This window comes from Streptomyces sp. NPDC057950 (assembly GCF_042887295.1).
GTDB classification, from domain to species: domain Bacteria; phylum Actinomycetota; class Actinomycetes; order Streptomycetales; family Streptomycetaceae; genus Streptomyces; species Streptomyces kaempferi.
The window spans coordinates 170051-218737 of the sequence record NZ_JBHVPP010000021.1 but is presented as its reverse complement, the minus strand read 5'-3'; the positions used below and the strand labels follow the sequence as shown (position 1 = coordinate 218737).

Annotated in this window: 54 protein-coding genes, 1 tRNA gene and 1 pseudogene; 5 read left to right on the top strand and 51 right to left on the bottom strand. The window is 66.3% G+C overall.

Features of this window, described 5'->3' with window-relative positions; all coding sequences use genetic code 11:
* From ACFVTC_RS31475 to rpsJ, 29 genes and pseudogenes are all read right to left on the bottom strand, one after another.
* Positions 1-104, bottom strand: a pseudogene (locus ACFVTC_RS31475) (DNA-directed RNA polymerase subunit alpha); the annotation flags it as partial.
* Between the two features lie 154 nt (positions 105-258).
* Positions 259-663, bottom strand: coding sequence for a 30S ribosomal protein S11 (gene rpsK / locus ACFVTC_RS31470; RefSeq protein ID WP_003956432.1), 405 nt, complete (start codon positions 661-663; stop codon positions 259-261).
* Between the two features lie 64 nt (positions 664-727).
* Positions 728-1108, bottom strand: coding sequence for a 30S ribosomal protein S13 (gene rpsM / locus ACFVTC_RS31465; RefSeq protein WP_148010033.1), 381 nt, complete (start codon positions 1106-1108; stop codon positions 728-730).
* 210 nt (positions 1109-1318) lie between these two features.
* On the bottom strand, positions 1319-1432 hold the full coding sequence (gene rpmJ / locus ACFVTC_RS31460) for a 50S ribosomal protein L36 (protein ID WP_003974245.1): 114 nt from the start codon (positions 1430-1432) through the stop codon (positions 1319-1321).
* A gap of 70 nt (positions 1433-1502) precedes the next feature.
* Positions 1503-1724 (bottom strand): translation initiation factor IF-1, encoded by a 222-nt coding sequence (gene infA, locus ACFVTC_RS31455; protein ID WP_003948620.1) that lies wholly within the window; start codon positions 1722-1724, stop codon positions 1503-1505.
* A gap of 187 nt (positions 1725-1911) precedes the next feature.
* Positions 1912-2748: a type I methionyl aminopeptidase gene (gene map / locus ACFVTC_RS31450; RefSeq protein ID WP_390131845.1), complete on the bottom strand. Its 837-nt coding sequence runs from the start codon at positions 2746-2748 to the stop codon at positions 1912-1914.
* A 114-nt stretch (positions 2749-2862) separates the two neighbouring features.
* A complete protein-coding gene (locus ACFVTC_RS31445; protein ID WP_390131844.1) occupies positions 2863-3525 on the bottom strand; it encodes an adenylate kinase in 663 nt (220 codons plus the stop codon).
* Positions 3525-4841, bottom strand: coding sequence for a preprotein translocase subunit SecY (secY, locus tag ACFVTC_RS31440; protein ID WP_390131843.1), 1317 nt, complete (start codon positions 4839-4841; stop codon positions 3525-3527). The genes ACFVTC_RS31445 and secY overlap by 1 nt, the downstream gene beginning before the upstream one ends.
* A 224-nt stretch (positions 4842-5065) precedes the next feature.
* Positions 5066-5521 carry a 50S ribosomal protein L15 gene (gene rplO, locus ACFVTC_RS31435; protein WP_007443991.1) on the bottom strand — a complete coding sequence of 152 codons (456 nt, stop codon included), beginning with the start codon at positions 5519-5521 and terminating at the stop codon, positions 5066-5068.
* A 2-nt stretch (positions 5522-5523) separates the two neighbouring features.
* Positions 5524-5706: a 50S ribosomal protein L30 gene (gene rpmD, locus ACFVTC_RS31430; protein ID WP_060901490.1), complete on the bottom strand. Its 183-nt coding sequence runs from the start codon at positions 5704-5706 to the stop codon at positions 5524-5526.
* A gap of 2 nt (positions 5707-5708) precedes the next feature.
* On the bottom strand, positions 5709-6311 hold the full coding sequence (gene rpsE / locus ACFVTC_RS31425; RefSeq protein WP_055513610.1) for a 30S ribosomal protein S5: 603 nt from the start codon (positions 6309-6311) through the stop codon (positions 5709-5711).
* 41 nt (positions 6312-6352) lie between these two features.
* On the bottom strand, positions 6353-6736 hold the full coding sequence (gene rplR / locus ACFVTC_RS31420) for a 50S ribosomal protein L18 (protein ID WP_067367094.1): 384 nt from the start codon (positions 6734-6736) through the stop codon (positions 6353-6355).
* A 3-nt stretch (positions 6737-6739) separates the two neighbouring features.
* Positions 6740-7279, bottom strand: coding sequence for a 50S ribosomal protein L6 (gene rplF / locus ACFVTC_RS31415; protein ID WP_390131842.1), 540 nt, complete (start codon positions 7277-7279; stop codon positions 6740-6742).
* Positions 7280-7303: 24 nt separating this feature from the next.
* Positions 7304-7702: a 30S ribosomal protein S8 gene (gene rpsH, locus ACFVTC_RS31410; protein WP_055614920.1), complete on the bottom strand. Its 399-nt coding sequence runs from the start codon at positions 7700-7702 to the stop codon at positions 7304-7306.
* A 210-nt stretch (positions 7703-7912) separates the two neighbouring features.
* Positions 7913-8098, bottom strand: coding sequence for a type Z 30S ribosomal protein S14 (locus ACFVTC_RS31405; RefSeq protein ID WP_003948630.1), 186 nt, complete (start codon positions 8096-8098; stop codon positions 7913-7915).
* Positions 8099-8103: 5 nt separating this feature from the next.
* Positions 8104-8661: a 50S ribosomal protein L5 gene (rplE, locus tag ACFVTC_RS31400; protein ID WP_148010026.1), complete on the bottom strand. Its 558-nt coding sequence runs from the start codon at positions 8659-8661 to the stop codon at positions 8104-8106.
* On the bottom strand, positions 8661-8984 hold the full coding sequence (gene rplX / locus ACFVTC_RS31395) for a 50S ribosomal protein L24 (RefSeq protein WP_168529657.1): 324 nt from the start codon (positions 8982-8984) through the stop codon (positions 8661-8663). The genes rplE and rplX overlap by 1 nt, the downstream gene beginning before the upstream one ends.
* 2 nt (positions 8985-8986) lie before the next feature.
* Positions 8987-9355 carry a 50S ribosomal protein L14 gene (gene rplN, locus ACFVTC_RS31390; RefSeq protein WP_003992364.1) on the bottom strand — a complete coding sequence of 123 codons (369 nt, stop codon included), beginning with the start codon at positions 9353-9355 and terminating at the stop codon, positions 8987-8989.
* A gap of 103 nt (positions 9356-9458) precedes the next feature.
* Positions 9459-9743 carry a 30S ribosomal protein S17 gene (gene rpsQ / locus ACFVTC_RS31385; RefSeq protein WP_168529655.1) on the bottom strand — a complete coding sequence of 95 codons (285 nt, stop codon included), beginning with the start codon at positions 9741-9743 and terminating at the stop codon, positions 9459-9461.
* A complete protein-coding gene (gene rpmC / locus ACFVTC_RS31380; RefSeq protein WP_003998824.1) occupies positions 9743-9967 on the bottom strand; it encodes a 50S ribosomal protein L29 in 225 nt (74 codons plus the stop codon). Before rpmC ends, rpsQ begins: the two co-directional genes overlap by 1 nt.
* Positions 9967-10386 (bottom strand): 50S ribosomal protein L16, encoded by a 420-nt coding sequence (gene rplP / locus ACFVTC_RS31375; protein WP_010986348.1) that lies wholly within the window; start codon positions 10384-10386, stop codon positions 9967-9969. The genes rpmC and rplP overlap by 1 nt, the downstream gene beginning before the upstream one ends.
* Before the next feature lie 5 nt (positions 10387-10391).
* The gene (gene rpsC, locus ACFVTC_RS31370) at positions 10392-11240 is read right to left on the bottom strand and encodes a 30S ribosomal protein S3 (protein ID WP_168529653.1); all 849 of its coding nucleotides are present in this window, start codon (positions 11238-11240) and stop codon (positions 10392-10394) included.
* Complete coding sequence (rplV, locus tag ACFVTC_RS31365) at positions 11240-11587, bottom strand: 50S ribosomal protein L22 (RefSeq protein ID WP_006604878.1); 348 nt, start codon at positions 11585-11587, stop codon at positions 11240-11242. The genes rpsC and rplV overlap by 1 nt, the downstream gene beginning before the upstream one ends.
* A 41-nt stretch (positions 11588-11628) precedes the next feature.
* Positions 11629-11910, bottom strand: a complete 282-nt coding sequence (gene rpsS / locus ACFVTC_RS31360) for a 30S ribosomal protein S19 (RefSeq protein ID WP_168529651.1) — start codon at positions 11908-11910, stop codon at positions 11629-11631.
* Between the two features lie 12 nt (positions 11911-11922).
* Positions 11923-12759 carry a 50S ribosomal protein L2 gene (gene rplB / locus ACFVTC_RS31355; protein ID WP_081218889.1) on the bottom strand — a complete coding sequence of 279 codons (837 nt, stop codon included), beginning with the start codon at positions 12757-12759 and terminating at the stop codon, positions 11923-11925.
* A gap of 39 nt (positions 12760-12798) precedes the next feature.
* The gene (gene rplW / locus ACFVTC_RS31350) at positions 12799-13215 is read right to left on the bottom strand and encodes a 50S ribosomal protein L23 (RefSeq protein WP_390131841.1); all 417 of its coding nucleotides are present in this window, start codon (positions 13213-13215) and stop codon (positions 12799-12801) included.
* The gene (rplD, locus tag ACFVTC_RS31345; RefSeq protein ID WP_019055515.1) at positions 13215-13871 is read right to left on the bottom strand and encodes a 50S ribosomal protein L4; all 657 of its coding nucleotides are present in this window, start codon (positions 13869-13871) and stop codon (positions 13215-13217) included. The genes rplW and rplD overlap by 1 nt, the downstream gene beginning before the upstream one ends.
* Positions 13872-13875: 4 nt before the next feature.
* Positions 13876-14520, bottom strand: coding sequence for a 50S ribosomal protein L3 (gene rplC / locus ACFVTC_RS31340; protein ID WP_390131838.1), 645 nt, complete (start codon positions 14518-14520; stop codon positions 13876-13878).
* Between the two features lie 17 nt (positions 14521-14537).
* A complete protein-coding gene (rpsJ, locus tag ACFVTC_RS31335; RefSeq protein WP_003948644.1) occupies positions 14538-14846 on the bottom strand; it encodes a 30S ribosomal protein S10 in 309 nt (102 codons plus the stop codon).
* A 692-nt stretch (positions 14847-15538) separates the two neighbouring features.
* On the opposite strand from rpsJ, the gene ACFVTC_RS31330 reads away from it, so the two are divergent.
* A complete protein-coding gene (locus ACFVTC_RS31330; RefSeq protein ID WP_390131836.1) occupies positions 15539-16309 on the top strand; it encodes a phospholipase D-like domain-containing protein in 771 nt (256 codons plus the stop codon).
* A gap of 513 nt (positions 16310-16822) precedes the next feature.
* Here the strand turns inward: ACFVTC_RS31330 and ACFVTC_RS31325 are convergent.
* The 6 genes from ACFVTC_RS31325 to ACFVTC_RS31300 all read right to left on the bottom strand — a co-directional run bounded on the left by ACFVTC_RS31325 (position 16823) and on the right by ACFVTC_RS31300 (position 23245).
* The gene (locus ACFVTC_RS31325) at positions 16823-17353 is read right to left on the bottom strand and encodes a hypothetical protein (protein WP_390131835.1); all 531 of its coding nucleotides are present in this window, start codon (positions 17351-17353) and stop codon (positions 16823-16825) included.
* 72 nt (positions 17354-17425) lie between these two features.
* Positions 17426-19231 carry an alpha/beta hydrolase gene (locus ACFVTC_RS31320; protein ID WP_390131834.1) on the bottom strand — a complete coding sequence of 602 codons (1806 nt, stop codon included), beginning with the start codon at positions 19229-19231 and terminating at the stop codon, positions 17426-17428.
* Between the two features lie 9 nt (positions 19232-19240).
* A complete protein-coding gene (locus ACFVTC_RS31315) occupies positions 19241-19684 on the bottom strand; it encodes a hypothetical protein (protein ID WP_390131833.1) in 444 nt (147 codons plus the stop codon).
* Between the two features lie 173 nt (positions 19685-19857).
* Positions 19858-21111: a type VII secretion-associated serine protease mycosin gene (gene mycP, locus ACFVTC_RS31310; protein ID WP_390131832.1), complete on the bottom strand. Its 1254-nt coding sequence runs from the start codon at positions 21109-21111 to the stop codon at positions 19858-19860.
* 54 nt (positions 21112-21165) lie between these two features.
* Positions 21166-22824 (bottom strand): WXG100 family type VII secretion target, encoded by a 1659-nt coding sequence (locus ACFVTC_RS31305; RefSeq protein ID WP_390131831.1) that lies wholly within the window; start codon positions 22822-22824, stop codon positions 21166-21168.
* Between the two features lie 13 nt (positions 22825-22837).
* Positions 22838-23245 carry a hypothetical protein gene (locus tag ACFVTC_RS31300; RefSeq protein ID WP_390131830.1) on the bottom strand — a complete coding sequence of 136 codons (408 nt, stop codon included), beginning with the start codon at positions 23243-23245 and terminating at the stop codon, positions 22838-22840.
* A gap of 34 nt (positions 23246-23279) precedes the next feature.
* Between ACFVTC_RS31300 and ACFVTC_RS31295 the strand changes: the two genes are divergently transcribed.
* Both ACFVTC_RS31295 and ACFVTC_RS31290 read left to right on the top strand, forming a co-directional pair.
* On the top strand, positions 23280-23429 hold the full coding sequence (locus tag ACFVTC_RS31295) for a hypothetical protein (protein WP_390131829.1): 150 nt from the start codon (positions 23280-23282) through the stop codon (positions 23427-23429).
* A gap of 306 nt (positions 23430-23735) precedes the next feature.
* Positions 23736-24992, top strand: coding sequence for a cytochrome P450 (locus ACFVTC_RS31290; protein ID WP_390131828.1), 1257 nt, complete (start codon positions 23736-23738; stop codon positions 24990-24992).
* A gap of 158 nt (positions 24993-25150) precedes the next feature.
* On the opposite strand, the gene tuf is transcribed toward ACFVTC_RS31290, so the two are convergent.
* The 16 genes from tuf to ACFVTC_RS31210 form a co-directional block, all read right to left on the bottom strand.
* Complete coding sequence (gene tuf / locus ACFVTC_RS31285; RefSeq protein ID WP_153289127.1) at positions 25151-26344, bottom strand: elongation factor Tu; 1194 nt, start codon at positions 26342-26344, stop codon at positions 25151-25153.
* Positions 26345-26487: 143 nt separating this feature from the next.
* Positions 26488-28617 (bottom strand): elongation factor G, encoded by a 2130-nt coding sequence (gene fusA / locus ACFVTC_RS31280; protein ID WP_390131827.1) that lies wholly within the window; start codon positions 28615-28617, stop codon positions 26488-26490.
* Positions 28618-28656: 39 nt separating this feature from the next.
* Positions 28657-29127, bottom strand: coding sequence for a 30S ribosomal protein S7 (gene rpsG, locus ACFVTC_RS31275; protein WP_003992340.1), 471 nt, complete (start codon positions 29125-29127; stop codon positions 28657-28659).
* Between the two features lie 3 nt (positions 29128-29130).
* Positions 29131-29502: a 30S ribosomal protein S12 gene (gene rpsL, locus ACFVTC_RS31270; protein ID WP_003948652.1), complete on the bottom strand. Its 372-nt coding sequence runs from the start codon at positions 29500-29502 to the stop codon at positions 29131-29133.
* A 1191-nt stretch (positions 29503-30693) separates the two neighbouring features.
* The gene (locus ACFVTC_RS31265; protein ID WP_390131826.1) at positions 30694-31215 is read right to left on the bottom strand and encodes a DUF1707 and DUF4190 domain-containing protein; all 522 of its coding nucleotides are present in this window, start codon (positions 31213-31215) and stop codon (positions 30694-30696) included.
* A 154-nt stretch (positions 31216-31369) separates the two neighbouring features.
* Entirely contained in the window at positions 31370-35269 is a 3900-nt protein-coding gene (locus tag ACFVTC_RS31260; RefSeq protein WP_390131825.1) for a DNA-directed RNA polymerase subunit beta', read from the bottom strand.
* Positions 35270-35380: 111 nt separating this feature from the next.
* Positions 35381-38866, bottom strand: a complete 3486-nt coding sequence (rpoB, locus tag ACFVTC_RS31255) for a DNA-directed RNA polymerase subunit beta (RefSeq protein ID WP_390131824.1) — start codon at positions 38864-38866, stop codon at positions 35381-35383.
* A gap of 638 nt (positions 38867-39504) precedes the next feature.
* Positions 39505-39885 carry a 50S ribosomal protein L7/L12 gene (rplL, locus tag ACFVTC_RS31250; RefSeq protein WP_153289131.1) on the bottom strand — a complete coding sequence of 127 codons (381 nt, stop codon included), beginning with the start codon at positions 39883-39885 and terminating at the stop codon, positions 39505-39507.
* 109 nt (positions 39886-39994) lie between these two features.
* On the bottom strand, positions 39995-40525 hold the full coding sequence (rplJ, locus tag ACFVTC_RS31245; protein WP_153289132.1) for a 50S ribosomal protein L10: 531 nt from the start codon (positions 40523-40525) through the stop codon (positions 39995-39997).
* A gap of 291 nt (positions 40526-40816) precedes the next feature.
* The gene (locus tag ACFVTC_RS31240) at positions 40817-41650 is read right to left on the bottom strand and encodes an LppX_LprAFG lipoprotein (protein WP_390131860.1); all 834 of its coding nucleotides are present in this window, start codon (positions 41648-41650) and stop codon (positions 40817-40819) included.
* A gap of 120 nt (positions 41651-41770) precedes the next feature.
* Entirely contained in the window at positions 41771-42670 is a 900-nt protein-coding gene (locus ACFVTC_RS31235; RefSeq protein ID WP_390131823.1) for a hypothetical protein, read from the bottom strand.
* Positions 42671-42837: 167 nt separating this feature from the next.
* Entirely contained in the window at positions 42838-43563 is a 726-nt protein-coding gene (gene rplA, locus ACFVTC_RS31230; protein WP_067367164.1) for a 50S ribosomal protein L1, read from the bottom strand.
* A 105-nt stretch (positions 43564-43668) separates the two neighbouring features.
* Complete coding sequence (rplK, locus tag ACFVTC_RS31225) at positions 43669-44103, bottom strand: 50S ribosomal protein L11 (protein ID WP_019072313.1); 435 nt, start codon at positions 44101-44103, stop codon at positions 43669-43671.
* Between the two features lie 168 nt (positions 44104-44271).
* Entirely contained in the window at positions 44272-45186 is a 915-nt protein-coding gene (gene nusG / locus ACFVTC_RS31220) for a transcription termination/antitermination protein NusG (RefSeq protein WP_390131822.1), read from the bottom strand.
* A 77-nt stretch (positions 45187-45263) separates the two neighbouring features.
* Entirely contained in the window at positions 45264-45545 is a 282-nt protein-coding gene (gene secE, locus ACFVTC_RS31215) for a preprotein translocase subunit SecE (protein ID WP_153289137.1), read from the bottom strand.
* Positions 45546-45654: 109 nt separating this feature from the next.
* A tRNA-Trp gene (locus ACFVTC_RS31210) sits at positions 45655-45727 on the bottom strand.
* A 249-nt stretch (positions 45728-45976) separates the two neighbouring features.
* Between ACFVTC_RS31210 and ACFVTC_RS31205 the strand changes: the two genes are divergently transcribed.
* Both ACFVTC_RS31205 and ACFVTC_RS31200 read left to right on the top strand, forming a co-directional pair.
* Positions 45977-47203 carry a pyridoxal phosphate-dependent aminotransferase gene (locus ACFVTC_RS31205; RefSeq protein ID WP_390131821.1) on the top strand — a complete coding sequence of 409 codons (1227 nt, stop codon included), beginning with the start codon at positions 45977-45979 and terminating at the stop codon, positions 47201-47203.
* Positions 47204-47364: 161 nt separating this feature from the next.
* Positions 47365-48405 carry an adenosine deaminase gene (locus ACFVTC_RS31200; RefSeq protein ID WP_390131820.1) on the top strand — a complete coding sequence of 347 codons (1041 nt, stop codon included), beginning with the start codon at positions 47365-47367 and terminating at the stop codon, positions 48403-48405.
* Positions 48406-48687: the final 282 nt, after the last annotated feature.

Sequence of the window (48687 nt, the reverse complement as noted above, 5' to 3'; positions counted from 1 at the left end):
CCGAGGGTGTAACCGAAGCCCGGCTCCAGCGGCTCGATCACGAACCGGGAGCGGAATTCGTCGACGACCTCTTCGGTCAACGAGGGACGCTGAGCGATCAGCATGTGTGGATCAGATCCTTCTTTCGTGGACGCCCGCTATTTGACGCCCGACAAAACCGCACGTTTTCACCGTACGGGTACTGCAAGGGTACGGGCGGTACGGCCCTTTTACGGAGCCGTACCGCCCGGAAACCTCAAACCGACAAGCGGCCGTGCGTCAGACGCGGCGGCGCTTGGGCGGACGGCAACCGTTGTGCGGGGTCGGCGTCACGTCCTGGATGGAGCCGACCTCGAGACCGGTCGCCTGCAGCGAACGGATCGCCGTCTCACGACCCGAGCCCGGACCCTTGACGAAGACGTCGACCTTGCGCATGCCGTGCTCCTGCGCACGGCGGGCGGCCGACTCGGCGGCCATCTGCGCGGCGAAGGGGGTGGACTTGCGCGAGCCCTTGAAGCCGACGTGGCCGGCGGAGGCCCAGGAGATCACGTTGCCCGAGGGGTCCGTGATCGAGACGATCGTGTTGTTGAACGTGCTCTTGATGTGAGCGTGCCCGTGAGCGACGTTCTTCTTTTCCTTGCGGCGCACCTTCTTGGCAGCGCCCTGACGACCCTTGGGGGGCATCTATTACTCCTACGGGAGGTGGTCGGTCCTACAGCGAAGACCGCTGATAAGCGTCCGCTGAGGACTACTTCTTGCCCGGCTTCTTCTTACCGGCGATGGCGCGACGCGGGCCCTTGCGGGTACGAGCGTTCGTGCTGGTGCGCTGACCGTGGACGGGCAGGCCACGACGGTGGCGCAGACCCTGGTAGCAGCCGATCTCGACCTTGCGGCGGATGTCGGCCTGAATCTCGCGACGGAGGTCACCCTCGGTCTTCAGGTTGGCGTCCACGTACTCGCGGATCTTGACCAGCTCCTCCTCGGAGAGGTCACGAACGCGCGTGTTCGGGTTCACGCCGGTCTCGGCCAGCGTCTGCTGGGAAAGGGTCCGGCCGATGCCGAACACGTAGGTCAGGGCGACCTCCACACGCTTTTCACGCGGGATGTCAACACCGGAAACGCGTGCCATTCAATGGCTCCAGTTGTCGTTCGGAGGTCTTCCGCAGAACCGGATCCCGCCCGCCGTCCTCTTCTGTGCTGAAGATTCGGTACGAACCGGGTCCCCGGCCTCCGACCGGGGGTGTCAGGCCTGATCGGAATCAGCCCTGGATTCTGCGTATGAACATGTACTGCTTGCGTCGCGCGAAGTATCTGCGGGTGCAGAAGGTGCGGTCGTGCGTCAGCCCTGGCGCTGCTTGTGGCGCGGGTTGTCGCAGATGACCATGACCCGACCGTGACGGCGGATCACCCTGCACTTGTCGCAGATCTTCTTGACGCTCGGCTTGACCTTCATTAGGTGAGGTTCTCCGGGTCAGTGCCACCACCCGCGCCCCGGAACCGGGAACACGGAGTAAAGGCAAGATCTACTTGTACCGGTAGACGATCCGGCCACGCGTCAGGTCGTACGGAGACAGCTCCACCACGACCCGGTCGTCAGGGAGGATGCGGATGTAGTGCATGCGCATCTTGCCGCTGATGTGTGCCAGAACCTGGTGGCCGTTCTGGAGCTCAACCTTGAACATGGCGTTCGGAAGAGACTCGACGACAGTGCCCTCGATCTCGATGGCACCTTGCTTCTTGGCCACGCTTCGCCCTTCGAATCGACTACCTTGATCGACTACGTACGAGCGCATGCAGGCATGCGGGTGCACGAGAGCCGACGAGTCAGTCTACGTCAGGGCACTCGGAAAGACGAATCGAGGAAGAATGCCCCATCCGGGAGATCCTTAACCTGGTCCCCCCGGTGATTGAGCGCGAGCCGGCCGGGGCCGGCTACGCCAGCGGGTCAGGCGCCGCCGTCACGCCGTACTCCGCCAGCTTCGCCCTGCCGCAGTCCGGAGCCGTCAGGACCAGCGGGCCCTCCTCCGTGACCGCCACCGAGTGCTCCCAGTGCGAGGACCACGTACCGTCCGTCGTGATGACGGTCCAGTCGTCCTCCAGCACCTCGGTCTTCGGCGTACCCAGGGACACCATCGGCTCCACGGCCAGACAGAGACCGGGGACGAGCTTCGGGCCCTTGCCGCGCCGGCGCTCCACGTAGTTCAGCAGGTGCGGGTCCATGTGCATCTCGGTACCGATGCCGTGGCCGCCGTAGTCCTCGATGATCCCGTACCGGCCGCCGCCCGGCTTCGGCTGGCGGCGGATGTACGTCTCGATCGCGCGGGAGACGTCGACGAGCCGGTTCCCCGGCTTCATCGCCGCGATACCCGCCCACATCGACTCCTCGGTCACCCGGGAGAGCTCTACCAGCTCAGGAGCGTGGCCGGAGCCCACGAACGCCGTGAACGCCGCGTCCCCGTGCCAGCCGTCCACGATCGCGCCCGCGTCGATGGAGATGATGTCGCCGTCCTTCAGGACGGTCTTGTCGTCCGGGATGCCATGCACGACGACCTCGTTGGCCGAGGTGCAGATGGTCGCGGGGAAGCCCCCGTATCCAAGGAAGTTCGACTTCGCGCCGTGTTCCGCGAGTACCTTGCGCGCCACCTCGTCGAGGTCCCGCGTCGTCGCACCCGGCACCGCCGCCTCGTGCGTGGCCGCGTGCACGGCGGCTACGACCAGCCCCGCCTCACGCATCTTGGCGATCTGCTCGGGGGTCTTGATCTGCACCATGGCGGCCCGCGCTCTCCGTCTTCTCCGTCAACCGACTGCGTACACGAACGACTACCTGTACAACACTACGGCCGCGACGCCCCGGAGGGCACCGCGGCCGAAGCAGCGTGACGACTACTTGTCGTCGGCCTTGCTCTTGAGCGCCTCCATGGCGCGCGCCGTGACTTCTTCCACCTTGCCGAGCGCCGAGATCGTGACGACCAGGCCCTGGGCCTTGTAGTAGTCGATGATCGGCTCGGTCTGCGTGTGGTAGACCTCCAGCCGCGTGCGGACGGTCTCCTCGGAGTCGTCGTCGCGCTGGTACAGCTCGCCGCCGCAGTTGTCGCAGACACCGTCCTGCTGCGGCTTCTTGTACTCCACGTGGAAGACGTGGCTCGAGTCCTTGCGGCAGATACGGCGGCCGGCGATGCGCTTGACCACCTCGTCCTCGGGGACCTCCAGGTCCAGCACCGCGTCCAGCTTCATGCTCTCGGCCTTCAGCATCTCGTCGAGCGCCTCGGCCTGCGAGACGTTACGAGGGAAGCCGTCCAGCAGAAAGCCCTTCGCGGCGTCGGGCTGCTCCATGCGGTCCTTGGCCATCCCGATGGTGACCTCGTCCGGTACCAGGTTGCCGGCGTCCATGTACGCCTTCGCCTGCTTACCGAGCTCCGTGCCCTGGCTGATGTTGGCACGGAAGAGGTCGCCCGTGGAGATGTGCGGAATCCCCAGGTTCTTGGCAAGGAACGCGGCCTGCGTTCCCTTCCCGGCACCGGGCGGCCCGACGAGGACGATTCGCATCAGCGGAGGAACCCTTCGTAATTGCGCTGCTGAAGCTGGCTCTCGATCTGCTTCACCGTCTCGAGGCCCACACCCACGATGATCAGGATGCTGGTACCACCGAACGGGAAGTTCTGGCTTGCCCCGAAGCCAACCAACGCCATCGTCGGTACGAGAGCGATCAGACCCAGATACAGCGACCCCGGCCAGGTGATCCGGTTGAGTACGTAACTCAGGTACTCAGCGGTCGGCCGGCCAGCCCGGATGCCCGGGATGAAGCCACCATACTTCTTCATGTTGTCGGCTACTTCCTCGGGGTTGAAGGAGATCGCCACGTAGAAGAACGCGAAGAAAACGATCAGGAGGAAGTACATGGTGATGTAAATCGGGTGGTCGCCCTTGGTCAGGTTCTGCGTGATCCAGGTCTTCCAACCGGAGTTGCCCTTGGAGAACTGGGCGACCAACGCCGGGATGTAGAGGAGCGACGACGCGAAGATGACGGGGATCACACCCGCCTGATTGACCTTCAGCGGGATGTACGTGGACGTACCCCCGTAGGACCGGCGGCCGATCATGCGCTTCGCGTACTGGACGGGAATGCGCCGCTGGGCCTGCTCGACGAAGACCACCAGGCCGACCATGACCAGGCCGACGAGGATGACCGTGCCGAACTCGATCCAGCCTCCGGCCAGCGTGCCCTGGGTCTTGATGGCCCACAGCGCGGTCGGGAAGCTCGCGGCGATCGAGATGAACATCAGGATCGACATGCCGTTGCCGATGCCGCGGTCGGTGATGAGCTCGCCCAGCCACATGACCACGCAAGTACCGGCGGTCATGGTGACGACCATGACGACGGTCTGGAAGATCGACTGGTCCGGCACGATCTGGTTGGCCACCTGGCAGCCGCTGAACAGGGCGCCGCTGCGCGCGGTCGCGACCAGACCGGTGCCCTGGAGGATGGCGAGAGCCACCGTCAGATACCGGGTGTACTGCGTGATCTTCGCGGTACCGCTCGAGCCCTCCTTCTTCAGGGCTTCGAGGCGCGGGATCACCACCGTCAGCAGCTGCAGGATGATGCTCGCCGTGATGTACGGCATGATGCCGAGCGCGAAGATCGTGATCTGCAGCAGCGCGCCACCACTGAACAGGTTGACCAGACCGAACAGCCCCTGGTTGCCCTTCGAGGCCGCGTCGATACAGGTCTGGACGTTCTTGTAGTCGACGCCCGGGATCGGAATGTGCGTACCGATCCGGTAGACCACGATGATGGCGAGAGTGAAGAGCAGCTTCTTGCGCAGGTCGGGCGTCCTGAACGCCCGGGCGAACGCGGTGAGCACGGTGCCTCCTGCGACCCCCGCGCAACTGCGTCAAGGGTGATGGTCTTGAGGTTCGACGAATAGGTATCGGTCAACTGCCGCCCAGCGGGACGCCGGACGAAAGTCGGCAGTGCAGGCCACCTTACCGGCGACACCGCCCCCCTTGGAACGACCAACCGGGGATGCCCCATTTGTTGGGGCATCCCCGGTCGGGATCGCTCAAGTCATCGAGGCGCCTGAAGTGATCAGACGAGCTCGGTGACGGTACCGCCGGCGGCGGTGATCTTCTCCTTGGCGGAGCCGGAGACGGCGTCGACCGTCACCTGCAGCGCCACGGAGACCTCGCCCTGGCCGAGGACCTTGACAAGGCTGTTCTTGCGAACGGCACCCTTGGCGACGAGACCCTCGACGGTGACCTCGCCACCCTCCGGGTACAGCGCCGCCAGCTTGTCGAGGTTCACGACCTGGAACTCGGTCTTGAACGGGTTCTTGAAGCCCTTCAGCTTCGGGAGGCGCATGTGGAGGGGCATCTGCCCGCCCTCGAAGCGCTCCGGAACCTGGTAACGGGCCTTCGTGCCCTTGGTACCACGACCGGCCGTCTTACCCTTCGACGCCTCACCACGACCCACACGGGTCTTGGCGGTCTTGGCGCCCGGGGCGGGACGGAGGTTGTGGATCTTGAGCGGGTTGTTCTCCGCCATGATCAGTCGACCTCCTCAACCGTCACGAGGTGGCGGACGGTGTGCACCATTCCGCGGAACTCGGGGCGGTCCTCCTTGACGACCACGTCGTTCAGGCGCTTGAGCCCGAGCGAACGCAGCGTGTCGCGGTGGTTCTGCTTGCTGCCGATGTACGACTTCGTCTGCGTGATCCTGAGCTGAGCCATGATTACGCACCCGCTCCCGCACGCGCACGCAGCAGAGCCGCGGGGGCGACGTCCTCGAGGGGCAGACCACGGCGAGCCGCGATCTCCTCGGGACGCTGCAGGCCCTTGAGGGCCGCCACGGTCGCGTGCACGATGTTGATCGCGTTGGACGAGCCGAGCGACTTCGACAGGATGTCGTGAACGCCGGCGCACTCGAGCACAGCACGCACCGGGCCACCGGCGATGACGCCGGTACCGGGGGAAGCAGGCTTGAGCAGGACGACGCCCGCGGCCTTCTCGCCCGTGATCGGGTGCGGGATGGTGCCCTGGATACGGGGGACCTTGAAGAAGTGCTTCTTGGCCTCTTCAACACCCTTGGCGATCGCGGCCGGCACCTCCTTGGCCTTGCCGTAACCGACACCGACGGTGCCGTCACCATCGCCCACCACGACCAGCGCGGTGAAGCTGAAGCGACGACCACCCTTCACGACCTTGGCGACGCGGTTGATCGCGACGACGCGCTCAACGTACGCGGTCTTCTCGGCAGCAGCGCCGCCGTCACGGCCCTTCCGGTCCCGCCGCTCGCCGCCACCGGCACCGCTTCCGCGGCGCTGGGGTCCAGCCATTGGAATTACCTCTCTCTGTTTCCGCTAGCTACGGAACCGACTCAGAACTTGAGTCCGGCTTCGCGGGCGGCGTCCGCCAGAGCGGCAATGCGCCCGGCGTACTGGTTACCACCACGGTCGAATACGACAGCCTCGACACCGGCGGCCTTGGCGCGCTCGGCGACCAGGGCGCCGACCGACTTGGCCTGCGCGGACTTGTCGCCCTCGCCACCACGGACCGTGGTGTCCAGGGTCGACGCCGACGCGAGGGTGTGACCCTTAACGTCGTCGATGACCTGGGCCACGATGTGGCGGTTGGAGCGCGTCACGACCAGGCGAGGACGTTCAGCCGTACCCGAGATGTGCTTACGGATCCGGATGTGACGACGCTTGATGGCAGCACGCTTGTAAGCGTCGCCCTTAGCAATCTTGACACCGTATGCCATGGCTTACTTACCCGCCTTTCCGACCTTGCGCCGGACGACTTCGCCCTCGTACTTGACGCCCTTGGCCTTGTACGGGTCGGGCTTGCGCAGCTTGCGGATGTTGGCCGCAACCTCACCGACCTTCTGCTTGTCGATTCCCTCGACCGAGAAGTGCGTCGGGTTCTCGACCTTGAACGAGATGCCCTCGGGCGCCTCGACCGTGATCGAGTGGCTGTAGCCGAGCGAGAACTCCAGGTCGGAGCCCTTCGCCAGGACGCGGTAACCGACACCGCTGATTTCGAGCTTCTTCACGTAACCCGTGGTCACGCCGGTGATCATGTTCGCCACCAGCGTGCGGGACAGGCCGTGCAGGGCCTTGTTCTGACGCTCATCGTTCGGGCGGGTGACGTTCAGAACGCCGTCCTCACCCTTGACGATCTCGATCGGCGCGACGACGGTGTGGGAGAGGGTGCCCTTGGGGCCCTTCACCTGGACCGTACGGCCATCGATGGTGACGTCCACGCCGGCGGGAACCGTGATGGGGAGCTTGCCAATACGCGACATAGCTGTTTCCTCCGTTCCCTTCCGCTACCAGACGTAGGCGAGGACTTCTCCGCCTACGCCCTTCTTGCCGGCCTGCTTGTCGGTGAGGAGACCGTGCGACGTGGAGATGATCGCCACGCCGAGGCCACCGAGCACCTTGGGCAGGGAGGTGGACTTCGCGTACACACGCAGACCCGGCTTCGAAATCCGCTTGATGCCCGCGATGGAGCGCTCACGGTTCGGGCCGAACTTCAGCTCGAGGACGAGCTTCTTGCCGACTTCGGCGTCCTCGACCTTCCAGCCGGTGATGAAGCCCTCCTGCTGGAGGATCTCCGCGATGTGCGACTTGATCTTGCTGTGCGGCATCGCGACATCGTCGTGGTACGCCGAGTTCGCGTTACGCAGACGGGTCAGCATGTCTGCGATCGGATCAGTCATGGTCATGAATTGGCCTTCGGCCTCTCTCGCCGGGGTTTCCTGTATGCGCCATCCCTCTCCCCACTCAGTGGCGGGACGGGTGCGGTGCGGGGACCTACGGCGTAGTAAGTCGTACGGGCGTCAGGCGCCCAACCCTCCTAGCCTAAGCCATGGAGGGATGGGCACCCGACAACACCCTTTACTTACCGAGAGCCTCTGGTATCCCGAAGTACGGGACTACCAGGAGCTCTTGGTCACGCCCGGCAGCTCGCCACGGTGAGCCATCTCACGAAGGCAGACGCGGCACAGGCCGAACTTGCGGTACACGGAGTGCGGACGACCGCAGCGCTGGCAGCGCGTGTAGCCACGCACACCGAACTTGGGCTTACGAGCAGCCTTGGCAATCAGAGCCTTCTTCGCCATCTCGCTTACGCCTCCTTGAAGGGGAAGCCGAGGTGACGGAGAAGGGCACGGCCCTCAGCGTCGTTGGTCGCCGTGGTCACCACGGTGATGTCCATACCCCGGACGCGGTCGATCTTGTCCTGGTCGATCTCGTGGAACATGACCTGCTCCGTGAGACCGAAGGTGTAGTTGCCACGGCCGTCGAACTGCTTGGGGGACAGACCGCGGAAGTCGCGGATGCGCGGCAGCGCGAGCGACAGGGTGCGGTCCAGGAACTCCCACATGCGGTCGCCACGGAGCGTGACGTGGGCACCGATCGGCTGACCCTCACGCAGCTTGAACTGCGCGATGGACTTGCGGGCCTTGGTGATGGCCGGCTTCTGACCGGTGATCGTGGTCAGGTCACGGACGGCACCGTCCATGAGCTTCGAGTCACGGGCGGCGTCGCCGACACCCATGTTGACCACGATCTTGACGAGGCCCGGCGTCTGCATGACGTTCTCGTAGGAGAACTCTTCCTGCAGCTTCGCCGCGATCTCCTCGCGGTACTTCGTCTTGAGACGCGGAGTCGTGGTGGTAGCCATCAGATGTCCTCACCCGTCCGCTTGGCAACGCGGATCTTGTTGCCCTCGTCGTCGAAGCGGTAACCGACACGCGTGACGACCTTGTTGCCGTCCTTCTCCACGACGAGCTGAACGTTGCTCACGTGGATCGGGGCCTCGGTCGTCACGATGCCGCCGGCCTGCGAACCGCTGGCGGTCGGGCCGGCCTTGGTGTGCTTCTTGACCCGGTTGACACCCTCGACCAGGACGCGCTCGTCGCGCGGGTAAGAGGCAATGACCTTGCCCTGCTTGCCCTTGTCCTTGCCGGTGATGACCTGAACCGTGTCACCCTTCTTGATCTTCATGCTTACAGCACCTCCGGCGCGAGCGAGATGATCTTCATGAACTTCTTCTCGCGCAGCTCACGGCCGACAGGGCCGAAGATACGGGTGCCGCGAGGGTCGCCGTCGTTCTTCAGAATGACGGCGGCGTTCTCGTCGAAGCGGATGTACGAGCCGTCCGGACGGCGGCGCTCCTTGACGGTGCGAACGATGACGGCCTTGATGACGTCACCCTTCTTCACGTTGCCACCGGGGATCGCGTCCTTGACGGTGGCGACGATGACGTCACCGATGCCCGCGTAGCGGCGACCGGAGCCACCGAGCACACGGATGCAAAGGATTTCCTTCGCACCAGTGTTGTCGGCGACACGCAGTCGCGACTCCTGCTGGATCACGTCTATCTCCTGATTTGTCTGCCGGTTCCCGGGGCGGGGCCGACCTTACGGCGGCCCCGCCCCGAGCCTGGCGGAACGAACCTGAGGGAAACCCCTCAGGTAATTACTTGGCCTTCTCGAGGATCTCGACGATGCGCCAGCGCTTCGTCGAGGACAGCGGACGCGTCTCCATGAGGAGGACGCGGTCGCCGACACCCGCGGCGTTCTGCTCGTCGTGGGCCTTCAGCTTGCTCGTACGGCGGATGACCTTGCCGTACAGGGCGTGCTTGACGCGGTCCTCGACGGCGACGACGACGGTCTTGTCCATCTTGTCGCTGACGACGAGACCCTCACGGGTCTTGCGGAATCCGCGCGCCTCAGTCGTTTCAGTCACGTTGCTCTCGCTCATCAGGCGCTCTCCACCGTTTCGATGCCCAGCTCGCGCTCACGCATCAGGGTGTAGATCCGCGCGATGTCCTTGCGGACGGCCTTGAGCCGACCGTGGTTCTCGAGCTGACCGGTCGCCGCCTGGAAGCGGAGGTTGAACAGCTCTTCCTTGGCTTCGCGAAGCTTCGCGAGAAGCTCCTCGTCACCCAGTTCGCGCAGCTCGGACGCCTTGGTACCGGCCGACATCACGCTTCACCTGCCTCGCGCTTGACGATCCGGCACTTCATCGGCAGCTTGTGGGCTGCGCGAGTGAGGGCCTCACGGGCGATCTTCTCGTTGGGGTAGGACAGTTCGAACATGACCCGGCCCGGGTGCACGTTCGCGATCCACCACTCGGGCGAACCCTTACCGGAACCCATGCGGGTCTCGGCAGGCTTCTTCGTGAGCGGGCGGTCCGGGTAGATGTTGATCCAGACCTTGCCGCCACGCTTGATGTGGCGGGTCATCGCGATACGGGCGGCCTCGATCTGGCGGTTCGTCACGTACGCCGGCGTGAGGGCCTGAATGCCGTACTCGCCGAACGAAACCTGCGTACCGCCCTTGGCCTGACCACGGCGCTTGGGGTGGTGCTGCTTGCGGTGCTTGACCCTACGGGGGATCAGCATGTCGGTCAGGCCTCCGTTCCGGTGCTCTCAGCCGGAGCGGCAGCCGCCGGAGCCTCGGCCTTGGGGGCCTCGGCAGCGGGCGCGGACTGCTGCTGCGGCTTGCGGCCGCGGCCGCCACGCTCGCCACCACGGCCACCGCCGCGGGCAGGACGGTCGCCGCCCGCACCGCCACCACGGGCCGGGCGGTTACCCGCACGGGCCGCGGCGTTCTCGGCGCGGACCTCGGCGATGTTCTTGACGTCGCCCTTGTAGATCCAGACCTTCACACCGATACGGCCGAAGGTCGTCTTGGCCTCGAAGAAGCCGTAGTCGACGTTCGCACGGAGCGTGTGCAGGGGCACACGGCCCTCGCGGTAGAACTCCGAGCGGGACATCTCGGCGCCGCCGAGACGGCCACCGCACTGGATCTTGATGCCCTTGGCGCCGGCCTTCATCGTGCCCTGCATGCTCTTACGCATGGCGCGACGGAAGGAGACGCGGGAGGACAGCTGCTCGGCAACGGCCTGAGCGACCAGCTGAGCGTCCGTCTCGGGGTTCTTGACCTCGAGGATGTTCAGCTGGACCTGCTTGCCCGTGAGCTTCTCGAGGTCACCGCGGATGCGGTCGGCCTCGGCGCCACGGCGGCCGATGACGATGCCGGGACGCGCGGTGTGGATGTCCACCCGCACGCGGTCACGGGTGCGCTCGATCTCAACCTTCGAGATACCGGCGCGCTCCATGCCGGACGACATCATCCGACGGATGGCGACGTCTTCCTTGACGTAGTCCTTGTACAGCTTGTCGGCGTACCAGCGGGACTTGAAGTCCGTGGTGATGCCGAGCCGGAACCCATGCGGGTTAACCTTCTGGCCCATTACCGGGTTCCTTCCTTGCTGCTGACGACCACGGTGATGTGGCTGGTCCGCTTGCGGATCCGGTAGGCGCGGCCCTGGGCACGCGGACGGAACCGCTTCAGGGTCGGACCCTCGTCGACGTACGCCTCGGAGATGACAAGGCTGCCGGCGTCGGTGTGGTCGTAGTTGTGTGCGGCGTTGGCAATGGCGCTGTCAAGCACCTTGCCGACCGGCACGCTCGCGGCCTGCGGGGCGAAACGCAGGACCGCCTGAGCCTCCGTGGCATCCATGCCACGGATAAGGTCCACCACGCGGCGGGCCTTCATGGGCGTAACGCGGATGTACCGCGCCTGGGCCCTGGCTTCCATGGTTGTCCTTCCAGTGTCTGTCATGGTCATTCCACCCCGCGTTAGCGGCGCTTCGACTTCCGGTCGTCCTTGACGTGACCCCGGAAGGTGCGCGTCGGCGAGAACTCGCCGAGCTTGTGGCCGACCATCGACTCGGTGACAAACACCGGGATGTGGATCTTGCCGTTGTGCACCGCGATCGTGTGACCGAGCATGGCCGGGATGATCATCGAGCGACGGGACCAGGTCTTGATGACGTTCTTGGTACCGGCTTCGTTCTGTACGTCCACCTTCTTGATCAGGTGGTCGTCGACGAAGGGCCCCTTCTTGAGACTGCGCGGCATCTAAACCCGCTCCTAGCGCTTCTTGTTCGTCTTGCGGCGGCGGACGATGTACTTGTTCGAAGCCTTCTTCGGCGAACGAGTACGACCCTCCTTCTGACCCCACGGGGAGACCGGGTGGCGACCACCGGAGGTCTTGCCCTCACCACCACCGTGCGGGTGGTCAACCGGGTTCATCGCCACACCGCGGACGGACGGGCGAACGCCCAGCCAGCGCTTACGGCCGGCCTTACCCCAGTTGATGTTGCTCTGCTCGGCGTTGCCGACCTCGCCGACCGTGGCGCGGCAGCGCTGGTCGACCAGGCGGATCTCGCCGGAAGGCATACGAAGGTGGGCCATCGTGCCCTCCTTCGCGAGCAGCTGCACCGAGGCACCGGCGGAGCGGGCGAACTTGGCGCCGCCACCGGGACGGATCTCGATCGCGTGGATCGTGGTACCGACCGGGATGTTGCGGAGCGCCAGGTTGTTGCCCGGCTTGATGTCGGCCCCGGGACCGTTCTCGACGCGGTCACCCTGCGACAGGTTGCGGGGGGCGAGGATGTAGCGCTTCTCGCCGTCCGCGTAGTGCAGCAGCGCGATGCGCGCGGTGCGGTTGGGGTCGTACTCGATGTGCGCGACCTTCGCCGGCACGCCGTCCTTGTCGTGACGACGGAAGTCGATCACTCGGTAGGCGCGCTTGTGTCCGCCACCCTGGTGGCGAACGGTCACACGACCGGCGTTGTTACGGCCGCCCTTGCTGTGCAGCGGGCGGACCAGCGACTTCTCCGGCGTGGACCGCGTGACCTCGACGAAGTCGGCGACGCTGGAGCCACGACGGCCCGGCGTAGTCGGCTTGTACTTGCGGATTCCCATTTCTCAGTCCTCGTCCGATATTCGGACCAGGGCGCTCCGTTAGGAGGCCTGGCCGAAGATGTCGATACGGTCGCCCTCAGCGAGGGTCACGATGGCGCGCTTGGTGTCAGCACGCTTACCGAAACCGCTCTTGGTCCGCTTGCGCTTACCCTGACGGTTGATCGTGTTGACGCCAGTGACCTTGACCGAGAAGACCGCCTGGACGGCCTGCTTGATCTGGGTCTTGTTGGCGCCCGGCGCGACGACGAAGGTGTACTTGCCCTCGTCGAGCAGCGCGTAGCTCTTCTCGGAGACGACCGGCTTGAGCAGGACGTCACGGTGGTCCGTGAAGCTCTTGCTCGTCGGCGTCTCTACGGTGTTCTTGCCCTCGGCCTCGTGGCGCTTCGCCTTGGCGACGCGCGCGACCTTCTTGGCCTTGGCGGCCTTCGAGGCAATGCTCGGGTGACGCGTAGCCATCAGGCTTCGCTCCCTTCGGTGTCAGCGGCCTGGGGGCCAGACACGAAGGACTCGAAAGCGGCCTGGGTGAAGACCACGTCGTCCGAGACGAGAACGTCGTACGTGTTCAGCTGGCCCGGCTCCAGGATGTGGACCTGGGGCAGGTTGCGCGCGGAAAGCAGCGCGGCCTCGTCGGAGCGCTCGATGACCAGGAGCACGTTCTTGCGCTCGCTGACCTTGCCGAGGAAGCTCTTCGCGGCCTTGGTGGAGGGGGTCTCGCCCTCGATCACGCCGGTGATGACGTGGATGCGAGCGTTGCGGGCCCGGTCGGTGAGGGCGTGGCGCAGGGCCGCGGCCTTCATCTTCTTCGGGGTCCGCTGCGAGTAGTCACGCGGGGTGGGGCCGTGAACGACGCCACCGCCGGCGAACTGCGGCGCACGGGTCGAGCCCTGACGGGCGCGGCCGGTGCCCTTCTGGCGGTAAGGCTTCTTACCACCACCGCGGACCTCGCCACGACGCTTGACCTTGTGCGTGCCCTGACGGGCGGCGGCCAGCTGCGCGACGACGACCTGGTGAAGCAGCGGGATGCTGATCTTCTCTACATCGAAGATCTCGGCCGGGAGCTCAACGGTCCCGGCGGTGTCGCCGGAGGGCGACTGAATGTCAATGGTGCTCATGTCCTCAGGCCCCCTTGGCCGCGGTACGGACCAGGACGAGGCCGCCGTTCGGACCAGGGATCGCTCCCTTGATGAGGAGCAGGCCCTTCTCCGCGTCAACGGCGTGAACGGTCAGGTTCTGGGTGGTGACCCGCTCGTTGCCCATGCGGCCCGCCATGCGGACGCCCTTGAACACACGGCCCGGGGTGGCACAGCCACCGATGGAGCCGGGAGAGCGGTGCTTGCGCTGGACACCGTGTCCGGCGCCGAGGCCCTTGAAGTTGTGACGCTTCATGACACCGGCGAAGCCCTTGCCCTTGCTCTTGCCGGTCACGTCCACCTTGATGCCGGCCTCGAACACCTCAGCGGTGATCTCCTGGCCGAGGGTGTACTCGCTGGCGTCAGCGGTACGGATCTCGACGAGGTGGCGGCGGGGAGTGACGTCGGCCTTGGCGAAGTGACCCTTGAGGGGCTTGTTCACCTTGCGCGGGTCGATCTCGCCGAAGGCGATCTGGACCGACTCGTAGCCGTCGGAGTCATTCGTACGGACCTGGGTCACGACGTTCGGGCCGGCCTTGACGACGGTGACGGGAACAACACGGTTGTTCTCGTCCCACACCTGCGTCATGCCGAGCTTCTCGCCCAGGATGCCCTTGATCTGCTTACCCATTCTCAGATCACCGGCCCTTAGAGCTTGATCTCGATGTCGACACCGGCCGGGAGGTCGAGTCGCATCAGAGAGTCAACGGTCTTGGGCGTGGGGTCGAGGATGTCGATCAGGCGCTTGTGCGTGCGCATCTCGAAGTGCTCGCGCGAGTCCTTGTACTTGTGCGGCGACTTGATGACGCAGTACACGTTCTTCTCAGTGGGCAGCGGCACCGGGCCCGCGACCGACGCACCAGTGCGCGTCACCGTCTCGACGATCTTCTTCGCCGAGGAATCGATGACCTCGTGGTCGTAGGCCTTGAGCCGGATGCGGATCTTCTGTCCCGCCATGGCTACTCAGTAGTCCTTTGTCTCGTGAAACGCTCCGGAACCCGGGGGTTCGCGTTCCTTGTCTCCGACCCACGCGGTCGGGTGTGTCGCGCTCCTGCCGCACAGATATCCGCAAAGGATTTCCCTGCTCAGGGACGCGGCCCAGCCCAAAAGACAACCGCGGGACCGGGGGCTGAACACCCACCGGGCGCCTGGTCTGCACCCCGCTGACACTTCCCGGAAGATTCCCGTACGTCCGCCCCAGCGCTGCCTTACGACAGATGGGGCGACGAGTACTGTGGGACTCGCTTCCGGTCCCCCCGGCGGGAGGCGCGCAGCATCGGCACTCGACCGAGCAACCCCGCTAGTCTGCCATACGGGGCGGGGGGCTGGCCAATCGAGCCGAGGATCGTACCCCTTGGGTGACGTGGGTCAAACCCTGGGTGCGCGGTCGCGCCCGCGGCCTTCTCCGCTCGGGGCATATAGGCCCGACCCGGGTCCCGCCGCGCTTTTCAAGCTCTTGAGGAAGCCAGGCTGTGCAGCTCCGACCCGATGTGCGCGGAGCATGATCCGCGGGTCCAATCTCGGCTGCACGGGGCAGCGTGCCATGCCTGTCTGTTCGCAGCGGAGACCTCCTGTGAACGGGGCAACCACTACCTGGACCGGGCCCTTCTGGTGGAGACACTGGCAGACGACAAGTGCGCGTTCAGGCCATGACTGGGCCGGCGAAGGAAGAGCGCATCGTGGTCGACCACGACAGCCATCCGCCCACCGCGACAGGCAAAGGGAGGTGCTCCTCTGTCTCCGCCGCTCGAACTGGCAACTGTCCTGGTCTCCCACGCCTCCTGGCGACCCTGTACGACCGACTCCCTGAAGACAGGCTTGCTGCGTGGGAGAACGTCTTGCAGCAAGTGACCGGCCCCGACGACCCTTTCCTTGGTCGCTTCATAACCGCCCAGTCGGCCGTAGGCCTAGCTGACCAGCTCAGGGCCATCGTTGCTGCCCGGCGCACTGAAGCCCCTGCACTGGCTGGCACCGGCGTGGCTCTCACTCTCGCGACTCTCCGCGCAGCGCCGCACCCCCGACCCGCGCAGCCGGTGTCCGGTCCTCTGAGCGCCGCGGTACCTGCCAGGTTGACCAGTGGGGTTGTACAGGGGGTCATTCGCTCGGCGGACACGTCTCTCTTGATCGCCAGCTTCGCCGCCCACGGCGCAGGGGATGTCGTGGCGGAGATAGCCGAGGCAGCCAAGCGAGGAGTGCAGGTGGACCTCCTGCTGGAGGAATCCACACAGGCGTCAGCGGCCTTCACAGCACTGCCACCCGGCGTGTCCGTCTGGCACCGCGTGGCGTCCGCTGGCGTTCTGCACGCCAAGTTGATCGCCGCCGACCGGCACACCGCTTTACTGAGCAGCGCCAACCTTACCGACCGAGCGTTGACCAACAACGTTGACCAACAACATAGAACTCGGGGTAGTACTGCGTGACCCCGTGATTGTCGGACCACTGGTCGACCATCTTCAATGGCTCATCGCACCTGAGAACGGCGTCATGCACCGCGCCTGGACCTCGTCGCGAGATCCCGGTTGAAGACCGAAGCGAATCGACGCAGAGGTCGTACTACCTGGCCACAGGCGGGCCGGCCCTGCCGACTCTGGGTGGGCAGTCAAACATCGCGTGACACAGTCCGCTCGGCTCAGGACCAGCTGGGCGTGCGCGAGCTCCCTAGAAGCAGAAGCCGATTGGACATTAGGGCGAGGGATTGCTTCGCCATAGTAATTATGTCCGCTGACCGGGCCTTTCTGTTCCTGGGCCACTGAGGTCCAGATCGAGCCTAGGGTGCAGCACTACCCCCTCAGGCCAGCAATCCCGTTGCCATTCGCCGGGCAGCGAGGCTTCCCGCGGTTGACTCACGATGCACCCATCATGTTGCGCCGGAAGCCATCGCAACCATAGTCGGCATCCGTGACGACAGTCCGGCCGCCTACTGTCGGCGGTTTTCAGAAGCGTTCTACTTTTCCGCCGTCCGGGACCTTGTAGCAACCGGAAACTACGGTCAAGCTCAGCTTCGGTGGATCATTTTTCGACATTTGAACAATACTGACGCCAGCCTTCTTCTCGTTGTTGTCAGCAGTAAGGTTGATGTTCTTGTTCTTACTGGTATCGGGTCCGTATTCTACAATTTTCCACCCATGCTTCGGCAGTTCCACCTTGAGCTGCTTCATCGCCACATCGAGATCACCAGCCGATGCGGGATAAAAGCTCCACGGGTGAAAGATCCGGAAGTACGTCTTCGCATCCTTTCCAGGGCAGTCCATGACCCCTGGACGACTGTCCGATGCTTTTCCTTTGACACCGATCAGGTCATAGATGCCGCTGGACAGTTTCTCCATCACGTCGGAGGCGTCACTCGAAGTGCTTGTGCCGGCGGATGGGATTTCGTCCGATTTTTTATCAGTCATGCCACATCCGGTAATGGTCGCGAGGGCAAAGGGTACAACGAGTACACATAGACTCGGTCTGGTCTTCACGTCAGGGAACCTTAGTCTTCAGGCTGGGTTGATGGCTGATCATCTCGGCACCCCTTTCGGGCAAAAGTGTTGCTATTTCACATGAGCCCAGGGATCGGGCGGTGGCTTCAGCGCCACCGAGTCACCCTTGCCGACCACGACCAAGGCCTGATTCCTCAGACTTTGGGAGTGCTCATCCCAGTAGCCGCTGTGCCCATCGGTGTCCGTGGTCATCTGTTTGGCACCGAATTCATGGTCGCTGGGGATAATGAACCCGTCGCCACCATGGCCCCAGCGGCCGAGATCCGGAACCGGGTCTCCGTCCGCCTCCTCGTTCCATACATGCCCCTTTGGAACATCCATTTCATCGGCACCAGACACTCTCACGCCGGGACTTCCCGCAAAGACAACCTCATCGGCGTTGAGATGCCCAGTCTGAGCAGCAGCACCGACCAAGGTCGTCCCGTATGAGTGGCCGATCACAGTACGGCGCGGTTCCGAATCGCTAGAATGTGACGTTTCAAGCCCATCCATGAAATGGTTGAGTGACGGCGCACCATCGTACGCATAGTGCGAAAACGGCGCGTCTTTCACGACACTGTCAGGTGCGTCGTAACCGAGCCAGGTGATCGTGGAAACTGACTTCCCATCGGCCTCATCATTGGCTGCATGCCAGACGTTTACCATTCGGTTGATGTTCCCATCGATGTTCCCCAGCTCAGAAGTCGTGCCAGGAACATAGACCGCCTGGTAGTCCGCGGTGTCAGGATTCCCGTTGGCGACGATTGCGCGACCGTCCCCTTCGGTACTGAATCCGAGCAGATACGCCTCGGGCAGTCCATTTTTCCCGGTCGCATCAAATCGGCCCTGAATCGCAGTCATACCATCGAGAGACTTGTGAGCGTTTTTTCTGTCCTCTTCCCAGTCCTTCCACTCTTGGGTTTCCACATTGACACCCTTCATCACGGCGCCGGTATAAGGGTCAATGAAGGTCTGGAATCTCTTGGGCTCCGGGTGTTCCTTGAGCCAGGCGTCGTAATTACCCTGCGCAACGCCATGGGCCTCGGCGAGCACCATCCGGTTGGCCTCGTCCCGAACGGTGGCAGGAAGTCCCTCGAGCGCGCCCACGGCATCGGGATGCATGGAGACCCAGGCGGCCTGCTCCTCCGCGCTGAGTCCCTTCCACCACGCCGCGTTGTCCTTCGGGCTGCCGTTCGTGGGTGGTTGCGGCAGCGAGTCGAGATACTTCTTGCCCGCCTCGCTCACACCCTTCGTGTCCGAGGAGGCGTCGGCCCAATCCTTGTCCGAGACGGTCAGATCGTCGTCCGCCTTCAGCGCCCGCAGCTTCGGCGCCCACTTCTCGTCGGCCTCCGTCGCCTCCTTGAGCGCAGCGGCGATCTGGCTCGCATAGTCCTGCGCGAGGCGGTGGTTGGGGTTGGGGTCGAAGTTGGCCGACTGGCGGCCCACCGCGGAGGCCGTGGCATCCGTCAGGCCGCTTACGGTGCCACCCTCGGGGACCTTGCCGTCCGCGCTCTTCTCCCCGCTCGGCGGATAGGTGATCGAGCCGTCGGTGTTCACGGTGAGCTTCGCCGCCTGCGCGCCTTCGAGCGCCGCGTCGAGCTTGCTCCTGGCCGCTCCCACCTCGTACGAGAAGGCTTCGAGAGCTGCGCTGACGAGACCGCATTCGACCTGGACGTAATGGAAGTTCTTGCCCAGTTCTGTTAGCTGATTGATCGCCGCAGTCGCTGCCTCGCCTTTCAGGGAGTTCCTCATGGCCACGACGATCTGGTTGTCCAGACGGTCCTTGGCCGCACTCGCCATGTCTGAGGTACTGCGGTATCCGTCAGCCGCTTCCGAGAACTCGGTCGGCTTGAGGGCCTTGAGCGTTGCGAGGTCCATAACGTCTCGCTACCGCCCCTTGTCCTGTCCACCGACACTCTGCGTGTCCATGTACGCAACCTTCAGGTTGCCGATCTCAGCCTCGATCGCTTCGTCGGTCTTCAGCTGGTCGTTGCCCGCCTTCTCCAGCAGACCCGAGAGCTTCCCGCAACGCCCGCTCACGCTCTTCACGTAGTGCTCCCACGAATCGTGGACGTCCCTCTGCGCGCCTACGGTCAGACAGCCGGCATCGTCGCCGAGGCCCTTCTGGCCGTCCGTCAACTTCCCGAGCGCCTTGCTGATGTCCTCACGGAGCGAACCAACGTCCCGGCCGGCCTTGGACCAGGTCGGCTTGTTCGAAACCAGCGTGCCGGTGTCACCACCCGGGTCAGGTGGCACGTGGTTGAGCTGCATCCGGGCGGCGTGCCGCTCTGCCGCCTCGGTTTTGAGTTGCTCCCACTCCTCCCACGGCATGCGTGGTTCCTCCCCGTGATTCGTCGTGCACCAAGAAGGTGCTGCGAGCGTGCGATAGCAACAGTTCTGTGATCGAGAAGTACCGTAGCGTCATTTGGTCGGCCCCCTCATCCGTGCCGATGACCATGCCGACTGAGTACCTGTACTCATCCATGCCTGGATTAGCCCTCGTCCTAGTCCCTGTGTGCCGGTTGGCCGTCGATCCTCACAGCGGGACGCCGGCGCACGCCTGCCACGACTGCAATCGCACCGCCGAGCAGCACGACGGCAGTTATGCCCAGTGCGGTCCAGAGAACGCTGCCACCGCTGCCCTTGGAGGAGGCCCCGGTAGCGGAGTTGTCGTCCCTTGCCGCAGCGCTTGTTCCCCTGGATGCGGAGGTACTCGCGGACGAGGAAGCCGGGGTCTCCGTTGCGAAGTCCGGAAGCGGGTATTTGTCGGCGGAGCCAGGATTCCCGGGGTTCTGCAAAGCGATGCGAGGACGGACGATGCCGTAACCGATGGAGTCGTTGCGCTTCGAGCCGTCCGTGGGGCCGCCGGCGGTGTCGAGCATGACGCGCAGGACCTGGTTGTTGGTCCAGGTCGGGTGCTTGGACCAGATCAGGGCGGCGCTGGCTGAGGCCAGGGCGGTGGCGTCGCTGGTGCCGTGGGAGCGGCACAGGCCGATGCCGTTGGGGCATGTGTGGTAGATCTCCTCGCCAGGAGCGGCCATCTCCACCTGGGGACCGTATTGAGATTCGCTGGTCCTCTTGAGATTGCGGCCGACGGCGCCCACGGCCACCACTCCGGGCGTGGCTGCTGGGTACGCCGCCGACGAGTCGCCGTCGTTCCCGGTGCCTGCGAAGATCAACGACCCTCTGCCTAGCGCGTACGTCACAGCGGCAGTCAGCTGCTTCGATCCCTTGAGACCACCCATCGAAATGTTGATCACCTGTGCGCCGGAATCGGCCGCGTAGCGAATCCCCCGGCTCAGAGCCCCGACGAATTCATCGTTGTGTCGAGGTGCGTCCATTCCCAGATCGGGCATGCGGACGGGAAGGATCTTCGCGCCCGGTGCGAGGCCGAAGGTGCCATGGCCTCCGTCCGCCCTGCCAGTGCCTGCGATCACCAAGGCCATGCTGGTTCCGTGGCCGTCGTAGTCCGTGTTTTCGTCACCGGTCGAGCGTGACGCCTCGTCCTTGCCGGGAAGTACTCGTCCCTCCAAGTCGGCCAAGTCGGCCTTGACTCCCGTATCGATGACGGCCACGGTCACGCCTCTACCGGTGCTGGTCTGCCACATCTCTTCGGCCTTCATGGCCGTGAGGTGCCATTCCCGCTGTCGGACGGACTCCGCGTGCGCGGGCGCAGCCGCGGTGCCGACCAGCATCAGGACCAAAGCTCCGGAGACAGCACTTCCCTGACGGACTTTCCTCATTGTGCTGGCAGGCATCGGCTTCCTTTTGGTCTCTCTGGTCTCTCTGCAGGATCCGGTCTTCACCCACGGTCACCCGATCGTCGGTGCCCCAGTGCCCGAGTCGTCGCTCTGCCGCTCGGGCTCCTGCTTCTCGCCCCGGTCGCTGGTCTTCCCGTCCTGCCCTGTGTTCTGCCGCGAGCGCGACGACCGAGTGTTGTCCGGCTGCGTGCCCGTAGACCCGGCCCCGCACGCGGCAGGTGTGTCGTCACTGGACTCCAGGCCCCGTACCAGGCCCGAACCACCTGACGTGAACGGCTTGGCTCCAACGCGCCTTTGGGCTTGGGGACGGCCACCGACAACTCCACGCTCCGCGACTGCGCCAACGTCGCGTCGGTCGACCGGCACCCCGCTCTGTCCGAAACCGGCTCGCCCTGTACTCGCAGGGGTTCGCCGGGTAGACGAACCGCGGCCGGTGGGAGAACTCGTCTCACCACCGATGACGGTGCCGCGCGGCACTCGACCGGCCGCCCGGCCTGCCGCCGATCCGGCGGGAGAAGCCGCGGGACGGCCACCGACGATGCCGTCGTTGCCCGGCGTCCGTCCGGGCATCGAAGCGGTGGCTCCTCGCTCCGGAGGCATCGCGGGACGGCCGCCGACCACCGGACGTGCCACGTTCGTCGCACCCTCCTGTGCGGTCGCGCCGCCGACACCGGGGGGACCTGCGGATACCGGGCCGGCCGTTCCGAAGCGGGGCTGAACGGGCGGACGGCCGACGAACGTCGAGCGTCCTGCTCTTGAAGAACTCGACGACGGCCCTGTCGCAGCACCTGGCACAGTCCCGGTCACCCCGGCGGACAGCGACTGAACGGCTTCGCCCCTGTCTCCGATGGGCAAGCTGCCCAGGCTCTCTGAATGCGCTGCCGGCGTCCGCGGGAGCTCGCCGGTTCCATCAATCTGCACTCCGACGTGGTCCGAGACGCGAGGCAGCGATAGCTCCGGCGGATCGTGTGGGAGCAGGTCGTCTGTCGCCATCTCTTCGTTCCCAACAGCCGTGACGGCGGATTGACCTGATCCAGTTGGCGGCGAGGTCACAGCCTCTCCTCCGTTGCTCGACGCGTCCGTACCGTTGGTTCCGGATGACACGACTTCGTCCCCACCGTAGGGATTGCCTTTCGGTTGAAGTGCCTTCGGCGGCGGCGGAAATTTGGGCCTCTCCAACCCGTCCAACTGCGTCGCGGACAGCCGGTAAGCCTGCCCCAGCTTCGTCATCTGGGCCGCGGCCTCCTCGCGGATCTTCTCCCTGTCCGCGGCCAGTGCCGCCAGTTCCGTCGTGGACCTGCGGCTCACCGTCGCCGCGTCGGGGTCGTTGTGGGCCGCTGTAGCCGCGTCCAGGTTCGCCTGGGCGCCGGCCTTGTCGCGGGGGATCGACGCCTGGGCCTGGGCGATCGCGTCGGAGGCGTGGCCCAGCCAAGTCGCGGAGTCCGCGCCGAAGTCGCCCAGGCGCAGCGTCGCGTTGGCGAGGTCGCCGGTCCAGAGGCGGAACGCGTCCGCTCCCTCGCCCTTCCATTCCACCCACTGCGGGCGGACCTTGAGCTCTTCCGCGATCTTGCGGATCTCCCTGGCGGCCGCGTGCAGGCGGTCGGCGGCGGACCTCACCATGCCGCTGTTCGCCTGGTCGAGCCACTGGAGCATCTGCTCGTGGGTCATGTGCTCGAAAGACGTGCTGCCGCCGGTTCCGCTGCCGGGCATCAGAACTCCCCCATCAGATCGTGCCACCCGAATCGCCGTCCGTGCGGGCCCGGTCCGGGTCCGGGTCCGGGTCGTGGGTGCCGCCGTGGTTCCTCGTGGCGTGCACCGGGTCGTAACCGCCTCCGTAATGGGCGGTCGTCTCCGTACTGATCGCCCTCATACGGTCACGGATGTCGAGGTCGATGTTCTGGTAGCCCCGGTGCGCGGCCAGCACCGCGATGTTCATGCCCTCCATGGAGTCGGACAACAGCTTCGACAGGCTCTCCAGCTCCGTGATCACCGTCCCGTAGGCGCCGAACAGGCCGGAAGCCTCCCGCCACGCGCCCGCTCCGCCACCGAACTGGTGACGGACCAGTGGCTCCTGGCCCACCTCACCCGGACCGGCCGCCGAACCCTTCAGGTCCCGGATCAGATCGCCCACACGTCTTCGGAACGTCGTGAACGAGGACAGCTCGGTGACCAGATCGCCGACCGAGTGCCGCGCCGCGCCGAACGCACCCGACGTGCCGAACGCACCCGACGCGCATGACGACGCTCCGGACCACGGCACTCCCTCGCTCGGCGACACCACGCGCTCCCCCGTACAGCCCAACGACAACAGATGACCTCATTCGCAACTCTAGCCACCGGCGGTGACCTTCCACACCCGTACGGTGGCTGAGAGTGACCGAAATCAGGCCATCCTGCGAGGGGTACGGAGCGTCGCTCCGGCCGGTGGAGCGGAGTGTGGCTCCACTCAACTCCGGCGCGGCGGCCGCCGCATGAGTGTCCGTACTCAGAGGGGGAGCGCGAGCGTCCAAGACCCCCGGCGCACGGAGGTACACGGGGTGTCCGGAGGTCCGGCCCCACCCCGCCCTCCACCTGGAGCACTCCCGCGAGACAGCCCCCGTCGACCGGCAGACAGTGGATCCATGGCAGAAGAGACCACCACCCTGGCCGACCCTCCCCCTCCCGAACCGTCCCTCCCTCCCGTCCGCGACTGGCCCGCCGGTGAGCTGGACGGCACCGAGTTCGAACCGGTGCTCGCGGAGCTGATGCGCGAGGGGCCGCTGACGCGGATCCGGCTGCCGCACGGCGAGGGCTGGGCGTGGCTGGCGACGCGTCACGACGACGTCAAGATGATCACGAACGACCCCCGGTTCAGCCGGGCGGAAGCCGCCGTCCGTCAGGTCACCCGGCTGGCGCCGCACTTCGCGCCGCGGCCCGGCGCGCTGGCTTGGGCCGACCAGCCCGACCACAACCGGCTGCGGCACGCCGTCTCGGCCGCCTACACGGTGAGCGCGGTCAAGCGGCTGCGTCCCCGTGCGCAGGAGATGCTCGACGCCCTGGTCGACGACATGATGCGGGACGGATCGCCCGCCGATCTCATCGCGCGGGTCCTCGAACCCTTCCCCATCTCGGTCGTCTGCGAGGTCATGGGCGTGCCCGTGGACGAACGGCAGAAGCTGCACGACTGGACGCGGGAGATCATCTCCACCGCGGGCGGCGCCGATGCCGCCGAGCTCGCCAAGAAGAGGCTGTTCGGGTGGATCGGGCAGGCCGTCCGCGACCGCCGCGACGGCGTGGGCGGGGGTGCGGGCGGGAGCGAGGACGTCCTGTCCCTGCTCGGTGCCGCCGTGCGGCGGGGTGAGCTGGGCGAGGAGGAGGCGGTCAGCGTCGCCGGCCCGCTCCAGATCGGCGGAGAAGCCGTCACCAACAACGCCGGCCAGATGTTCTACCTCCTGCTGAGCCGCCCCGATCTGCTGGACCGCCTGCGCAACGACCCCGCGTCGCGCCCCGCGGCCCTCGAGGAGCTCCTGCGCTACATCCCGCACCGGGCTTCCGTCGGCCTGCCCCGGATCGCCACGGAGGATGTCGATCTCCACGGTGTCCGCATCGGCGCGGGTGACGCCGTGTACGTCTCGTACCTCGCCGCGAACCGCGATCCGGCGGTCTTCCCCGACCCCGACCGGATCGACCTCGACCGGGACGCCGGCGCGCACGTGGCGTTCGGCAACGGTCCGCACTTCTGCACGGGCGCCGTCTTCTCCCGTATGCAGATCGAGCTGTTGATCGACACCCTGCTGGACCGCCTCCCCGGACTGCGTCTCGCCGTGCCCGCCGATCAGGTCCCCTTCCGGCAGCGCACGATGATCCGCGGCCCGCTGACGTTGCCCGTCGCCTGGTGAGGTGACGGGAGACGAGGTGACGTCTCGGACGGGCGCCCCCGGGAATTCCCGGGGGCGCCCGTCCGTGTCCGGAACGCGAAAGGGCCCGTACGACCGAAGTCGTACGGGCCCCTTCAAGGAGCTCGCGAGGAGCTACCAGGAGATCAGACCGACAAGAACTACTTGTTGATCTTGATGACCTGGCCGGCGCCCACGGTCCGGCCACCCTCACGGATGGCGAACTTCAGGCCCTCCTCCATGGCGACGGGCTGGATGAGGGAGACCGTCATCTCGGTGTTGTCGCCCGGCATGACCATCTCGGTGCCCTCGGGGAGGGTCACAACGCCCGTCACGTCCGTCGTACGGAAGTAGAACTGGGGACGGTAGTTGTTGAAGAACGGCGTGTGACGGCCGCCCTCGTCCTTGGACAGGATGTAGGCCTGGGCCTCGAACTCGGTGTGCGGCGTGACCGAACCGGGCTTGATGATGACCTGGCCGCGCTCGACGTCCTCGCGCTTGATGCCACGGAGGAGCAGACCGACGTTCTCGCCCGCCTGGCCCTCGTCGAGCAGCTTGCGGAACATCTCGATGCCGGTGACCGTGGTGGTGGTCTTCTCCTGCTTGATGCCCACGATGTCAACGGTCTCGTTGACCTTGAGGACACCACGCTCGATACGACCGGTGACGACGGTGCCACGACCGGTGATCGTGAAGACGTCCTCGATCGGCATCAGGAACGGCTTGTCGACGTCACGCTCGGGCTGCGGGATGTTCTCGTCGACGGCCTTCATCAGGTCGAGGACGGACTGGCCCCACTCCTTGTCGCCCTCAAGGGCCTTGAGCGCCGAGACCTTGACGACCGGAAGGTCGTCGCCCGGGAACTCGTACTCGGAGAGCAGCTCACGGACCTCGAGCTCGACGAGCTCCAGGATCTCCTCGTCGTCCACCATGTCGGCCTTGTTCAGGGCGACAACGATGTACGGAACGCCGACCTGGCGGGCCAGGAGCACGTGCTCCTTGGTCTGCGGCATCGGGCCGTCCGTCGCGGCGACAACGAGGATGGCGCCGTCCATCTGCGCCGCACCCGTGATCATGTTCTTGATGTAGTCCGCGTGACCGGGGCAGTCGACGTGGGCGTAGTGACGGGTCTCCGTCTGGTACTCGACGTGCGCGATCGAGATCGTGATACCGCGCTGGCGCTCCTCAGGAGCCTTGTCGATCTGGTCGAAGGCCGAGGCCTCGTTCAGGTCCGGAAACGCGTCATGCAGCACCTTGGTAATGGCGGCCGTGAGGGTCGTCTTACCGTGGTCGATGTGACCGATGGTGCCGATGTTGACGTGCGGCTTAGTCCGCTCGAACTTCGCCTTCGCCACTGGGGTCCTCCTACGGAGTGGTTCTGTACGCCTTACTCATCGGCGCCAGGTGATCTTTGCTGGGGTGCCGCCCGCCGGGGTTCTCCCTTACCGGTTGAACCCCGGCGGTCGGTGTCAAGCCTAAAGCGTGCAAACGGTGTGCGTTACTCGCCCTTGGCCTTCGCGATGATCTCCTCGGCGACGTTCCGGGGAACCTCGGCGTAGGAGTCGAACTGCATCGAGTAGCTTGCGCGACCCGACGTCTTGCTGCGGAGGTCTCCGACGTAGCCGAACATCTCCGAGAGGGGCACGAGGCCCTTCACGACGCGAGCGCCGCTGCGCTCCTCCATGGCCTGGATCTGGCCACGGCGGGAGTTGAGGTCGCCGATGACATCGCCCATCGACTCCTCGGGCGTGGTGACCTCGACGGCCATCATCGGCTCGAGGAGCACGGGGGAAGCCTTGCGCGCGGCTTCCTTGAACGCCTGCGAACCGGCGATCTTGAACGCGAGTTCGGAGGAGTCGACCTCGTGGTAGCCACCGTCGAGAAGAATGACGCGGACGCCCGTCATCTCGTAGCCCGCCAGGATGCCGAACTGCATGGCCTCCTGCGCACCGGCGTCCACCGACGGGATGTACTCCCGCGGGATACGGCCACCGGTGACCTTGTTCACGAACTCGTACGCCGGACCATCGGTCTCGGTGATGGGCTCGATCGCGATCTGCACCTTGGCGAACTGACCGGTACCACCGGTCTGCTTCTTGTGGGTGAAGTCGTGACGCTCGACGGTCTTGCGGATCGTCTCACGGTAGGCGACCTGCGGCTTGCCGACGTTGGCCTCGACCCTGAACTCACGCTTCATACGGTCGACCAGCACCTCGAGGTGCAGCTCGCCCATACCGCCGAGGATGGTCTGGCCGGTCTCCTCGTCCGAGTGAACGTGGAAGGAGGGGTCCTCCTCCGCGAGACGCTGGATGGCGACACCCAGCTTCTCCTGGTCACCCTTGGACTTGGGCTCGATGGCGACCTGGATGACCGGCGCCGGGAAGTCCATGGACTCCAGGATCACCGGGTTCTTGTCATCGCAGAGCGTCTCACCGGTCGTGGTCTGCTTCAGACCCATCACGGCGACGATGTCGCCGGCGCCCACCGCCTCGATCTCCTCACGCTTGTTCGCGTGCATGCGGTAGATCTTGCCGATGCGCTCCTTCTTGCCCTTGACGGAGTTCAGCACGGCAGTGCCGGTCTCCAGGCGGCCCGAGTACACCCGGACGAAGGTGAGCTTGCCCAGGTGCGGGTCGCTCATGATCTTGAACGCGAGGGCGGAAAGCGGCTCGTCCTCGGACGGCTTGCGCTTGACGACCTGCTCCGGGTCCTTCACGTCGTGGCCCTCGATGGCCTCGACGTCAAGCGGAGTCGGCAGGTAGCGCACGACCGCGTCGAGCAGGGGCTGAACGCCCTTGTTCTTGAACGCGGTGCCACAGAACACCGGGGTGACCGTGACGCCGTCGGACTTGCCGGACGCGATGGTGACGCGACGGATCGCGGCGTAGAGCTGCTCCTCGGTGGGCTCCTGGCCCTCCAGGAACAGCTCCATGATCTCGTCGTCGTGCTCCGCGACGGTCTCGACCAGCTTGCCGCGGTACTCCTCGGCAGCCTCGGCGTGCGTGGCCGGGATGTCGACGACGTCGTACATCTCGCCCTTGGCGGCCTCGGCGGACCACACGAGCGCCTTCATGCGGACCAGGTCCACAACGCCCTTGAAGTCCATCTCGGCACCGATCGGGAGCTGCATGATGATCGGGACGGCGCCGAGGCGGTCCTTGATCATGTCCACGCAGCGGTGGAACTCGGCGCCGGTCCGGTCCAGCTTGTTCACGAAGCAGATGCGCGGCACGCCGTAGCGGTCGGCCTGACGCCACACCGTCTCGGACTGCGGTTCGACACCGGCGACACCGTCGAACACCGTGACGGCACCGTCGAGGACGCGGAGCGAACGCTCCACCTCGACCGTGAAGTCGACGTGCCCCGGGGTGTCGATGATGTTGATCGTGTAGTCGTTGTCCTCAAGCGGCCAGTGACAGGTGGTGGCAGCAGAGGTGATCGTGATGCCACGCTCCTGCTCCTGCTCCATCCAGTCCATGGTGGCAGCGCCGTCGTGGACCTCACCGATCTTGTAGCTGACGCCGGTGTAGAAGAGGATCCGCTCGGTGGTGGTCGTCTTGCCCGCGTCGATGTGGGCCATGATCCCGATGTTGCGGACCCTGGCCAGGTCAAGTGAAGTGGTAGCCATAAGGCTTCGGTCTTCTCTCGGTCTCGATGTGGGTAGCGACTACCAGCGGTAGTGCGCGAAGGCCTTGTTGGACTCGGCCATCTTGTGGGTGTCCTCGCGCTTCTTCACAGCGGCACCGAGGCCGTTGGACGCGTCGAGAAGTTCGTTGAGCAGACGCTCGGTCATGGTCTTCTCGCGACGGGCGCGGGAGTAACCGACGAGCCAGCGCAGCGCGAGCGTGTTGGCGCGACCGGGCTTGACCTCGATCGGAACCTGGTACGTCGCACCACCGACACGGCGGGACTTGACCTCGAGGGTCGGCTTGATGTTCTCCAGCGCGCGCTTCAGCGTGATGATCGGGTCGTTGCCCGTCTTCTCACGCAGACCCTCCATGGCGCCGTAGACGATGCGCTCGGCGGTGGAGCGCTTGCCGTTGAGCAGCACCTTGTTGATGAGGGAGGTCACCAGAGGGGAACCGTAGACCGGGTCGATGATGACCGGGCGCTTCGGGGCGGGGCCCTTACGAGGCATTTTCTACTTCTCCTTCTTGGCGCCGTAGCGGCTGCGGGCCTGCTTGCGGTTCTTGACACCCTGGGTGTCGAGCGAGCCGCGGATGATCTTGTAGCGAACACCCGGCAGGTCCTTCACACGGCCGCCGCGCACGAGCACGATGGAGTGCTCCTGCAGGTTGTGTCCCTCACCCGGAATGTAAGCGGTGACTTCGATCCCGCTGGTCAGACGCACACGCGCGACCTTACGCAGGGCCGAGTTCGGCTTCTTCGGGGTGGTCGTGAACACACGCGTGCAGACGCCGCGACGCTGGGGCGAACCCTCGAGTGCGGGCGTCTTGTTCTTCTCGACCTTGTCCTGCCGGCCCTTCCGGACCAGCTGCTGGATCGTAGGCACTACTTCTCCGGTTTCTGTGTGCCGAATGGTGAAGCTAACCTGGAACACGCCGACCCACGCGGTCGGGTGTGTCGAATACTGCAGATTCCCGCCGCGAGGCGAAAAGGGCGCAGATTACGGTGGCCGGTTACGGCTCGCCTTGCGGTTTGAAGGCACGCACGCGAGCCAGGGCACACCCCAGGCACAAGGTCTGAGCGTACCTACCTCACGGACTCCGGTCAAAACAAATGCTGTCCAGGCCGACACGCCGGACTTCCCGCCCCCCTCGGCCGAGGTCGAGAGGCCGCCCGCGACGATCTTCCCGGCCCCTTCCCGACCCCTCTCCGGCCTCTCCGCGGCCCCGCTCCGGCCTCTCCACGGCACCGCGGCCGTCGCGCGGCCGACCGCGCCGTGGCCGAACGCGCCGTGGCCGGCGGTGACGTGGCCGGCGGTGACGTGGCCGGGCGGCGCTCGGGACACGGGCCGCGCATCCTGGCCGGATCACCGCCTCCCGGGCTCCGCGGTCCGGCGCTTGCAGTACGTCGATCCGGCCGCCGCGAGGAGTGACACCGCCGAGGGTCACGGGCCCGAGTGCCGATGCGGCTGGTCTCGCGCGCGGTCAGCCACATCCTCGACCAGCGACCTCTCGGGGGACGTAGACCCCTCATACCCCGGACCGACCCTCCGGCTCCCGGCCGCCGCCACTCCTCCAGGAACCCGAGGCGCGGCCACCGCCCCCGACGCCCATGCCCGCCTGCTCCCCACTTCCACCCTGCCGCCCATGTCCGCGACCGGGCCCGGGACGCCCTTCGCCGAGACTGCCGCCCTACGGGCCGTACGGCGGTCGGGCGGGCCCAGCGACGCGCCGTCGTGCCGCCGCCCACCACGGAGCGACGAGCGGCTCGCACGGGGCCCCTGACGGTCCGGCCTGGCAGGTCCCCGCGGCCGAACGCCCCGCCCTCGCGGACGAACGCCCTGCCCGCCCCGCGGGCGCCCCCACCGACGCCTCCGACCCCCTTACCCGGGATTCCCGGCCCGTCGGCCGGACCGGGCCCGTCCAGCCCGTCCGAAGCCCCGGCCTGACAGCCGTCGCCGGGTTACGGCAGCACCCCGACCCCGCGCCCTCACAGGCTGCGGCAGCCGTCGCCACCCGGCCCGCGGCACGGGGACACGGGGGCACGGGCAGACCGGCAGAAGGGCCGACCGGCCACCTCAGCCGCCGGACGCGACCCCCGCGATCACGGCGAGCATCACGAACAGCGCCCAGCCCCCGACCGACAGCCAGCCCAGTACGAGACCGGTCATCGCGAGGCCGTCACCGCTCTCCCCGGTTCGGCGCATCTCCGAGCGCGCCGAGTGTCCGAGGACCACCGCGGGGATGCCGGTGGCGCCGAACGTCACGACGGTGAGCAGGCCGCAGACCATGGCGCCGACCGCCTTCCCGTTGGTCATCGGGCGCGGCGCGGGCAGGAACGTCTGCGGGACGACGACCCCGGGTCCGGCCGTCATCGGTACGGGACCCTGCGGCAGGTCACCGACGAGCACGGCCAACTCACCCACCGTCCGGGCCGCGTACGCCCGCGCCACTCGTTTCTCGAACTCGTCCTGCTCCAGGCGGCCTTCGCCGAAGCCGGCTCTCAGTACATCCACCGCCCGCTCCCGGTCGGCGTGCGACGCGAGCATCGACGGCCCGCTCTGCCCCTGCCACGGCTGCCACGGCGTCGGGTACGACACGGAATGCCTCCCCCCAGACGGATTCCTCCATCATGCTCCAACGTGGCATTTCCGGCACGGGTTCCCGCAGGAGGTAGTACCGCCGTACCGGGCCGGAGAAACGCCGACGGGCGGCCACCCGCGAAGGGTGACCGCCCGTCAGTTGACGTACGCCTTACTGGTTGTACGGACCGTAGTCGTAGTCCTCCAGCGGAACGGCCTGGCCGGAGCCCGTGCCGAACGGCGAGTAGTCGATGTCGTCGTAACCGACGGCCGAGTACATCGCGGCCTTGGCCTCTTCGGTCGGCTCGACCCGGATGTTGCGGTAACGGGACAGACCCGTACCGGCCGGGATGAGCTTACCGATGATGACGTTCTCCTTGAGGCCGATCAGGGAGTCGGACTTGGCGTTGATCGCCGCGTCCGTCAGAACCCTGGTCGTCTCCTGGAAGGACGCCGCCGACAGCCACGACTCGGTCGCCAGCGAGGCCTTGGTGATACCCATCAGCTGCGGACGGCCGGAGGCCGGGTGGCCGCCTTCCTGCACCACACGACGGTTCTCGGTCTCGAACTTCGAACGCTCGACCAGCTCGCCGGGCAGCAGCTCCGCGTCACCCGACTCGATGATCGTCACGCGGCGCAGCATCTGCCGGATGATGATCTCGATGTGCTTGTCGTGGATCGACACACCCTGCGAGTTGTAGACCTTCTGGACCTCGCCGACCAGGTGGACCTGGACCGCGCGCTGACCGAGGATCCGCAGCACGTCGTGCGGGTTGGTGGCACCGAAGGTGAGCTTCTGGCCCACCTCGACGTGGTCACCCTCACGCACCATGACCTTGGCACGCTTCGAGATCGGGAACGCCGTCTCGTCGCTGCCGTCGTCCGGGGTGACGACGATCTTCTTGGTCTTCTCGGTCTCCTCGATACGGACGCGGCCGGCCGCCTCCGAGATCGGGGCGACACCCTTGGGCGTACGAGCCTCGAAGAGCTCGACGACACGGGGCAGACCCTGGGTGATGTCGTCACCGGCCACACCACCGGTGTGGAAGGTACGCATCGTCAGCTGGGTACCGGGCTCACCGATGGACTGGGCGGCGATGATGCCGACCGCCTCACCGATGTCGACCAGCTTGCCGGTGGCCAGCGAACGGCCGTAGCACATGGCGCAGGTGCCGACGGCGGACTCGCAGGTCAGGACCGAGCGGGTCTTGACCTCCTCGATGCCGTGCTTGACCAGCTCGTCGATGAGGACGTCGCCGAGGTCGGTGTTGGCCGGGGCCAGCACCTTGCCGTCGACGGTGATGTCCTCGGCCAGCGCACGGGCGTACACGCTGGTCTCGACGTTCTCCGCCTTGCGCAGCACGCCGTCCGCGCCGCGCTCCGCGATGTGCAGCTTGAGGCCACGGTCGGTGCCGCAGTCCTCCTCGCGGATGATGACGTCCTGGGAGACGTCGACCAGACGACGGGTGAGGTAACCCGAGTCGGCGGTACGCAGAGCGGTGTCCGCCAGACCCTTACGAGCACCGTGGGTCGAGATGAAGTACTCCAGCACCGACAGGCCCTCACGGAAGGAGGCCTTGATCGGACGCGGGATCGTCTCGTTCTTGGCGTTCGACACCAGACCGCGCATACCGGCGATCTGACGCATCTGCATCATGTTTCCTCGGGCACCCGAGTCGACCATCATGAAGATGGGGTTCGTCTTCGGGAAGTTCGCGTTCATCGCCTCGGCGACCTCGTTGGTCGCCTTGGTCCAGATCGCGATGAGCTCCTGCGTGCGCTCGTCCTTGGTGATCAGACCGCGCTCGTACTGCTTCTGGACCTTCTCGTCCTGAGCCTCGTAGCCCTTGACGATCTCCTTCTTCGCCTCGGGAACGACGACGTCGGAGATGGCCACGGTGACGCCGGAACGGGTCGCCCAGAAGAAGCCGGCCGCCTTCAGGTTGTCGAGCGTCGCCGCCACGATGACCTTGGGGTAGCGCTCGGCCAGGTCGTTGACGATCTCGGAGAGCTGCTTCTTGCCCACCGAGTAGTCGACGAACGGGTAGTCCTCGGGCAGCAGCTCGTTGAAGAGCGCGCGGCCCAGGGTCGTACGGAGGCGGAAGGTGTCACCCTGCTGCCACTCGGGCTCACCCTCCTCCTGCGCCGGCGGGGTCCAGCCGCGCGGCGGGATGGTGCCCACCGGGAAGCGGATGTCGACGGCCGACTGGAGAGCGAGCTCCCCGGCGTCGAACGCCATGGTCGCCTCGGCGGTGGAGCCGAACGCCCGGCCCTCGCCCTTGACGTCACGCAGCTCGCCGTCCGTGGTCAGGAAGAACAGGCCGAGGACCATGTCCTGGGTCGGCATCGTGACCGGGCGGCCGTCGGCCGGCTTGAGGATGTTGTTCGAGGACAGCATCAGGATGCGGGCCTCGGCCTGCGCCTCTGCGGACAGGGGCAGGTGGACGGCCATCTGGTCACCGTCGAAGTCCGCGTTGAACGCGGTGCAGACGAGCGGGTGGATCTGGATGGCCTTGCCCTCGACCAGCTGCGGCTCGAAGGCCTGGATGCCGAGGCGGTGCAGCGTCGGCGCACGGTTCAGCAGAACCGGGTGCTCGGCGATGACCTCTTCCAGGACGTCGTACACGACCGTGCGGCCGCGCTCGACCATCCGCTTGGCGCTCTTGATGTTCTGCGCGTGGTTCAGGTCGACCAGGCGCTTCATCACGAACGGCTTGAAGAGCTCCAGCGCCATGGCCTTCGGCAGACCGCACTGGTGCAGCTTCAGCTGCGGACCGACGACGATCACGGAACGCGCGGAGTAGTCCACACGCTTGCCGAGCAGGTTCTGACGGAATCGACCCTGCTTGCCCTTGAGCATGTCGGACAGCGACTTCAGCGGACGGTTGCCGGGGCCCGTGACCGGGCGACCACGACGGCCGTTGTCGAAGAGCGCGTCGACGGCCTCCTGGAGCATGCGCTTCTCGTTGTTCACGATGATCTCGGGGGCACCGAGGTCGAGAAGGCGCTTCAGACGGTTGTTGCGGTTGATCACGCGGCGGTACAGGTCGTTCAGGTCGGAGGTCGCGAAGCGGCCACCGTCCAGCTGCACCATCGGACGCAGGTCCGGCGGGATGACAGGCACGCAGTCGAGCACCATGCCCTTGGGGCTGTTGCTGGTCTGCAGGAACGCGGAGACGACCTTGAGGCGCTTGAGCGCGCGGGTCTTCTTCTGGCCCTTGCCGGTGCGGATGATCTCGCGGAGGCGCTCGGCCTCCTCGTCGAGGTCGAAGGACTCCAGGCGCTTCTGCAGCGCCGCGGCACCCATCGAACCGTCGAAGTACGTGCCGAAGCGGTCACGCAGCTCGCGGTAGAGGAGCTCGTCGCCCTCCAGGTCCTGGACCTTGAGGTTCTTGAAGCGGGTCCACACCTCGTCGAGACGGTCGATCTCGCGCTGCGCACGGTCGCGCAGCTGCTTCATCTCGCGCTCGGCACCCTCGCGCACCTTGCGGCGCACGTCGGCCTTGGCGCCCTCGGCCTCCAGCTCGGCCAGGTCGGTCTCGAGCTTCTTGGCGCGGGCTTCCAGGTCGGCGTCGCGGCGGTTCTCGATCTGCTGACGCTCGACGGAGACGTGCGCCTCCAGCGAGGGCAGGTCGCGGGTGCGGCGCTCCTCGTCGACGAACGTGATCATGTACGCGGCGAAGTAGATGACCTTCTCGAGGTCCTTCGGGGCGAGGTCGAGCAGGTAGCCCAGACGCGACGGAACGCCCTTGAAGTACCAGATGTGGGTGACGGGAGCGGCCAGCTCGATGTGGCCCATCCGCTCACGGCGCACCTTGGCGCGAGTGACCTCGACGCCACAGCGCTCACAGATGATGCCCTTGAAGCGGACGCGCTTGTACTTGCCGCAGTAGCACTCCCAGTCCCGGGTCGGACCGAAGATCTTCTCGCAGAAGAGTCCGTCCTTTTCGGGCTTGAGGGTGCGGTAGTTGATGGTCTCGGGCTTCTTGACCTCGCCGTGGCTCCACTGACGGATGTCGTCAGCGGTGGCCAGACCGATCCGGAGCTCATCGAAGAAGTTGACGTCGAGCACTATGCGTCAATCCCTCTCAGGGTTGTAAGTCATGGGGTCTGATACGGGGGTCCTGGGGCCGGCCGGGGGCTCATCGAAGTTCATCGTCGAGCCCCCGTAACCGGACTCCCGTCAGACCTCTTCGACGCTGCTCGGCTCGCGCCGGGACAGGTCGATGCCGAGCTCCTCCGCCGCGCGGAAGACGTCCTCGTCGGTGTCACGCATTTCGATGGACATACCGTCGCTGGACAGCACCTCCACGTTGAGGCAGAGAGACTGCATCTCCTTGATGAGCACCTTGAAGGACTCGGGGATGCCGGGCTCGGGGATGTTCTCGCCCTTGACGATGGCCTCGTAGACCTTCACGCGGCCGGTCACGTCGTCGGACTTGATGGTCAGCAGTTCCTGGAGGGCGTAAGCGGCGCCGTACGCCTCCAGCGCCCACACCTCCATCTCACCGAAGCGCTGGCCACCGAACTGGGCCTTACCACCCAGCGGCTGCTGGGTGATCATCGAGTACGGACCGGTCGAGCGGGCGTGCAGCTTGTCGTCGACCAGGTGGTGGAGCTTGAGGATGTACATGTAGCCGACCGAGATCGGCTCCGGGAACGGCTCGCCGGAGCGGCCGTCGAACAGCGGCGCCTTGCCGGTCGGGAGCACCATGCGCTCGCCGTCACGGTTCGGGATCGTGTGGTTCAGCAGACCGGCCAGCTCGTCCTCACGCGCACCGTCGAAGACGGGGGTGGCGACGTTGGTGCCGGGGGCGACCACGTCGGCCTCGATGGCCTGCAGGCGCTGCGCCCAGTCCTCCCCGAGGCCGGAGACGTCCCAGCCGCGGCTGGCGAGCCAGCCGAGGTGGATCTCCAGGACCTGTCCCGGGTTCATTCGGGACGGGACACCGAGGGGGTTGAGGATGATGTCGACCGGGGTGCCGTCCTCCAGGAACGGCATGTCCTCGATCGGCAGGATCTTCGAGATGACGCCCTTGTTGCCGTGGCGGCCGGCGAGCTTGTCACCGTCCGTGATCTTGCGCTTCTGCGCCACGTAGACACGAACCAGCTGGTTCACGCCCGGCGGCAGCTCGTCGCCCTCTTCACGGTCGAAGACGCGGACGCCGATGACCTTGCCGATCTCGCCGTGCGGCACCTTCAGCGAGGTGTCGCGCACCTCGCGCGCCTTCTCACCGAAGATCGCGCGGAGCAGGCGCTCCTCGGGGGTCAGCTCGGTCTCACCCTTGGGCGTGACCTTGCCGACGAGGATGTCGCCGGCGACGACCTCGGCACCGATACGGATGATGCCGCGCTCGTCGAGGTCGGCGAGGACCTCCTCGGAGACGTTCGGGATGTCCCGGGTGATCTCCTCGGGGCCGAGCTTGGTGTCACGGGCGTCGACCTCGTGCTCCTCGATGTGGATCGAGGAGAGGACGTCGTCCTGCACGAGGCGCTGCGACAGGATGATCGCGTCCTCGTAGTTGTGACCCTCCCACGGCATGAACGCCACGAGCAGGTTCTTGCCGAGCGCCATCTCGCCGTTCTCGGTCGCCGGGCCGTCGGCCAGTACCTGGCCGGCGATGACCCGGGCGCCCTCGTCCACGACAACCTTCTGGTTGACGGACGTGCCCTGGTTGGAGCGGGAGAACTTGTGCAGGCGGTACGTGGTGTACGTGCCGTCGTCGTTGGCGGTGGTGACGTAGTCCGCGGAGACCTCCTGGACCACACCGTCCTTCTCCGACTTGAGCACGTCGCCGGCGTCGACGGCGCAGCGGTACTCCATGCCGGTGCCGACGAGCGGCGCCTCGGACTTGATGAGCGGAACGGCCTGGCGCATCATGTTCGCGCCCATGAGGGCACGGTTGGCGTCGTCGTGCTCCAGGAACGGGATCATCGCGGTCGCGACCGACACCATCTGGCGCGGCGAGACGTCCATGTAGTCGACGTCCTCACCGGGGACGTAGTCGACCTCTCCGCCACGACGGCGGACCAGGACGCGGGACTCCTCGAAGCGGAGCTCGTCGGTCAGCGGCGCGTTGGCCTGCGCGATGACGAACCGGTCCTCTTCGTCGGCCGTCAGGTAGTCGACGTCGTCGGTGACGACACCGCCGGTGACCTTGCGGTACGGCGTCTCGACGAAGCCGAACGCGTTGACCCGGCCGTAGGAGGCGAGCGAGCCGATCAGACCGATGTTCGGGCCTTCGGGGGTCTCGATCGGGCACATGCGGCCGTAGTGCGAGGGGTGCACGTCACGGACCTCGAAGCCGGCCCGCTCACGGGAGAGACCACCCGGGCCGAGCGCCGACAGACGGCGCTTGTGGGTGAGACCCGACAGCGGGTTGTTCTGGTCCATGAACTGCGACAGCTGGCTGGTGCCGAAGAACTCCTTGATGGAGGCGACGACCGGCCGGATGTTGATCAGGGTCTGCGGCGTGATCGCCTCGACGTCCTGGGTCGTCATGCGCTCGCGCACGACGCGCTCCATACGAGCCAGACCCGTGCGGACCTGGTTCTGGATGAGCTCGCCGACGTTGCGCAGACGACGGTTGCCGAAGTGGTCGATGTCGTCGGTCTCGACGACGATCGAGGTGCCGTTGTCACCAACGGTCTCGGTCTCACCGGCGTGCAGCTTCACCAGGTACTTGATCGACGAGATGATGTCCTCGACGGTCAGGATGCCGGCGTCCAGCGGGGCCTCGCCGCCCAGCTTCTTGTTGACCTTGTAACGGCCGACCTTGGCGAGGTCGTAGCGCTTCGGGTTGAAGTAGAGGTTCTCCAGAAGCGTCTGCGCGGCCTCACGGGTCGGCGGCTCGCCCGGACGCAGCTTGCGGTAGATGTCGAGCAGCGCGTCGTCCTGGCCCTGGGTGTGGTCCTTCTCCAGGGTGGCGCGCATGGACTCGTACTCGCCGAACTCCTCGAGGATCTGCTCGGTGGTCCAGCCGAGAGCCTTCAGGAGAACGGTGACGGACTGCTTGCGCTTGCGGTCGATGCGGACACCGACCATGTCGCGCTTGTCGATCTCCATCTCCAGCCAGGCGCCCCGGGACGGGATGACCTTGGCGGAGAAGATGTCCTTGTCGGACGTCTTGTCGATGGAGGAGTCGAAGTAGACGCCCGGCGAGCGGACCAGCTGGGACACCACGACACGCTCGGTGCCGTTGATGACGAAGGTGCCCTTGTTGGTCATGAGCGGGAAGTCGCCCATGAAGACCGTCTGGGACTTGATCTCGCCGGTCTCGTTGTTGGTGAACTCGGCGGTGACGAAGAGCGGGGCCGCGTATGTGAAGTCGCGGTCCTTGCACTCGTCGATGGAGTTCTTCGGGGGCTCGAAGCGGTGGTCGCGGAACGTCAGCGACATCGACCCGGAGAAGTCCTCGATCGGGGAGATCTCCTCGAAGATCTCCTCCAGACCGGACTTCGTGGGGACGTCCTGTCCGCTGTCCAGAGCCGCCTCGACACGAGCCTTCCACGCTTCGTTTCCGAGCAGCCAGTCGAAGCTCTCGGTTTGCAGCGCAAGAAGGTTCGGAACCTCGAGGGGCTCCTTGATCTTTGCAAAGGAGATGCGCAGCGGGGCGGTGCTGGCGCCGTTGTTCGTATTCGCGGTCGAGGCAGTGCGCGAGGCGGCCAAGAGGGGGTCCTTCCGAGGGCTCGGACTCACTACGCGCGTACCGGCCCCCCACCGGGGCACAGAGACAGACTGTTCTCGACTCAGCCTAAAAGGCCAGGTCAGAGATAATCCGGTCGTCGGTGCTCAAGCGAGGGCATGCCCCTGGTGACGGGCAGGAGGCAGCTAACAGGCAGCGCAAAGGGTCAGTGTAGCCACTAGGCCCACTGATGTCCAGTCCCGGTTTCTGAGACCCTCGTTTGTCGTCAACACCTGCGGCAAGCCACGCCCTCAATGCACATCGATACTGCCCTCTTCGTCGCCGATCCATGCCTCGGATCCGGATCGTTGTGACGACGCGTCCTGAGAATTGCGCGCTGCGTGCGGTTCGTCAAGGCCCCCCATGCCATGAGCAAGTGCCGCGATCGTCACGTGCAACCTGTCTTGCAGCCCGTCTTGCAGCCCGTCACGGGCTCGGCCGGAGGCACAACGAAGATCACCATACTCGCCGCGAACCACAGTGCAAGGCAGCCGCTGCCGGACCCCAGGAACGCCGAAGAGCGACCACCCAGTTGGGTGATCGCTCTTCGGTGCGTCAGCGTTACAGCGCCACGCGGGCGGCTGCGACAGCTCGCGCAGGAGCCCTCAGCGGGCTCCTGGGACTACTTGACCTCGACCGAGGCGCCGGCGCCCTTGAGGGACTCGGCAGCCTTCTCGGCGGCCTCCTTGGCGACCTTCTCGAGGACGGGCTTCGGAGCGCCGTCGACGAGGTCCTTGGCCTCCTTCAGGCCCAGCGAGGTCAGCTCACGCACGACCTTGATGACCTGGATCTTCTTCTCGCCGGCACCCGTGAGGATGACGTCGAACTCGTCCTGCTCCTCGACGGCCTCAGCGGCGGCGGGGCCGGCCGGACCGGCAACGGCGACCGCGGCGGCGGCGGTGACGTCGAACTTCTCCTCGAAGGCCTTCACGAACTCGGAGAGCTCGATGAGGGTGAGGTTCTCGAACTGCGCGAGCAGCTCTTCCTGGGACAGCTTCGCCATGATGGCGTCCTTCCACTTATTCGGCAGGTGCCGGATGTACTGGTGAGGCGGGCGTACGTTCGGCCCGCTGCGACCGTCGCCTCAGGCGGCGGTCAATGCGCGAGCCGAATTACTCGGCACCGCCCTGCTCGGCCTGCTTGACACGAAGCGCCTCCGCGGTGCGGACGAACTTCGAGGGCAGCGCCTGGAAGAGACGAGCAGTCTGCGTCTGCTTGCCCTTGAAGGCACCCGCCAGCTTGGCGAGCAGAACCTCGCGGGACTCGAGGTCCGCAAGCTTCTTGATCTCGTCGGCGGACAGCGCCTTGCCGTCAAGGACACCGCCCTTGATGACGAGGTTGGGGTTGTCCTTGGCGAAGTCACGAAGACCCTTCGCCGACACCACCGGGTCACCGGTGATGAAGGCGACCGCCGTCGGACCGTTGAACAGGTCGTCGAGCGTGGAGATCCCGGCCTCGTTGGCCGCAATCTTGGTCAGCGTGTTCTTCACCACGGCGTACTGGGCGTCTTCACCGAGCGAACGACGCAGCGTCTTGAGCTGCGCCACGGTGAGACCCCGGTACTCGGTCAGCACAGCGGCGTTCGAGCTGCGGAACTGGTCCGCGAGCTCGGCTACCGCGGCAGCCTTGTCGGGCCTTGCCATAGAGCGTCGGCCTCCTTCCGGGTGATGAGGACCGCTCGGAAGGGGCTGGGCAAACGAAACGCCCCGGCGCAGGCGCACGGGGCGTAGCTCGACCGGCATGTCCGCAAGCTGGGCAAGCGAACTCCGGGAGCGTATCCACGGTCACCTACGCGGGTCGTCCGCAGTTTCAGCGGATCCTTCGGCCACCCTGCCCTCTTGCGAGCGCAAAGCAACGACCAGCGGTCTTTGGCTTCTCGGGAACAGTACGTGAAGGGCGCGCTGTCAAGCAAATCCGCTCGACAGCGCCCGGGTTCAGCCCGCCTGGGCGTCCTTCATCATCGCCGCCAGGTCGACGGTGTCCTTGGCCGGCGGGGCCTTCACCGTCACCGGCTTGTTGTAGTCCAGGAAGGTCAGGGTCACGTCGAACGGGCCCTTGTCGGCAGCGGCGCGCACCCGCACCTGCTTGGTGTGGTCGTCCGGTCCGATCCACATGTCCATCGTGAGCTTGTCGGCGCCCAGGTCCTCGTACTGCTTCAGGCTCTTCTCGCGCTTCTCCCGCGTCGCCTTGTCCTCGTCCTTGAGGCTCGCGCGGAGGTCGTCGAGGGTGACCGTGCCCTTGTAGTGCGTGGTCCGGACGCCGTCGACCTTCTCGGTGCCGACCTTCTTCACGTCCTTGGACCCGGTCAGGTAGGTGGACTCCTGGGACGGGTCCTGGCCGGCCTGGCTCGGCAGCTTGCCGGCGCCGGGGCCTGAGGCCGCACCGGAGAGGTCGAACTTCATCCAGCTCTTGCCGTCCAGCTCCTTGGCCACGGCCTGTCCCCCGCCCAGGTACATCGCCTTGTCGACGACCCGGATCTCCATCTTGCCGTCGGCGCCCTGGTCGAGCGCGTTCATCTTCATGCTCATGGCCAGCGGCTTCATGCTCATCGCGGCCTCGGCCTCGACCCGGCCGGTCTCCGGGACCTTGCCGGTCATCCGGTAGGTGAGGGACGTGATGGCCTCCGTGTTCTTCGCCGCGGCGGCGACGGCCGCGGCGGGCGTCATCTTCGGCGACTCGTCACTCTTCGCACAGGCGACGACGCCGCCTCCGAGGACCAGTGCGGCGAGCGCCGCCCCCGTCGCGCCACGACGCACGGAACCACGCACAGAAAACATCAGGATCCCCCCAGGGAACACATGAACGACTCAAAGATTTGGTGCGAGCGTAACCCAGGGGGGTGCGAGTGGTCTTCCCAATTCTTTTGGATTTCTTGAACCTCGGCGGCCTCAGCCCGCGGCACCCTGCGTCTTCAGCAGGTCCTTGAAGTCGGCCGTGTCGCCTGCCGGGGGCGCCTGGCTGGAGACCTTCACCCCGTAGTCGCTGTAGTACGTGGTCGAGGACATCGTGCCGGTCGAGAGGTCGCCCTTGGAGACGGCCTTGACCAGCAGGTCGTCTCCGTCGACCCAGATGTCGACGTCCTCCGTCGTGATGCCCGCCTGCGTGAACTGCTTCTTCAGGTCCGCGAGTTGGCCCGCGGAGAGGTGCGAGCTCCTGGCCGCGAGGTCCGAGACGTCGACCGTGCCCGCGTAGTGCGTGGTCTGCTTGCCGCGGACCTTCTCCTCGCCGACCTTCTTCACGTCACCGGAGGCCAGCAGGAGCTTCACCGACTGGTTCGGCGAGCTGTTCTGCATCTGGTCCTTGAGGAGGGCTCCGGAGCCGCCCCCGAACTTCGCCAGGTCGTCGTACCCGTACCGGATCCAGTGCTTGCCGCCGGCCTGCCGGGCGAAGATCTCGCCCATCTTCGCGTAGTAGGCGTCGGACAGATACCGGGCCTGCATGGACGTCACGCCGGCCTTGCGCATGGTGTCGGCCATCGTGCCGCCGGTGTAGGTGATCGTCATGTCACCGGTGAGTCCGTCGCCCCAGCCCATGACGCCGTCCGACTTCATGGACATCAGCGTGCCCATGGTCGTCGTCGACTCGACCTTGGCCGAGTCCGCGCCGTCGGTGGACTTCTCGGCGGACTGCAGCGCCGCTATGGGGCTGAGGCGGGTCGGGCTCTTGTGAGCCGCCTTGTCGTCCTTGCCGGTTCCCCCCGACGAGCCCGAGGAGCAAGCGGCCACTGTCGTCAGCGCGCTCACCAGAGCGATCGCGAGGGTCACGCGGCGCACGGTCGTGCTCTTCATCTGTCCCCACCCCTATGCAGATCCTGAGAGCTGCACGCTAGCGCAGCCCACTGACACCCGTATCGGAACATGTGTCCAGGAATGGGGACGGGCCCCGCACCTCGAAAGGTTGCGGGGCCCGTACCAAGAACGCGTGTGCGACGCGGTCACCGGGGTGAGCGGAGTGCTCAGACGGCGGCCGGGTCCTCCTCGACGAGGAGGTTGCGGGTGCGGTTCGGGTCGACGGGAACGCCGGGGCCGATCGTGGTGCTGATCGCGGCCTTCTTGATGTAGCGACCCTTGGCGGCCGACGGCTTCAGACGAAGGATCTCGTCGAGCGCGGCGCCGTAGTTCTCCACCAGCTTGGCCTCTTCGAAGGAGGTCTTGCCGATGATGAAGTGGAGGTTCGAGTGCTTGTCGACGCGGAACTCGATCTTGCCGCCCTTGATCTCGGTCACGGCCTTGGCCACGTCCGGGGTCACGGTGCCGGTCTTCGGGTTCGGCATCAGACCACGCGGGCCGAGGACACGGCCGAGGCGGCCGACCTTGCCCATGAGGTCCGGGGTGGCGACGACGGCGTCGAAGTCCAGACGGCCCTTCGACACCTCGTCGATGAGCTCGTCGGAGCCGACGATGTCGGCGCCCGCGGCGAGTGCGGCCTCGGCACGGTCACCGGTCGCGAAGACCAGGACCCGGGCGGTCTTACCGGTGCCGTGCGGGAGGTTCACGGTGCCACGGACCATCTGGTCGGCCTTGCGCGGGTCGACACCCAGACGGAAGGCGACCTCGACGGTGCCGTCGAACTTGCTCGTGGAGGTCTCCTTGGCGAGACGGACGGCCTCGAGCGGGGCGTAGAGCTTCTCCCGGTCGATCTTGGCGTCCGCAGCGCGGAGAGACTTGCTGCGCTTGCTCACTACTGCTCCTGATGTGTTCTGAGGAGGCGTGGTGCGGGCCGAGCAGGCCCTGCCACGGTCGTTCTCGATGTGCGGCTCACGCCGCGTGGCCTACGAAGGTGGACGTCAGCCCTCGACCGTGATGCCCATGGAACGGGCGGTGCCGGCGATGATCTTCGACGCGGCGTCCAGGTCGTTGGCGTTCAGGTCGGGAAGCTTGGTCGTGGCGATCTCACGGACCTGCGCCTGGGTGATCTTGGCGACCTTGGTCTTGTGCGGCTCGCCCGAGCCCTTCTCGACACCAGCGGCCTTGAGGATCATCTTCGCGGCCGGCGGAGTCTTGGTGACGAAGGTGAAGGAGCGGTCTTCGTAGACCGTGATCTCCACCGGGATCACCCAGCCACGCTGCGACTCGGTCGCGGCGTTGTAGGCCTTGCAGAACTCCATGATGTTGACGCCGTGCTGGCCGAGCGCGGGGCCGACCGGCGGGGCCGGGTTCGCCGCACCGGCGTTGATCTGGAGCTTGATAAGCCCCGTGACCTTCTTCTTCTTGGGAGGCATGTGCTCTCTCCGGGTCCTAGTGAGAGTTTTCAGCTTCCGTCCGGTTCATCCGGATGGAGGCATACCGCACAACGATAACGGGTATCTATGCGGGGCCAAAAACCGAGCAGGTCAGACGGGCTGCGTGAGCCCGTCTGACCTGTTCGGAAGACGTACGTCCAGAAGCCGCTAGTTCTTCTGGATCTGGTCGAAGGAGAGCTCGACCGGGGTCTCGCGGCCGAAGATCTCGACGAGGCCCTTGACCTTCTTCGAGTCGGCGTTGATCTCGTTGATGGTCGCCTGCAGCGTGGCGAACGGGCCGTCGGTGACGGTGACCGAGTCGCCGACCTCGAAGTCCAGCACCTGGACCTCGACCTTGCGCTGCGGAGCGGGCTTGCCCTCGGCCTCGGCGGCCTCACGCGCGGCCTTCTCCTCGGCCTCCGGGGCGAGCATCTTGACGATCTCGTCCAGGGTCAGCGGGTACGGGTCGTAGGCGTTGCCCACGAAGCCGGTGACGCCGGGAGTGTTACGGACGACGCCCCAGGACTCGTTCGTCAGGTCCATGCGCACCAGCACGTAGCCGGGGAGCTTGTTCTGGCGGATGGTCTTGCGCTCGCCGTTCTTGATCTGCGCGACCTCTTCCTGCGGCACCTCGGCCTGGAAGATGAAGTCCTCGACGTTCAGCGAGACGGCACGCTGCTCGAGGTTGGTCTTCACGCGGTTCTCGTAACCGGCGTAGGTGTGGATGACGTACCACTCGCCGGGGAGGGCACGGAGCTCCTCCCGGAGGGCCTCGACGGGGTCGACGGGCTCGGCCGGCTCGGCCTCCGCCTCATCGGCGTCCTCGTCCGCCGCGCCTTCGGCGTTCTCGGCGTCTTCGGTGTTCTCAACGTTCTCGGCGAGAGCGTCCGCGGGGACGTCCTCGTCCTCGACGTCCTCACCGGACTCGTCCTCGACGTGCAGGGCCGTTTCCTCGGCGGGCTCGCCGGCGGCGGCATCGGCAGCCTCGAACTCGTCCACGACGTCCGCTCCCTCGACGATGTCGAGCTCGTCGTCAACGGACTCGACCGACTCGCTGGCGTCGTTCAGGTTCGGGTCAGACACGGTGGCTGCTTCTTCCTGGATACATGGGGGTGGAACACGCGAAAGGGGCGCCGGTGACGGCGCCCTTCGCTCTCGGCTCAGCCGAAGACGTACTTGGCGGCGTGGTTGAGCCCATAGTCAATCACGGTCACCAGGCCAATCATGATGACGACGAAGACGATCACCACTGTGGTGTACGTCGTCAGCTGATTGCGAGTCGGCCAGACGACCTTGCGGAGCTCCGCGACGATCTGGCGATAGAAGGTGGCGAGGCGCTTCAGCGGGCCCTTCTTGGCACGCTTACCACCCTTGCGGGCCTTCTTCTTGGACTCGGGTGCCTCGGCATCAGGCATGTCGATGGAGCCCACGGCGTCCGTCACTCGTCCTCACCTGATTCCGGGTCGTGGCCGCGCCGCGCCCGGTTGAGCCGCACGGCGGTGCATTGCAGTACGTACATGCGTGCACACATCCTGGCGAAGGAGTGTGTAGCAGGGCCGGAGGGACTTGAACCCCCAACCGCTGGTTTTGGAGACCAGTGCTCTACCAATTGAGCTACGACCCTTTGGTTTTCCCTCAACGTACCGCATCCGACCGAGTGCTCGCTGTGCGCACGGTGGGCGCGGCCGGTGAAGGCCAACGAGGTGAGAGTGTACGTGGTCCGGGGCCGGTCGTCGAACAGAAAGTGTCCGTAAGGGCTTTGCCCGTCGGAGATCGACCGGTGGGCCCCGCGCGTCCGGACTGGTGTTCTCAAGCTGTTCAGTCTGTGAAACCCGCGTGCCGCGGGTGTTTCCGGTCTGAAACGATGGGCCTCATGAGCGCTGCAACCCCTCCCACCGAGCGCCGGGTCTCCGCCCGAGTCGGCGCGATCTCCGAGTCCGCCACTCTCGCCGTGGACGCCAAGGCCAAGGCCCTCAAGGCCGCCGGGCGGCCGGTGATCGGCTTCGGCGCCGGTGAGCCCGACTTCCCGACCCCGGACTACATCGTCCAGGCCGCCATCGAGGCCTGCTCGAACCCGAAGTACCACCGCTACACGCCGGCCGGCGGCCTGCCCGAGCTGAAGGCCGCCATCGCCGCCAAGACCCTGCGCGACTCCGGCTACGAGGTGGAGGCCGCCCAGGTCCTGGTGACCAACGGCGGCAAGCAGGCCATCTACGAGGCCTTCGCCGCCATCCTCGACCCGGGCGACGAGGTCATCGTCCCGGCTCCCTACTGGACGACCTACCCGGAGTCCATCCGTCTGGCCGGCGGTGTCCCGGTCGAGGTCGTCGCCGACGAGACCACCGGCTACCGCGTGTCGGTCGAGCAGCTGGAGGCCGCCCGCACCGAGCACACCAAGGTGCTGCTCTTCGTCTCCCCGTCCAACCCGACGGGCGCGGTCTACACCCGCGAGCAGGTCGAGGAGATCGGCCGCTGGGCCGCCGACAAGGGCCTGTGGGTCCTGACCGACGAGATCTACGAGCACCTGGTCTACGGCGACGCCGAGTTCCACTCCGTGCCCGTGGTGGTGCCCGAGCTCGCCGACAAGTGCATCGTCGTCAACGGCGTGGCGAAGACGTACGCCATGACCGGCTGGCGCGTGGGCTGGGTCATCGGCCCCAAGGACGTCATCAAGGCCGCGACCAACCTCCAGTCGCACGCCACCTCGAACGTGTCCAACGTGGCCCAGGTGGCCGCCCTGGCCGCCGTCTCCGGCGACCTGACGGCCGTGGCCGAGATGCGCGAGGCATTCGACCGCCGCCGCAAGACCATCGTGCGCATGCTCAACGAGATCGAGGGCGTCCTGTGCCCCGAGCCCGAGGGCGCCTTCTACGCGTACCCCTCGGTCAAGGCCCTGCTCGGCAAGGAGATCCGCGGCAGGCGCCCCCAGGACACGGTGGAACTGGCCGCGCTCATCCTGGAGGAGTCCGAGGTCGCGGTCGTCCCGGGCGAGGCCTTCGGTACGCCGGGATATCTGCGTCTGTCGTACGCCCTGGGTGACGAGGATCTCGTCGAGGGCGTCAGCCGGATCCAGAAGCTGCTGGCCGAGGCGCAGGACTGACATACCCCGACGCCTCACGTCGTACGTTTCGCGTTTCTCGCGCTCCACGCGCGTGTGCGGGCCGTTTCCCCCCGGGGAGACGGCCCGCTTCTTCGTGCGAGCAAGACCACTAAAGGGGAAAGCGCTACCGGGACGACCCGGACGTGCGGCAGGATCCTGGAATGGAGCGCGTACGTGATCTCTCTGAACTGCCGAAAGCCCATCTGCACCTGCACTTCACCGGTTCGATGCGGCCGACCACCCTGCTGGAACTGGCCGACAAGTACGGCGTCCGGCTGCCCGAGGCGCTGACCGAGGCGCTGACCGGCGGGGAACCGCCGAAACTGCGGGCGACCGACGAGCGCGGGTGGTTCCGCTTCCAGCGGCTGTACGACGCGGCACGGTCCTGCCTCAGAGAGCCCGACGACATCCGGCGGCTGGTGCGCGAGGCCGCCGAGGAGGACATCAAGGACGGCTCCGGGTGGCTGGAGATCCAGGTCGACCCGACCTCGTACGCGCCTCGCCTGGGCGGGCTCATCCCGGCGCTGGAGATCATCCTGGACGCGGTGGACTCGGCCGTGCGCGAGACCGGCATCGGGATGCGGGTCCTGGTGGCCGCGAACCGTATGAAGCACCCCCTGGACGCCCGCACGCTCGCCCGGCTCGCGGTGCGCTACGCGGACCGGGGCGTCGTCGGTTTCGGACTGTCGAACGACGAGCGGCGGGGCATGGCGCGCGACTTCGACCGGGCCTTCGCGATCGCGCGTGAGGGCGGACTGTTGTCCGCGCCGCACGGCGGCGAACTGGCCGGTCCCACCTCGGTCCGCGACTGCCTGGACGACCTGCACGCCACCCGGATCGGGCACGGGGTGCGCGCCGCCGAGAACCCGCGGCTGCTCGCGCGGCTCGCGGAGCGCGGCATCACCTGCGAGGTGTGCCCGGCGTCGAACGTCGCCCTGGGCGTGTACGAGAAGGCGGAGGACATCCCCCTGCGCACGCTCTTCGAGGCCGGCGTCCCGATGGCCCTCGGCGCCGACGACCCGCTCCTGTTCGGCTCCCGGCTCGCCGCCCAGTACGAGCTGGCGCGCCACCACCACGGCTTCACGGACGCCGAACTGGCCGAGCTGGCCCGCCAGTCCGTACGGGGGTCGGCGGCGCCCCAGGACGTCAGGGGGAAGTTGCTGGCCGGCATCGACGACTGGCTGGCCGCCCCGGTCGCCTGAAGCGGCCGCGGGGCGGACACGCCTGGAACGGAAGGCACCCGGGAATTCGGCCGAGGGGAACCGGCGTGGGCCGACTGCTGGTGGTGAGCGTGGGACCGATCGGCCCCGGCCCCGAGGGCGCCTCTGTCGCCGAGCGCGCCACGCGGGCCCTGATCTCGGTGATCGCCCCTGAGCGGGCAGCTCCCGACCGTCGTCCGGTACGACCGTGCCGTCCGGTACGACGTGCCGTCCGGTACGACCGTTTCATCGCGCGCGCCGACGTGGCGCACGCGATCTCGGCGT

Bases quoted from the DNA above. Each gene is read 5' to 3' on its own strand.
- rpsK (WP_003956432.1), bottom strand. From the start codon at position 663: ATGCCCCCCAAGGGTCGTCAGGGCGCTGCCAAGAAGGTGCGCCGCAAG.
- rpsM (WP_148010033.1), bottom strand. From the start codon at position 1,108: ATGGCACGCGTTTCCGGTGTTGACATCCCGCGTGAAAAGCGTGTGGAG.
- rpmJ (WP_003974245.1), bottom strand. From the start codon at position 1,432: ATGAAGGTCAAGCCGAGCGTCAAGAAGATCTGCGACAAGTGCAGGGTG.
- map (WP_390131845.1), bottom strand. From the start codon at position 2,748: ATGGTGCAGATCAAGACCCCCGAGCAGATCGCCAAGATGCGTGAGGCG.
- ACFVTC_RS31445 (WP_390131844.1), bottom strand. From the start codon at position 3,525: ATGCGAATCGTCCTCGTCGGGCCGCCCGGTGCCGGGAAGGGAACGCAG.
- rplO (WP_007443991.1), bottom strand. From the start codon at position 5,521: ATGGCGGAGAACAACCCGCTCAAGATCCACAACCTCCGTCCCGCCCCG.
- rpmD (WP_060901490.1), bottom strand. From the start codon at position 5,706: ATGGCTCAGCTCAGGATCACGCAGACGAAGTCGTACATCGGCAGCAAG.
- rpsE (WP_055513610.1), bottom strand. From the start codon at position 6,311: ATGGCTGGACCCCAGCGCCGCGGAAGCGGTGCCGGTGGCGGCGAGCGG.
- rplR (WP_067367094.1), bottom strand. From the start codon at position 6,736: ATGGCATACGGTGTCAAGATTGCTAAGGGCGACGCTTACAAGCGTGCT.
- rplF (WP_390131842.1), bottom strand. From the start codon at position 7,279: ATGTCGCGTATTGGCAAGCTCCCCATCACGGTTCCCGCCGGCGTGGAC.
- rpsH (WP_055614920.1), bottom strand. From the start codon at position 7,702: ATGACCATGACTGATCCGATCGCAGACATGCTGACCCGTCTGCGTAAC.
- ACFVTC_RS31405 (WP_003948630.1), bottom strand. From the start codon at position 8,098: ATGGCGAAGAAGGCTCTGATTGCCAAGGCTGCTCGTAAGCCCAAGTTC.
- rplE (WP_148010026.1), bottom strand. From the start codon at position 8,661: ATGGCTACCACCACGACTCCGCGTCTCAAGACGAAGTACCGCGAGGAG.
- rplX (WP_168529657.1), bottom strand. From the start codon at position 8,984: ATGAAGATCAAGAAGGGTGACACGGTTCAGGTCATCACCGGCAAGGAC.
- rpsQ (WP_168529655.1), bottom strand. From the start codon at position 9,743: ATGAGCGAGAGCAACGTGACTGAAACGACTGAGGCGCGCGGATTCCGC.
- rpmC (WP_003998824.1), bottom strand. From the start codon at position 9,967: ATGTCGGCCGGTACCAAGGCGTCCGAGCTGCGCGAACTGGGTGACGAG.
- rplP (WP_010986348.1), bottom strand. From the start codon at position 10,386: ATGCTGATCCCCCGTAGGGTCAAGCACCGCAAGCAGCACCACCCCAAG.
- rpsC (WP_168529653.1), bottom strand. From the start codon at position 11,240: ATGGGCCAGAAGGTTAACCCGCATGGGTTCCGGCTCGGCATCACCACG.
- rplV (WP_006604878.1), bottom strand. From the start codon at position 11,587: ATGGAAGCCAGGGCCCAGGCGCGGTACATCCGCGTTACGCCCATGAAG.
- rpsS (WP_168529651.1), bottom strand. From the start codon at position 11,910: ATGCCGCGCAGTCTCAAGAAGGGGCCCTTCGTCGACGACCACCTGATC.
- rplB (WP_081218889.1), bottom strand. From the start codon at position 12,759: ATGGGAATCCGCAAGTACAAGCCGACTACGCCGGGCCGTCGTGGCTCC.
- rplW (WP_390131841.1), bottom strand. From the start codon at position 13,215: ATGGCTACGCGTCACCCGAGCATTGCCTCGAAGGCCGCCAAGGCCAAG.
- rplD (WP_019055515.1), bottom strand. From the start codon at position 13,871: ATGAGCACCATTGACATTCAGTCGCCCTCCGGCGACACCGCCGGGACC.
- rplC (WP_390131838.1), bottom strand. From the start codon at position 14,520: ATGGGTAAGCAGATCAAGGGCATCCTGGGCGAGAAGCTCGGCATGACG.
- rpsJ (WP_003948644.1), bottom strand. From the start codon at position 14,846: ATGGCGGGACAGAAGATCCGCATCCGGCTCAAGGCCTACGACCACGAG.
- ACFVTC_RS31330 (WP_390131836.1), top strand. From the start codon at position 15,539: ATGACTGGGCCGGCGAAGGAAGAGCGCATCGTGGTCGACCACGACAGC.
- ACFVTC_RS31320 (WP_390131834.1), bottom strand. From the start codon at position 19,231: ATGGACCTCGCAACGCTCAAGGCCCTCAAGCCGACCGAGTTCTCGGAA.
- ACFVTC_RS31315 (WP_390131833.1), bottom strand. From the start codon at position 19,684: ATGCCGTGGGAGGAGTGGGAGCAACTCAAAACCGAGGCGGCAGAGCGG.
- mycP (WP_390131832.1), bottom strand. From the start codon at position 21,111: ATGCCTGCCAGCACAATGAGGAAAGTCCGTCAGGGAAGTGCTGTCTCC.
- ACFVTC_RS31305 (WP_390131831.1), bottom strand. From the start codon at position 22,824: ATGCCCGGCAGCGGAACCGGCGGCAGCACGTCTTTCGAGCACATGACC.
- ACFVTC_RS31290 (WP_390131828.1), top strand. From the start codon at position 23,736: ATGGCAGAAGAGACCACCACCCTGGCCGACCCTCCCCCTCCCGAACCG.
- fusA (WP_390131827.1), bottom strand. From the start codon at position 28,617: ATGGCTACCACTTCACTTGACCTGGCCAGGGTCCGCAACATCGGGATC.
- rpsG (WP_003992340.1), bottom strand. From the start codon at position 29,127: ATGCCTCGTAAGGGCCCCGCCCCGAAGCGCCCGGTCATCATCGACCCG.
- rplL (WP_153289131.1), bottom strand. From the start codon at position 39,885: ATGGCGAAGCTGTCCCAGGAAGAGCTGCTCGCGCAGTTCGAGAACCTC.
- rplJ (WP_153289132.1), bottom strand. From the start codon at position 40,525: ATGGCAAGGCCCGACAAGGCTGCCGCGGTAGCCGAGCTCGCGGACCAG.
- ACFVTC_RS31235 (WP_390131823.1), bottom strand. From the start codon at position 42,670: ATGAAGAGCACGACCGTGCGCCGCGTGACCCTCGCGATCGCTCTGGTG.
- rplK (WP_019072313.1), bottom strand. From the start codon at position 44,103: ATGCCTCCCAAGAAGAAGAAGGTCACGGGGCTTATCAAGCTCCAGATC.
- ACFVTC_RS31205 (WP_390131821.1), top strand. From the start codon at position 45,977: ATGAGCGCTGCAACCCCTCCCACCGAGCGCCGGGTCTCCGCCCGAGTC.
- ACFVTC_RS31200 (WP_390131820.1), top strand. From the start codon at position 47,365: ATGGAGCGCGTACGTGATCTCTCTGAACTGCCGAAAGCCCATCTGCAC.